Here is a 56,622-nt window from a genome sequence, read left to right on the forward strand (position 1 = left end):
GCACCTTGCCCCCCAGTTGCGGCTTCAGGGCGAGATCAGCGGGATCTCCCTGGAACTGCAGGCGGCTGATGGCAGCCGCCTGCCGGTCCTGGTGACCTCGAGCGTCAAGAAGGGCACGGACGGGCTGCCGCTGCTGGTCCGCACCACCGTCTCCGACGCCCGTGACCGCCGCGCCTACGAGGAAGAACTCCTGCGCGCCCGCGAAGACTCCGAACGCGAACAACAGCGCCTCCGCCAGCTGGCCACCACCCTGCAGAACACGCTGCTGCCCCCTGCCCTGGCCGACGTTCCCGGCCTGAACGTGGCTGCGCACTACCACATCGCCTCCGTGGACGAGGTCGGCGGAGACTTCTACGACCTGTTCCCCCTCGCGGCCGGGACCTGGGGACTGTTCCTGGGCGACGTCTGCGGGAAAGGGGCCGCAGCCGCGGCGATCACGTCGCTGGCCCGCTACACCCTGCGCGCGGCCGCGGTCTATGACCCGGACCCGGCCACGGTCCTGGCCAACCTCAACACCGTGCTGAACCACGAATACAGCGGTGACGACCCAAGGTTCTGCACGGTCATCTTCGGCCTGCTCACCCCCGATGGTGACGAGGGCGCCTTCCGGATCACGCTGGCCGGCGGGGGGCACCCGCCCGCCCTGCTGCTGCGCGCCGACGGAACCGCCGACTTCCTGCCCACTCCCGGTGGCCAGCTGATCGGGGTCCTGCCCGACGCCCACATCGCCACCACCAGCCTGCGCCTCGAACCGGGCGATACCCTCCTGCTGCACACCGACGGTCTCACCGAGGCCCACACCGCTGTCGCCGGTGACCGCTATGGCGACCCGGCCCTGCTGGACTTCGCCCGCTCCCTGGCCCCCACGACAGCGGATGACACCGTCACCGCGATCCGCGCGCTGCTTGACAGCTTGGGCTCCGGGGTCGACGACGACACTGCTGTCCTGGCCGTCAGCGTGCCCCGAACCCACCGTGAAGAGCAGCAGTGACCGACCTCAGCGTGACCACCCGAATTCTCCCGGCCGGAGCCGCCATCGAGGTGAGCGGCGATCTGGACCACCACACTGCCCCCCGGATCCGCGGTGTCCTGCCCACTTTGCCGCTCGGCCACGGGCAGCAACTCCTCGTCGATCTGGGTGCGCTCACCTTCTGCGACTCCAGTGGCATCACCGCTTTGATCGCGGCCCGCAATCACGCAATGGCTGCTGGTGCCACCCTGGCGCTGGTGGCGGTCCCTGACCGGGTCCGACGGATCTTCACCATGGTCGGCCTGGACCGCGTCTTCCCCACCTACCCCACCGTTCAGGACGCCGAAGCAGCCTGGCAGCCACCGCCGGCCGAATGAGCATGCTCTTCCAGCTGATGCGCACGCGCATACTCGGGCATGACACCAACTGAGGGAAGCGGCCGGGGCCGCGGCAGTGGCTCTGCGCTCATCGACACCGTAGAGGAGTGTCTTCCCACACGACGCGGTGGTCTGTCATCGTCCGGCACGGCGACCGTGACCGCGTCACCGACCCGAGCGCCGCAGCGGCGTTCGTGCGGCGAGCCCGGATCGCCGGTGCGACGGCGGACATGATCCGGGTGTCCGGCGGTGACCACGCGATGCCGCGTGACAGCACTCGCCGGCACCGCCCCAGACGGGCGACCGGATCATCTGGCGGAACCGCCCCCTCGATGAAGCCTGTCGTCGATTGGGGGGCGGGCCACAGGTTGCTGGCCCAGTGGTGAAGCCGGCGCTCTTCGCCTCTACCCCAATGGTGTGAAGGACCAATCCGAGCGCGCCTCCAGGACGGATTCCGGTCATGGACCACGACGTACCACCCCAGCCGCTGCGCGGCATCAAACGCCTGTCGCTCGGCGCCCTGAGCGGCCTCCTCGCAGGCTACGCGGCGATCGCGGTGGCCGAGTTGGTCTCTGCGGCGGTGCGGCCGGAGTCGGGGCCGGTCATCGCTGTCGGCGGGGCGGCCATCGATCGCACGCCGCCGGGTGTGAAGGACTGGGCGATCCAGCACTTCGGCACGGACGACAAACTCGTTCTCCAACTCGGGATCCTCGCCGTGCTGACTGTTCTCGCTCTGGTCCTGGGTGCGGTGGCCGCACGATGGCGGGCCATCGGTTCGGCCGGCGTGCTGGTCTTCGGGGTGGTCGGTGCCTTGGCCGCCACGAGCAGGCCCGACTCGACCAGCGTCAGTGACGCGTTGCCGTCCGTGGTGGGAGCCGTGGTCGGTGCCGGACTCCTGTACTGGCTGATCGGCCGGCTGGGAACCTTCCGCGCGCCGGTCGACCGGCCGAGCGGGCAGACGGAGACGGCAGACGCCGCATCCACGGGAGTCGGCGCGCCCATGGACGGCGCCACTCCTACAGGCGCGAAGAACGAAGCAGGGGAGCCAGGGTGGGACCGTCGGGGCTTCATCCTGGCCGCGACCGCCGCCGCGGCGGCCTCCACCGGAGCGGGTCTGGCAGGCCGGGCGTTGAACGGTTCGCAAGGTCAGAACGCCGTCGCGTCCCGCAACAAGGTGATGATCCCTGCCCCGTCGTCGTCAGCGGCGCCCGTCCCCAAGGGGGCCGCGCTGCGGGTCAAGGACATCAGCCCGTTCATGACGCCCAACGGCGACTTCTACCGTGTCGACACCGCGCTCGTGGTGCCCAAAGTCGATGCAACGTCCTGGCGGCTGCGTATCCACGGCAGGGGAGTGACGCGTGAACGGACACTGTCCTTCGACGACCTGCTGAGAATGCCACTCATCGAGCGGAACATCACCCTCACGTGTGTGTCCAACGAGGTCGGCGGCCCCTACGTCGGCAACGCCCGCTGGATCGGAGTCCGCCTCGCCGATCTCCTGCAGGAGTGCGGGGTGCGACCGCCGTCGAAGGGCGGCCCGGCCGATCAGCTGGTGGCACGCTCGGTGGACGGCATGACGATCGGCAGCCCGGTCGACGACGTCATGGACGGCCGCGACGCGATGCTCGCCGTGGGCATGAACGGTCAGCCGCTGCCTTTCGAGCACGGCTTCCCGGTCCGCATGCTCGTGCCCGGACTGTACGGCTACGTATCGGCCTGCAAGTGGATCAAAGACATCGAGCTCACCACCTTCGACGCCTACGACTCGTACTGGGTCAAACGGGACTGGGCGCAGAAGGCCCCGATCAAGACCGAGTCACGCATCGACACGCCCAAGCCGTTCGGTCGCCCGAAGGCGGGCACGGTCATGGTCGCCGGGGTGGCGTGGGCTCAACACCGCGGAATCGACAAGGTCGAGGTGCGGGTCGACGACGGGCCGTGGGAGAAGGCACGGCTGGCCGCAGAAGACACGCGGGACACCTGGCGGCAGTGGTCGTACGAGTGGCCTGCCGCAAAGGGCGGTCACACGCTGACCGTGCGGGCCACGGACCGCACCGGCGAGACACAGACAGAGAAGCGCACCCCGACGATCCCCGACGGTGCCTCCGGCTGGCACTCGGTTGTCGTCACCGTCGACTAATCCGCGCAACGGAACGGACAGGAAGCGACGAAGATGATCCCCATGGCGGGTGGACCGGGCGCCCATGAGTTACTGGTGTGGTCACCCAGTTCACACCGCGTTCCAGCGGTCTTCGGAAGGCGGCGCATGACGCAGGCCATCTCGATCGGTCCCGACCCAGACCACGGCCCGGATCTGCCCGCGCTCCTCAGCCGGGTCGGGGCGGGAGACCAAGAGGCGTTCGCCGCCGTCTACGACGCTGCCTGCCACGCCGTCTTCGGGTTGGTCCACCGGGTACTGCGCGACCGCGCCCAGGCCGAGGAAGTCGTCCAAGAGGTGTGGGTCGAGGTGTGGCGCAAGGCCGGCCGTTACCGCCCCGAGCGAGGAACGGTGCTCAACTGGATCCTCACGCTGGCCCACCGGCGCACCGTCGACCGCGTCCGCTCCGTCGAATCCGCGGCCGCTCGCGATCACCGGGCCGCTCTGCTCGACCGGACCCCGGAGTTCGACGAGGTGTCCGAGCAGGTCGAGGCAGAACAGGAACGAGAAGAACTCCGCCGGTGCCTGCGTTCGCTCAGTGAGATCCAGCGTCGGTCGGTCACGCTGGCTTACTACCAGGGCTTGACCTATAAAGAGGTCGCTGCAGAATTGTCGGCGCCTTTGGGCACGATCAAGACGCGGCTGCGGGACGGGCTCATCCGGCTCCGTGACTGTATGGGGGTGACGGCATGACCGTGGACACGGGCAATGTGCACACACTGACGGGCGCGTACGCGCTCGACGCACTCGACGACGACGAACGCGACGCGTTCGAGGCGCACCTGGCCGGCTGCGAAACATGCGCGCTGGAGGTGCGGGAGTTCACCGCCACCGCCGGCCGCCTCGCCCTGGCCACCACGAGCCGCGCACCGCAGCACCTGAAATCACAGGTGCTGCGGCAGATCGCTGAGGTGCGCCAGGAGCCCCCCGGCTCCCTGGCCGCTTCGTCCGGCCGGACCAGGACACGGCACGGCAAGGCTCTGAGGTGGGCTCTGGCCGCCTGCGCGGCCGGTATCGCTGCCCTTGGTGGAACCACCGCATGGGAGCACCACCAGGCCGGCGAGGCCCGTCACCGGGCCGAGGCCCTGCAAGCGCAGTCCGACCAGGTCGCGGCGGTTCTCGCCGCGTCCGATGCCAAGGTGGCCTCCACGTCCCTGAAGGGCGGGGCACGTGGTTCGGTGGTCGTCTCGCAGAGCACCGGCAAGGCCGTGTTCATCGCCTCCCGGATGACGGCTCCGCCCCAGGGCAAGGTGTATCAACTGTGGTTCGCCGACGGCGGCCGCATGCGCCCGGCCGGCCTGATGGACGCCTCGCGCACGAATCAGAGCGTGCTGATGGACGGCAGCCTGGGCAGAGCCACGGGAGTCGGCATCACGCTGGAGCCGGCCGGGGGCTCACAGCAGCCGACCAGTCCGCCGCTGGCGACGATGGCCCTGCCCGCCTGAGCGTACGGCCCGGGCACACGCCAACGTGGTCGAGGCAGCTCCCTCCGCCGGGTGACGGCGCCTGCTGCTCACTCTTTCGAGAATCCACCAATCCGTCGTGCCTCGTGCTCCGGATTCCGTTCGATGGAGGCGGATGGCCTTCACGGATCTGATCACTGAGGGATTGTCATGCAGACTCGAGTCCGCCGTGTTGCTGTTGTCGTTGCCGCCGCCGCCATGTTGCCGCTGGCCCTGACGGCGTGCTCCGACAACGACTCCAAGGACAAGGCCTCCGACAGCTCGTCGGCGGCCGCCTCGAAGGGCTCCGACATGGCCAGCCCCTCGGACGACATGACGGACTCCGACCAGCCCTTCGGTCCGGCTTGCGCGTCGGTGCCGAAGGACGGTGCCGGTTCGTTCGACGGGATGGCCAAGGACCCGGTCGCGACCGCCGCCTCCAACAACCCCGCCCTGTCCACGCTCGTCACCGCGGTGAAGAAGGCCGGCCTCGTCGACACGCTGAACAACGCCAAGAACATCACGGTGTTCGCGCCGACCAACGACGCCTTCGCGAAGATCCCGAAGGCGGACCTGGACAAGGTCCTCAACGACAAGGCCCAGCTGACCAAGATCCTGACCTACCACGTCGTCGGGCAGAAGCTGGCGCCCAAGGACCTGGAGAACGGCTCCTTCGACACGCTGGAGAAGTCAAAGGTGATGACCTCTGGCTCGGGCGAGTCCTACAAGGTCAACGACAGCGCGAACGTGGTCTGCGGCAACGTGAAGACCGCCAACGCCAACGTGTACATCATCGACTCCGTCCTCATGCCCAAGAGCTGACGGAACGTGAGCCGGGCAGACTCCCGGCGGTTGTGACCGGGGGCGGGAGGGCCGGCGATTCGGAAGCGCAGTCGCCGGCCGCCTCACCTGGGCACCACATCCCTGGCGCCGGTTGAACCTGCGCCACCAGGGTTGCGTGATACGGCGGCGGGCCTGTGACGGGCCCGCCGCCGCTACCAATGAGCCGTGGCTACTTCCACATGCCCATGTGGCCGTCGTGGTTCATCGAGCCGTGTCGGCCCTCCCGGCTCTCGTCCCAGCCGTGGCGGCCCCAGTCGCCCGAACCGTTGGCGCAGCCGTTGCCGAAGGCCGGATTGAGCAGGCCGATGACGTCGACGGTGTTGCCGCAGGCGTTGACCGGGACGTGGACCGGCACCTGGAGGACGTTGCCTGACAGCACGCCCGGCGAACCCACAGCAGCCCCCTCGGCTCCGGCATCCGCGGACGCCGCGCCCGCACCGGCCAGGACCGAACCGGCGATGGCCACCGCGATCGCCGCACTCTTCAGCACACGAGACATGAAACGCTCCATACTTCCGAACGGTCCCCTCCCGTTGGGGCGGGGACGAGAAGTGGTTGGCTTCTCACCGGCAATCCGGAGCGTCCTGGGAGCAGGGATTGGCCGCACGGCTGGAGTTCACCCGTCCGGACCATGCGCTACCCGCTGACGCCCGTTCAAGTCGGTCACCCACCGGGGCCTCGGTCCTCGACGAGCCGCGGACCGAACCCGGGTCCTGATCGCGATACACCGGTGTCTCGCCGCGGTGTCGCAGGGACCGATGCGGCCGGCATCACCGCGAACTGCCACCTTCTTCCAGCGGTGTCGGCCTGTTGCACCCGCCGGCGACCTCTCGACGCTACGCGCGAGGATGCAGAGCGGCGCACGCAGGCCGGCCTCCGGGATCATCGGACAGCCGGAATCGCGGGGTTCGAGTCGGTGGTCGTACAAGTGGCGGATGGGCAGCTGGGCGGCGAATTGCCGGCGGGAATAGAAAGGTGCAGCGATTTCATCCGGAACGGATACTGTTCCGGATTGGTCTATTGCGCCAACTCCCCTCGAATGGCTCAGTGGTCTTCTTCCCTCACTTCCAGAGGAACGTTTCACCGTTGGGCGAGTGAACGAATTGCACATGTTCGATGCGGCATCTCTGCGCACCACAGGACCAGTTGAGCGGCCGGACGCCGGCCCTCATCCCTCTTTCGGCGCAACGCGCATACGCATTTTGCATAACTTCTAGAGGTCAATTTTTCGCGCACACAAGTCTCCTACCTGCGGTTCCCGCAGTTCGCGGAGAGGGGCTCGCGAATTGCGGTGCGCGGGATGGTCGCTTGCGAGGCGAATCCCGTGGTTCTCTCCATCAAGGCATTTCTCATGTCGCGCAGTAGCGCCGGATTTTGCTTGGCCGTCAGGCTCCCAGCGCGCCGTTGGTGACGGGCGGGCCCGCACTGCGTCCACACCTCCCAGGCCGCATCGCTTCTTCGGGCGGGCGTCCTGTCACGGAAGGAACCTCCGCTCATGTCCCGTACCAAGAGGCCGTCCAGGCGTGTGGTCGACCAGGCACTGGTTGTTCTGGGCGCCGGCGCACTGGCGGCGGGCCTGGCCGGGTTGGCGCTCGCGCCGACCCCCAGCGCCGCCTCCAGTCACCGTGAGGCGCCCCTGATCGCGGGCGACCCGCGTGCCGACAACACCGACGTCTACGCCTTCACCAGCCCCGACCGCACTGACACGGTCACCCTGGTCGCGAACTGGATTCCCTTCGAAGAGCCCAACGGCGGACCCAACTTCTACGCCTTCGCCGACGACGCCCGCTACCACATCAAGATCGACAACACCGGTGACGGGCGCCCGGACCTGACCTACACCTGGAAGTTCCGCAACCGGGTGCGCGACGCGGGCGGACAGTTCCTGTACAACACCGGGCAGGTCACCTCACTGACCGACCCCGACCTGAACTTCCGGCAGACCTACGACCTCACCGTCTCTGACAGCCGTCACCACACCCGCACCCTGCTGCACGACGCGCCGGTGGCCCCTTCCCGCACCGGCAGCGCCTCCATGCCCCACTACGGTGCCCTGCGCGCGCAGGCCCTGCGCCCGGTCGGCGGCCAGGCAAAAGCGTTCGCCGGGCAGGCCGACGACCCGTTCTTCGCCGACCTGCGCGTCTTCGACCTCCTGTACGGAGGAAATCTGAGCGAGCGCGGCCAGGACACGCTGGCCGGGTACAACGTGAACACCGTCGCGCTGCAGATCCCCAAGAAGGCCCTCGCGCTGCGCGGGAACAGTTCCCGCAACCCGGTCGTGGGCGTGTGGTCGACCACCGAGCGCCGCGGTGCCCAGGTGTCCGACAGCCGATCCGGCCGCCACGACGGGTGGCGCCAGGTCTCCCGCCTGGGCAACCCGCTGGTCAACGAGGTCGTCGTGCCGCTCAAGTACAAGGACGCCTTCAACACCCTCTCCCCCGACCAGGACCGCACGGTCAAGCCCGTCGTCGACAAGGTCCTCGACCCGGTCCTGCCCAAGCTGATCCAGAAGGTCTACGGGGTACCGGCCCCCGCCACTCCGCGCAACGACCTCGCCGAGATCTTCCTGACCGGAATCTGCAAGGCGTGCGGCCCAATCAAGGCCGACCTCAACGCCCACCGCCTCAACAAGGACGCAGACCAGCGAAGGATCGTCCCCGCCGAGGAACTACGCCTGAACATGGCCGTCGCCCCCACCGCCAAGCCCAGCCGGCTCGGAGTGCTCGCCGGCGACCTGGGCGGCTTCCCCAACGGCCGCCGCCTGAGCGACGACGTCATCGACATCTCGCTCCAAGCCGTCGAGGGCGCGGCGCAGAGCGGCAAGCTCGTGCCCGCACTCGCCGACGGCGACCAGGTGAACGCCAACGACACCGCCTTCGGCTCGTCGTTCCCCTACCTGGCGCTGCCCAGCACCAAGAGTGTCCACAAGCCGGCCGCGGGGAGTCCCGGCGCCCCGCAGTCGTCGCTGAAGACGACACAGACGTCGACCGTCACCGCGGCGGGAGCACTCCTGCTCGGCGTCGGCAGCTACCGGATGCGCCGCAAGCGCACCACTGCCTGATCCCTCCCACCGCGCACCGCCCTCGGCGGGCCAGACGATGATGCCTGGCCCGCCGGGGCCCAAATCCTTGTTCCGGAGGTCTTCGTGACCAGCGACCGTCCCCGTCGACTGCCTCTGCGGCGCAGACGTGTGCGGAGCGCGGCCGTCTGCATTGGCCTGGGCGCCGCCCTGTTCACCGCCGGGGCTCTGGGCTTCTCACCGCTGGGCTCCGCCACCCCCGAGATCGCGACTTCCTCCAGTACCGTGCACGGCGGATCACTGGCTGCGCTCCAGCAGCGCGTGCGTCAACTCCCCACAGATCCCGATGCCTGGTCGGCTCTGGGGATGGCGTACGTGCAGCAGGCCCGGCAGAACGCCGACCCGGCGACCTATGCCAGAGCCGAGGCGGCACTACGACGGTCGCTGAAGGAGCAACCGGCCGGCAACGACCACGCGGAGACAGCCACGGCGGCCCTCGCCGCAGGCCGGCACGATTTCGCCCGGGCACTGACCTGGTCGCTCCAAGCCACTACGACGAATCCCTTCAGCGCGTCGGCATACGGCGTCCTGGCCGACGCCTACACCCAACTCGGCCGGTACGAGGAGGCATTCGACGCGGTCCAACGCATGACCGACCTCCGGCCTGACAGCACGTCCCTGGCCCGAGCCTCCTACACGTGGGAACTGCGCGGCGACACTGGACGGGCTCGCACGCTGATGAGTCGCTCTCTCAAGGCGGCTGCTTCCCCGGCCGAGCGCTCGTTCGCCTTCACGCACCTCTCCCTCCTCGCCTCGGACGCCGGCGACGCCCGGGCCGCGCTGCACGAGGCGCAGGCAGGGCTCAAGCGGGCCCCGCACGACAGTGGCCTGTTGGAAGCACGCGCCCGCGCCTACACCATGCTCGGCGATAACACGCGGGCCGTAAGGGATTACACCGAGGCCATCGCCATCGCACCGTTGCCCCACTATCTGCTGGCACTCGGCGAACTCCAACAGGCCCTGGGCCACCCGGATGCAGCGCAGAACCAGTACCGCGTCCTGCGTGCCCAGGATGCGGTACGCAAAGAGACCGGGGGACAGGCCGACACGGATGCGATCCTCTTCGAGGCCGACCACGGCGATCCCCGGGCCGCCGTCGCCATGGGCCGCCAGACCATCGCCGCACGACCGTTCATCGCGGTGCATGACGCCTATGCCTGGGCGCTGCACCGAGCGGGCCGAGACCAGGAAGCCCTCGGCGAGGCCGACCGCGCACTGGCGTTGGGCACACGAAGCGCGCTCTTCCTTTTCCACCGCGCGATGATCCATCAGTCGCTCGGCCGAACGACAGAGGCACGCGGCGAGCTCCGACGAGCTCTCGCGATCGACGTGCACTTCCATCCCCTGCACGCCCCTGAGGCCCGCGCCGTGCTCAACAGAATCGACGGAGCCCGATGAACTCGACCGCCCCACGCACCGTTGCCGCCGTGCTGGCAGCTGTCACATGCCTCAGTGCCGCCGTCACCGCGACTCCCGCGACGGCACACCCCCTGGGAAACTTCACCGTCAATCACCACACCGGACTCGTCCTGCACCCAGAACGCGTCGACGCCCGCATCGTCGTGGACCGTGCGGAGATCTCCACCGCACAAGAACTCCAGGACATCGACACCGACCGCGACGGACGCATCAGCGGCCGCGAGAGTACGCACTACGCGCGCGCGGCGTGCAGCGTCCTGGAGCGACAACTCATCACCACTGTCGACAAAGCTCGTCTCCAATGGCATGTCTCATCCAGTCATTTCAGCCGCCCTCCGGGCGAGGCAGGGCTTCCGACCAGCCGACTCGAGTGCGATATGACCGCACCCGTGGACCTGCGCTCCCCGGCCTCCATCGGCCTGCGTACGACGTACGACACCCGGCGCGTCGGATGGCAGGAGATCACGGCACGCGCCGACGGGCTGGCCCTGGCCTCCTCCGATGTGCCGGCCCGGTCGTCGACCGACGAGCTACGGCACTACCCCGGGGATCCCCTGGCGTCGCCCGTGAACCGACGCAGCGCCGACCTGCGCACCGAGCCAGGCAGCACGAAAGCCCTGGCCTCGGTACGCGACGTCCTGCCCTCCGCAGGCCCGATCGCGACGGCGCTGTCCACCGTGCAGAACACCTTCGACTCCCTGCTGGGGGCCCGCGAACTGACCGTTCCCGTCGGACTGCTGGCGCTGTTGCTCTCGCTCGTCCTGGGCGCCTCCCACGCCGCCATGCCCGGACATGGCAAGACTCTGATGGCGGCTTACCTGGCCGGCAAGCGCGGCACTCCGCGGGACGCCCTGACCGTCGGTGCCACCGTGACCTTCACCCACACCGCGGGCGTCCTCGCGCTGGGACTGGCCCTCCCTCTCGCCACGAACCTCGCCGGCGAAGCAGTGCTCACCTGGCTCGGTGTCATCAGCGGCCTCCTGATCACAGGCATTGGCCTGTGGCTCCTGCGCTCCGCACTCCTCAGCCGCGATGCGCGCCCTCACCACGGCCACCACCATCATCACGATGACCACCATCACGGCGACGCCGGTGGTTCGGCGCACGAGCACCACACCTTGCGTCTGCCTGCTCCTCACCGCGACCACGCTCGACCGACCGAATTCGCGTCCAGTCACATCGCGCTGCTCACCAAGGAGGACCGCCACCTTCACCACCATGCGCGCCACGCGCCGCGGGCGAAGCGCAGCGGTCTCATCGGTATGGGCATCGCAGGCGGCCTCGTCCCGAGTCCCTCAGCTCTCGTCGTGCTGCTCGGCGCCATCGCACTGGGCCGAACCGCCTTCGGCATCACCCTCGTCGTCGGCTACGGCATCGGCATGGCCGGAACGCTCACACTCGCCGGACTCCTCCTGGTACGCCTACGAGTCCGCATCGAAGCCGGTCTGCGCGCAACAAACGTCGTCCGGTGGAAGCGTCTGCGGCGCTTGGCTCGCTACGGCCCTGTCGGCACTGCCGCTCTCGTATCGACCGTGGGCCTCGGCCTCGTCGTGCGAGCCGCCATCGGCCCGTGGTGAACTGACGGACAAGTGTCACTGAGCGTTTTCGGAGTGGCCACTGATTGGGTGACGGGGCGGTGTGCGGGAGAGGTGCGCAACGGACAGGGGTCCCGTGTCGCACTCGTGTACCTGCGCCGCCACGACCCCCTCGCCCAGAGCGCCGCTGCCTTCGGAATCCGTGGGCACCGCCCACGCCTGCGTCACCCCAGTCGCCGGCCTGCTCGCCGACCAGGCGCCGGGCCTGCTCAAGACGCTGCGCGCACACGATCCGGACTTCGTCGTCCTGGACGGCGTCCTTGCCTGCTGGGCACCGGCATTGGCTGCTATCTGCTCTGGTGCCTGGACTCGGTGCGGTGGCTGCCGAACGGCGCCATTCCCCTTCAGGCGGCCCTGTGCATGGGAGCGTTCGCCCTCGCGGCATGGTGCACCCAGACCCGCCGGCCCCTGTGGCCGCGAGCGGCCGCCGCCCTGGCCCTGGTCCTGCTGATGCCGCTCGACTCCCTCGCCTCCACGCAGCTGGCCCACCACAGGCAGAGCACCGAACTCGCGCGTGCGGGCGTGCCGTTGCTGGCACCCAATGTGCCCGACGGCTACCACCTGGAGGGCGTCGGCACCAGCGGAACGGTGCCCTGCAGCCGGCCCACCTTCTACTACCGGATCGCCCCGGACGACGCAGGCCAGCACGCCGACTCCATGGAGGAGCTCCACCGGGTCATCCAGGTCGTGGTCGGTCCTCGCCTGCCGAACTTCATGCCGCCCTCGCACCGCGCGGCGCTCACCAGCGTCTCTCCGGTGCCCGCACCGGCCTGCACCCCCGTCGCCCCCGGGGTGTGGCGGTGGTCGAGGTATGACTTCCTCTGGTACTTCACCCGGGTCGGTGATGCGGTCGCCGTGGTCGAGGCGCGCACCCCACCGGTCAGCAGCGCACTGCTGCGCAGCATCGCCTCCCGCATGCGCGTGCGTCCGCCTGCGTACTTCTCCGAGCAGTGAATCGCCTATCCCGCCATGGCCGCAGCCCTGCAGAGGAACCGTTGGCTTTACTCGCTCCGGCCACCGCCCTGCACCGCCGATCACGCCGCCGACCGGCTGGTCTGCCGGGTGGTGCCCCGATAGGCCGGAAGGCGAGACGGGGGGAAACCCGCTTGGCGATTCGTGCTGTCAGTGCGGGCCGACAGACTGTGCGCCGCGAAGTTGCTGGCCACGCCCGTCTACGCACACACGGAAGTCACTGTGGAGCCACGGAGTACAGACAGAAGCATGAGATGAACTCGTGCTCCAAGGAGGGAACTCATGACCGGAATTCAGTGGCTGCTGGAGGAAGAAGGCGGCTGGTGGGACGCTGTGGTGTGGGCACGAGGCATCACCGCACCGGAGCTGGCGGCGCGGCTCGGCGGCGTGCCGCACTCCATACCCGCGCCCCTCACCGACAGGGAAGCGCTGGCCATCGTGTGGGACGAACAGCACGCGGCGGCGGTCGGAGTGGCAGAAGTCCGGGTCACGGCGGACGCTGTCGACCAGTCGGACCTCTGCCAGCGCCTTTGCCACGCGAGCCAGACAATCCGGGAACTGCGTGTCCGGCACCACCCGCGCGATGTCGATGTCACTGAAAGCATCCGCCGTACCCGATGCCGGCGAGCCGACCAGCTCCGTACGTGAGCCCGGGCAGCACTTCTTCAGCGCGATGCACACCCCGGCGGTCAAGGCGGAACGATCAGACTCTCCCATCATGGCGCACGCCGTAGTCCGCCCCCCCGCCACGCCAATCGTCCACAGCAGTCCCTGCTGAAACCGGTGGCCCCGAACCGGTGATCGTTTCCGGTCACAGCACTGACCTGCCTGAGCCGGCTCTCAGTAGTCGTCGGACGAGCCGGGGTCCGTTGCGGGGAGGGCGGTGTCCGGGCCCGCGGTGGTTGGTGCGGGGGTGCGCGCGCGTACTTTCTGCAGGTGGAGATGGCGGCTGAGGCGGATGACGAGTTCCTCGCTGCTCATGTGCAGCACCAAGGGGCGGTTCTGGTGTCCAGGCTTGCTCGTGGCGCCGTTGTTCCGCTGCTGCATCCCTGCCGCAGGCTCCCTTAGTCCATCTGTTTGCCACAGTAGGCCGGAACTGGCTGTATACCAGTTTCGGCGCACTCCAACGGCAAGGAGGCGGTTCAGTCGTCAGGACGGTCCACCGTCATAGGGGCCGGGTGCCGGACGGTGCGGCCCCTTGAGCGTCGCGGCGGAGGTGTCGACGAGACTGCCAGACCCCGTTCCGGATCCGGCAAATCGGCCCGCCCCTGATCCGGAATCCGAGATCGACCAAACCGGATGTGCGGCCGCTACGGATTACCTGCATCAGAGCCCAATCGCGGCGCGTCGGCATCACGGCCGATGTGCCACTTCGAAGGGGATGTTCGCAGTGACTGCACAGCGCACGGCCCGGCTCACCGCACTTCTCGCCCTGCCCGCCGCCATCACGCTCGGCGCGGCCACGCCCTCCCTCGCCCACAGCGGGAGTCAGGCAGGCAACGAGAAGGCAGGCTCGGCCTACCAGATCGACCTCACCGAGCTGAACAACTCCGGCGCCCACGGCACCGCGATGCTCAGCGTCGACGGCACTCAGCTGACGGTCAAGATCGAGGCCCACGGCCTCGTACCCGGCCAGCCCCACGCACAGCACATCCACGGAGACACCACGGGCAAGGACTTCCACTGCCCGGATGCCAGCGCCGACAAGAACGGTGACGGCATCATCACCACCGCGGAGGGAATCCCGTCCTACGGCAACATCCACATCTCCCTGACCACCAAGGGCGACACGTCGATGAAGAGCGGCCTGGCCGTGGACCGGATGCCCGTCGCGGACAAGGACGGAAACCTCTCCTACACCCGCACGATCACCGTTCCACAGGCCACCGCCGACCACGTCAAGGACCTGCACATCGTCCAGCACGGCATCGACCCCAACCACAACGGCTCCTACGACTTCGGCAAGGGCAAGAGCGAACTCGACCCCAAGCTCCCGCAGGAGGCCACCGCGCCCACCGACTGCGGCATGGTCAAGGGAGCCGCCGTCGGCTCGATGCCGTCCGGTGGAGTCGAGACCGGCTCCGGCAGCACGAACGGAGTCGAATCACCGGTGATGCTCGCCTCCGGCGGAGCAGCGCTGCTGGCCGCGGGACTCCTCTACGCGGGTCGGCGCAAGCTGCGCCCGACCGAAACCAGTGAGGACGACTGACACCCGCTGTCACAACCGGAACCGGCCGCCAGGAGGGAAGCAGATGAACGGCAACACCCAGCACAGGCGAACCGCGTTCATCGTCGGGCTGTCCGTCCTGGTCGTGATAGGCGGGCTGTTGCTGGGGGCCGGTATCGCCCGGCAACAGCCCGCGCCGCCCGCGGCGGTCACCAAACCCGGCCCAGCGGTCGGCGCACAGCAGACACCTGGCGCCGCGGCGACAGGCCGAGCCTCCACCCCACGGGATGAGAGTCCGTCACCGTCAGCCCTGCCGTCGTCCCCGCCCGTGCGCGTCACCATCCCAGCGTTGCGGGTCTCCTCTCCTCTGGAGAAGCTCGGCCTGAACCGCCAGCACGCCATGACCACACCCCGGGACCCGGCGAAAGCCGGCTGGTACGCACCCGGCCCGACACCCGGAGCAAAGGGGCCGTCCGTCATCGCGGGCCATGTGACCTGGAACGGAACACCCGCGGTCTTCTTCAAGCTTTCCGAACTCGACGTCGGCGACCAGGTAAAGGTGGCACGCCGCGACGGACGTACCGCCGTGTTCACGGTGGAGCGGGTGGCGGTGTACGCCAAGGATGACTTCCCCACTGTCGAGGTGTACCGCAACATCGACGGCGCGGGCCTGCGGCTGATCACCTGCGGGGGTACCTACTCGAAGAAGGATCACCACTACGCCGACAACGTCGTGGTGTACGCGTCCCTGTCCAGCAGCTACCGATGACGTGAACGGTCCCCCGTGTGCCCGCCAAGGGCTGCCACACGTGGCCTCGGCGCACAGGAATGAAGCTACCGTTGGCGCCTGTGAAACGAGACGTCATCCGTCCGACCCGCTGAGCTGTCTCCTGACCTTCGCCCCGCACTGCTGGCCCGCCGCCGCCGATCGGAGCAAAGCCGACCGGAGCAGAGCGGAGTGTTCCGCCGGAGCACGCCGCGGTCTGCCCGGACAGAGTCACCCACAGGCACTTGTTGAGTGGCCGGCTTCCCAGCTCATCGGGTGTTCGGCGCCCCGGTTCCCGGCGGGGCCACTGACAGGTTCAGGGCCGCCTCGATTCTCCCCGCCAGAGAGGCGGCCACGACCTCGCACTCGCGGCTTCTCGCACGGAAGACTTCCGCGCTGCCGGCCCTCCCGTCGTGCCCCGTCCTGCGGTACCGATCCTCAGACAGCCGGTCGAGGGCGAGGAGAGCCGCCTGCATCCGACGCGTTGCCGCCTGGACATCTGTGTCTGTCGTGAACACCATGGCTGCCGTCGAGGTTGCGGCGAACTCCTGCCAGCATCCATTCTTCCGGCGGTGGATCTCGGTTCTCTCCTCCTCGTCGACATCGTTGCGGAGGCTGTTGAAGAGCTCCCAAGAGGCGGACTGCCACATCGATGCTCGTGTCAGGAGCCGCATGTAAGCGTCGCGCTTGGTATCCAGCACCCACCGCATCTGGGTTGCCTCAAGTTGGTCCTGTGTCTGTTGGCGTTGCGACTTTGCGGTCACCGATCCGGCCCACACCGCACCGGCGGCCCCGAGGACCGCTCCAAGGAGGCCCACGGCTCCAGTCAGCAGTTCAGATGACATGCCTGCATCCTCGTCCCGCAACCAGGCCTTGACCATGGGGTGACGGTCGGCTCGCGAGTGAGGGCCGGCGATAGATTCTCCGAATGGCTACGCATCTCAGTCACGGCGCTTCCGGAGCCCTGCGGCGCTTCGCTGGATGGCTCGCCCGGGGATCGGTGGGGCACCCGATGCTGGAAGGGATCGACTACTGGGCGGAGTTGCGCGAGTCTCCCTCCCAGATGGAGATCTGCGTCGCGATCTTCGCGAACGTTCTCGAACTCGGTGAGCGGGGAGAGCCGGTCAACGAGAAGTACGCCGAGCGTCGGGCCGCTGCCTGGCTCTACCGGTACTGCACTGGAGCGATGCCCCCGGGAGAACCGGACTTCGAGCCATGGGAATGCCGGCTGCATTGACGCGTCGTCCCCGGCTGCCTTGTGGCCGTCGCCACCAGAGAACTCGTGGAGCCTCTCGACCCGGTACTTGGGGTGCAGACCGTTCTGAGTGCGGCGAGTGGACACGTTGCAGGCGAGTGTCGGTGACGGGGGAGCCCGGCCGCCTTGTGGGCCGAGGAGGCACGGCAGTGGTCGGGTGGGCGGATCTCAGGGGCGGCGCCAGGTGCCGGTCGTGAGGTGGGAGCCGGCTTGGGGGCCCATGCGCGGCATTTCGCCGCCGGCCACGAACGAGGCGCCGGTGACGTACGAGGCGCCGGTGACGTACGAGGCGTCGGCGCCGGCCGCACAGGAACGGGCCGACGAGGTCGACGTCGAGCACGCGGGTGACGTCCTCGTGCTTCAGGTCGAGGAAGGGCCGCACCTCGGCGTGGCGTGAGGTGTCCTCAGGTGTCGTGAGGATTCAGGGCGCGTGGTTCCCGCCGGCCACGCCTCCACAGGGCTGGGCCCGAGGGAGGCGTGCCGCCGGGGCAGGCCTCTCTCGCGGCGAGCAACCAGCAGCGAGCAGCCAGCATGCCGGGCGCGGGCCCCGGGAGACGCGCCGTCCCCCGAACCCCGCCCCCGCACCCGCACCCCTACGCCCCGCCGCCCCCGAACCTCGGGTTTCAGGCCCCCCGGAACGCGATCACCGTCGTCGCCACCAGGCACGGCGACGGCGGCACCACCGCGACGCGCAGGGTGCCGCGCGCGGCGTCGTAGTCGATGCCCTCCGCCTCGAAGGAGCCCGAGCAGATGCTGCGCTGCGGGATGGCGAACGCGGTCGTGACGTGGCCCGTGACCGGCTTCCCGTCCAACGGGCGGTCGAGGGCGACCTCCAGGACCTCCTTGGCGGCGTCGTCGGACGAGCACAGCAGATGCGTGGCGTCGGTGAAGTCGCAGCCCTGGATGGACTCGACGCCCCGGTCCAGCGTGATCTGCCCGGCCTGCGGGAGGTTGGCGCCCGGGGCGGGCGCGGCGGCGTTCAGCACCGGGGTGGGGAACACCTGCAAGCGGTTCATCGCGCCCCACTCGCCGGAGACCAGCCACTGCCCGTCAGGCGACACCGAGGCGAACGAGTTGTTCAGCAACTCGCCCTGATCGAGGGTGTGTTCGTACGTCGTGCGCTTCCCGTCCGGGCCCGTCGCCGCGAACATCTTCTTCGTGGTGGTGTCCCCGCCCTGGTACGCGTCGAAGGTGTAGCCGCCCGCCACGTCCGGGTCCCCGACGTGCGACCAGCCGGCTATGCGCAGGGCCAGCGGCACCGACGCGAGCCCCCGGGTCACCAGGGAGCCGTCGGCGCGGCTCGCCAGACCCTGGCCGCCGGTCAGCGAGTTCACCGTCGTCGTGCCGGTCTCGATCCAGGCGGGCGCCGCCGTCGCCGACGCGGTGCCCGCGCCGAGGACGAGCGCACCCGTCAGTGCGGTCGTGGTGAGCAGCTGGCGTCTCGTGCGCCGGTTCATGGGGCCTCCGCCGGTCGAAGATCGGGTCGGGGACCAGGCTGCCCTACGATCGCGCCATGAGGCTGACGATTCTCGGCGGTGGCGGATTCCGGGTGCCCCTGGTGTACGGAGCGCTCCTCGCCGACCACGCGCCAGGCCGGGTCACCGAGGTCACGCTGCACGATGTCGACACGGACCGGCTCAAAGCGATCACCGGAGTACTGGCGGAACAAGCCACCGGCGTGCCCGACGCGCCCGCCGTGCGCGCGACGGCCGACCTCGACGAGGCGCTGCGCGGCGCCGACTTCGTCTTCTCCGCGATCCGCGTCGGCGGTCTCGCGGGCCGCGCCGCGGACGAACGGGTCGCCCTGGCCGAGGGCGTGCTGGGCCAGGAGACGGTCGGCGCGGGCGGCATCGCGTACGGGCTGCGGACCGTGCCCGTCGCCGTGCACATCGCGCACCGCGTCAAGGCGGTGGCGCCCGACGCCTGGGTCATCAACTTCACCAACCCGGCGGGCCTGGTCACCGAGGCCATGTCCCGGCACCTGGGCGACCGCGTCATCGGCATCTGCGACTCGCCCGTCGGCCTCGGCCGCCGCGTCGCCCGGGTGCTCGGCGCGGACCCGGCCGACGCGTGGATCGACTACGTCGGCCTCAACCACCTCGGCTGGCTGCGCGGCCTGCGGGTCGGCGGCCGGGACGAACTGCCCCGGCTGCTCGGCGACGAGGAACTGCTCGGCTCCTTCGAGGAGGGCCGTCTCTTCGGCACGGACTGGCTGCGCTCGCTCGGCGCGATCCCCAACGAGTACCTGCACTACTACTACTTCAACCGCGAGACCGTCCGCGCCTACCGCGAGGCCGAGCGCACCCGCGGCGCCTTCCTCGCCGCGCAGCAGTCCGCCTTCTACGCGGATCCCTCCTACGGGGCCTGGGACCGCACCCGCGCCGAGCGCGAGGCCACGTACATGGCCGACAACCGCGAGGCCTCCGGCGCCGGTGACCGGGACGCCGCCGATCTGGAGGAGTCCGGCGGCTACGAGAAGGTGGCGCTCGCCCTGATGCGGGCCATCGCCCGCGACGAACGCGCCACGCTCATCCTCAACGTCCGCAACCGCCGCACCCTCGCCGCCCTGGACGAGGACGCCGTCATCGAGGTGCCCTGCCTGGTGGACGCGAACGGCGCGCATCCCGTCGCCGTCGACCCGCTGCCCCTGCACGCCACCGGGCTGGTCACCGCGGTCAAGGCCGTGGAGCGCGAGGTGCTCGCCGCGGCCGAGTCGGGCTCGCGGGCCACCGCCGTGAAGGCGTTCGCGCTGCACCCGCTCGTGGACTCCGTGGCGGTCGCCGGCCGTCTGGTCGAGGGCTACACCAGCGCGCACCCCGGGCTCGCCGACCTCTTCCGTGGAGGCTGGCGTAAGGACGTGTAAAGGCTTGTAAAGACGGTAGTGGGAAAGGGCGGCCCGAAGGCCGCCCTTTCGCGTTCGTGACGTCGTGTCCTCACTCCCCGTGGCGGAAGCAACTCCTCCGCCAGTGTGATGCGTTCTACAGAGAGAATCTGAGAAATTCCTCAGGACGGTGACGCCGGAGAGTCACCATGCGCTTGACTTGGTGGGCCCCCCAACTAGGAGTACTCATGCGACCGTTCGCACTGAACTACGCTCGCCCCACGCGAGAGGCTGAGGTCAGCGCGGTGTACACATACGACTCCGCACTGCAATTGAACGTGCTGCCCGACGGCGGAGTGGCCGCGCGCGACTACGCAGTGTTGCGAGAATGCGCGGCCACCACGTCGACCGCGGGCTCCAAAACCCATTTCGACGACTGAGCGGCCGCGCGAAATGACGGTGCTGATCCTGACGAGTGATCAGGATGTGACGGCCGACATGGCGGTCGTCGAATTGAACGCCCGGGGAATCCCCGTCCTGCGGCTCGACCCGGCCGGACTGCCCGGCGGGGTCGACGTGTCGGGGGAGTACGCGCACGGTGTCTTCGAGGGCCACCTCTCCGTGGGCGGGCGGATGGTCAGCATGGGCGGGCTGCGCTCCATCTGGGTGCGCAGACCCGGCGTGCCGGCCGCGCACGCCGACGCCGCGTCGGCCTGGCTCACCGAGGAGGCCTCGCAGGCCCTGTACGGCATGCTGCGCTGCACCGGTGCGCGGTGGATGAACCATCCCGACGCGGCCCGTCAGGCCCGCCACAAGCCCTGGCAGCTGTGGCTGGCCCGGGAGTGCGGCCTGCCCGTGCCGGCCACGCTCATCACCACCTTCCCCCGGGTCGCGCGCGCCTTCGCCGAGCGCTATCCCGACCTCGTCGTCAAGCCGGTGTCCGGCGCGCACCCCGGCGACGGGACGCTCGCCGTGCCGACGACCCGGGTGCGGCCCGACGAGGACTACCGCGACGTCGCGCACGGCCCCACGCTGCTCCAGCGCCGGGTGCGCAAGGTCGCCGACATCCGCCTGACCTGCGTCGGCGAGCGGCTCTTCGCGGCCCGCGCGGCGAGCGGCGCGCCCGGCACGGGCGGCGCCCCGGACGCGGTCGACGCGGCCGGTGCGGGCGGCCCGGGTGGCGTGGGCGGTGTGGGCGGTGTGGTCGACGTCCGTTTCGATCCCGACGCGGGCCCCTGGCGTCCGGTCGGCGTGCCACGCCGCGTCGCCGACGCCGTCCTTGCCTACCTGTCCAGGTCCGGCCTGGCGTACGGCGCCTTCGACTTCGCCGAGGACAGCGACGGGATCTGGTGGTTCCTGGAGTGCAACCAGTCCGGTCAGTTCGGCTTCGTGGAGATCGAGACCGGGCAGCCCATCGGCCGCGCCGTGGCGGAGTGGCTCGCGGGAGAGCCCCTCGGCGCGACGGCCGCGCCGCACGTGACCGGCCTCGTAGGCGCGCCAGGAGCGGGTCCGGCTGGGGCGGCCGGGGCGACGGAATCCGCGGGGGAGTTACCGGACCCGGCCGGCCCGCCGCACGCGGCCGACGCCGAGACGGCTGCCGGTCCCTCCAGGGCGGCCGGCACCGAGACGGCCGCGGGCCCGTCGCTTACGAGCGATGCCGAGACGGCCGTGGGGCCGTCGCCCACGGCCGATGTCGAGACGGCCGCCGGTCCCTCTAGGACGGCCGGCGCCGAGATGGCCGCGGGCTCGTCGCTCACGAGCGGCGCCGACACGGCCGCGGGCCCGTCGCCCGTGACCGATGTTGAGGCCGCCGACGGAGGTACGGGAGAGGGCGAGCCGATGTGCCCTTGATCTTCGGGCGGGGGCCGGTGAGACAGTACGCGGGTGGGGTGCCCGGAGTGGAGTACGGGCACCCGGCGCACCGCGGCGGACGGGCGCGGCACCGCGCCTCGCCCCGCCCCGCTCGATCCCGGCCGAAGGAGCCCGCATGACCGACGCAGCCCCCGAGTGCACCACCCGCCAGGGCGCCGTGCGCGGCAGCACGGAGCACGGCGTCGCCGCGTTCCTCGGAGTGCCGTACGCCGCCGCGCCGTTCGGGCCGCGCCGGTTCGCCGCGCCCGCCCCCGCCGAACCCTGGACCGGTGTGCGGGATGCCACCGGGTACGGGCCGACCGCGCCCAAGGCCCCGTACGCGCCGCCCTTCGACGCTCTCATCCCGGACACCTCCATGCCGGGCGAGGAGTGCCTGAACCTCAACATCTGGACCCCGGAGCCGGGCCCGGGCGCGGGCCTGCCGGTGATGGTGTGGCTGCACGGCGGCGCCTTCTCGAACGGCTCCGCGAACTCCTCCGGCTACCGCGGCCACACCTTCGCCCGTGACGGCGTGGTCTTCGTCGGTGTCAACTACCGCCTGGGCACGGACGGGTTCCTGCATCTGCCGGGCGCTCCGGACAACCGCGGCCTGCTCGACCAGATCGCCGCTCTGACCTGGGTGCGCGACAACATCGAGGCGTTCGGCGGCGACCCGGACCGGGTCACCGTGTTCGGCGAGTCGGCGGGTGGCGTGGCGATCGGGCAGCTGCTGGCGGAGCCGGGCGCCCGGGGCCTGTTCCGGCGGGCGGTGCTGCAGAGCGGCGCGTGCCATCACTTCGTCCGGCCGGACACGGCGCGCCGCATCGGCGAACGGTTCGCGCGGCAGCTGGGCGTGGCGCACACGGCCGAGGCCTTCGCGGCCGTCCCGCTGCCCGAACTCATCGAGGGGCAAGCGCAGTTGCGGGCCGATTTCGCGCGCAGGCCCGACCCGGCGGAGTGGGGCGAGGCGGCGCTCAACGGCATGGTCTTCGAACCGGTCGCCGAGGAGCTGCGGCTGCCCGGCCCGGAACTCGGCGTCGACCTGCTGGCCGGCTCCAACCAGGAGGAGAACCGGCTCTACATGGTGCCGGCCGGGCGCTTCGACACCATCTCGGAGCGGCGGCTCCAGCGCGGCGCCGAGGCCTTCGGCGCCGACCTCGACGGTTACCGGGCGGCCCGCCCCGGCGCGAGCCCCGGGGAGCTGCTGGACGCGCTCGTCACCGACTGGTTCTGGCGCATTCCGGCCGTCCGGCTGGCCGAGTCGGTGCCGGGCACGTACCTCTACGAGTTCGCCTGGCGCTCCCCGCAGTTCGACGGCGGCCTCGGGGCCTGCCACGCCCTGGAACTCGGCTTCGTCTTCGACCTGCTCGACGACCCCGACTACGTCCCGATGGCGGGCGAGCGGGCGCCGCGCGACCTGGCGCGGACCGTGCACGCCGCGTGGGTGGCGTTCGCGGAGACCGGCGACCCGGGCTGGCCCGCGTACGACCCGGCGGGCGACCGCACGACGATGGTGTTCGACGCGGACGCCTGCCGCCCGGAGCCCGACCCGCGCGCGACGGAACGCAAACTCTGGGAGGGCGTGCGCTGACCGAGCGCACGGGGAGCCGGGTCCCAGGACCACTGGGCGCGGCCTCCCGTGCCACGCCCGGGGCGCGGGGGTGCGGCCTCCCGCATGACACGCCCGAGCCGCGGGGCCACTGGGCCGCACCCCCGGCCCGGCGGCTCCCCGCATGACACGCCCGAGCCGCGGGGCCACTGGGCCGCACCCCCGGCCCGGCGGCTCCCCGCATGACATGCCCGAGCCGCGGGGCTACTGGGCCGCACCCCCGGCCCGGCGGCTCCCCGCATGACATGCCCGAGCCGCGGGGTTACTGGGCCGCACCCCCGGCCCGGCGGCTCCCCGCATGACATGCCCGAGCCGCAGGCCCGCCGGGACACCCCCGGCATAGCCGCACCCCCCCGCACCACACGCCCCGGCACCCCCACCCCCTGCCCCCACGTCGCACCCCCGCCGCGCACATTTTGCGCACCTGTCACTTCCCTCCCCTTTCCCTCACCCCCTGTCGTTGTGAAAACTCCCCGTTGCCCCTCATCGCGGACGGACCATCCCCGAGGCAACAGGAGATCCCCCCACCCATGACCGAATTCAATCGGCGCCGCTTCCTCCAGATCGCCGGCGGCACCGCCGCCTTCACGGCGCTGTCCGGCTCCATCGACCGCGCCGCGGCGATCCCCGCGGCCCGCCGCAGCGGCACCGTCAAGGACATCGAGCACATCGTCGTGCTCATGCAGGAGAACCGTTCCTTCGACCACTACTTCGGGTCGATGAAGGGCGTCCGCGGCTTCGGCGACCCCCGCCCGGTGACGCTGCCCAGCGGCAAGCCGGTCTGGCACCAGTCGAGCCTGGGCAAGGAGACGCTGCCGTACCACCCGGACGCCGACGACCTCGGCATGCAGTTCATTGCCGGGCTCGACCACGACTGGGCGGGCGGCCACAGCGCCTTCAACGGCGGTAAGTACGACAACTGGATCGCCGCCAAGGGCACCGGCACCATGGCCCACCTCACCCGGCAGGACATCCCCTTCCACTACGCGCTCGCCGACAAGTTCACGGTCTGCGACGACTACCACTGCTCGTTCATCGGCGCGACCGATCCGAACCGGTACTACATGCTCACCGGGCACGTCGGGAACGACGGCACCGGCGGCGGCCCCGTCCTCGGCAACGAGGAGGCGGGGTACGGCTGGACCACGTACGCCGAACGCCTGGAGAAGGCGGGTGTCTCCTGGAAGGTGTACCAGGACATCGGCGACGGGCTCGACGCGGCCGGCGGCTGGGGCTGGATCGACGACGCCTACCGCGGCAACTACGGCGACAACTCGCTGCTCTACTTCAACAACTACCGCAACGCCAAGCCCGGCGACGCCCTCTACGAGAAGGCCCGCACCGGCACGAACGCCAAGGCGGGCGACGGGTACTTCGACCTCCTCAAGGCCGACGTGAAGGCCGGGAAGCTGCCGAAGGTCTCCTGGATCGCGGCGCCCGAGGCGTTCTCCGAGCACCCGAACTGGCCCGCGAACTACGGTGCCTGGTACATCGCGCAGGTGCTCGACGCCCTCACCTCGAACCCGGAAGTGTGGAGCAGGACGGCCCTGTTCATCACGTACGACGAGAACGACGGCTACTTCGACCACGTCGTGCCGCCCTACCCGCCCGCCTCCGCCAACCAGGGCCTGTCGACGGTCGACACCAAGCTCGACTACTACCCGGGCGGCAGCCGCGCCGCAGGCCCCTACGGGCTCGGCCAGCGGGTACCCATGCTCGTGGTCTCGCCCTGGTCGACCGGCGGATACGTGTGCTCGGAGACCTTCGACCACACCTCGATCATCCGCTTCATGGAGAACCGGTTCGGCGTGCGGGAGACCAACATCTCCCCGTGGCGCCGGGCCATCTGCGGCGACCTGACCTCCGCCTTCGACTTCTCCCTCACGGTCACCGACCCGGCACGGCTGCCGGACACCGCCGGGTACGAGCCGCCGGACCGCGACCGGCACAGCAGCTACGTGCCCAAGCCGCCCGCACAGGGCGCGCTGCCCAAGCAGGAGAGGGGCTCCCGGCCCAGCCGCCCGCTCGCGTACGCGCCCTACGTCGACGGGGCGCAGGACCTCGCGACCGGCAAGTACAAGCTGACGTTCAGCGGCGGCGACAAGAAGGGCGCGGCCTTCCAGGTGCGCTCCCAGAGCCGCTCCGACGGCCCGTGGACCTACACGGCCGGGCCCGCCGCGTCGCTCTCCGACAGCTGGAACTCGGTGTACTCCGGCGGCAAGTACGACCTGACAGTCCACGGCCCGAACGGCTTCCTGCGCGCCTTCAAGGGCAACAACAAGGTCGCGGAGCCGGAGGTGACCGCCCGCCACGACGGGACCACCGGGAACCTGAAGCTGACCCTGAAGAACCCGACCACGGCCGACGTGCACCTCACCGTCACCAACGCCTACGGCGGCCAGGGGCAGACGTACACGGTCCGCGCCGGAGCCACCTCCCAGCAGACCGTCGACCTGCGCGCCACGAAGCGCTGGTACGACCTGAAGATCGTCGTCGAGGGCAACGCCGGCTATCTGCGGCGCCTGGCCGGACACGTCGAGAACGGGCAGGCCGGGGTGAGCGACCCGGCCCTCGCCACCGCCTGACCCGGGCGTCCCTCCCGCCCCCGCCACCCCGGGGGCGGGAGGGGCGTACGTCACACCCGTCGGCCCGGACCGGTTCCCGGAACGGCGCGATAGTGTGCCCCGGTGACGACGCAATCGAACACCCCTGCTGGTTGGTACCCGGACCCCCAGGGCGCTGCCCAGACGCTGCGGTGGTGGGACGGTGCCCAGTGGACCGACCACACGCACGCGCAGGGAGCGGCCCCGGCGCCGCAGGCCCAGGCGCCCGCCGCGCAGGTGCCCCAGCAGGCCCCGCAGCCCCAGCAGCAGCCGTACGGCGCGCAGGCGCAGCAGCCTTTCGGCGGGCAGCCGCAGCAGGCACAGCAGCCGTACGGCGCGCAGGCGCAGCAGCACGCCGACGCGGGCCGCGTCCAGCGCCAGGTGCAGCAGCAGGCCGGGGTCGCGGGGGCCGGACAGGGCGGCGGCACGCTCTTCACCGAGCCGGTCCTGGTCGTGAACCAGAAGGCCAAGCTGATCGAGCTGACCAATGAGTACAGCGTCATGGACCAGAACGGCACCCTGCTGGGCTCGGTCACCGAGATCGGCCAGAGCAGCCTGAAGAAGGCGCTGCGGTTCGTCTCCAGCGTCGACCAGTTCATGACGCACAAGCTGGAGATCCGCGACGCGTACGGGCAGCCGCAGCTGGTCCTCACCCGCCCTGCGAAGATCATGAAGTCGCGGGTCGTCGTCGAGCGCCCCGACGGCTCCCCGGTCGGTGAGATCGTCCAGCAGAACATGATCGGCAAGATCAACTTCGCGATGAACGTCAACGGCCAACAGGTCGGCGCGATCAAGGCGGAGAACTGGCGGGCCTGGAACTTCGCGATCGTCGACCACGCGGACCAGGAGGTCGCCCGCGTCACGAAGACGTGGGAGGGCCTCGCCAAGACGATGTTCACGACCGCGGACAACTACGTCCTGCAGATCCACTTCCAGCTGCCCGAGCCGCTGCTCAGCCTCGTCGTGGCGACGGCCCTGACGGTGGACACCGCCCTGAAGCAGGACTCCCGCGGCTTCGGCTGAGCCGGTCCGCCGTCACGGCCGGCCCGTGGCTCACGGGCGCGGCGCGGTGCACGGACGAGACGCGCCCACGCCGCCGGCCGCGTCAGGACGCGCGCAGCCGTAGCGGTTCGGGCTCCGGCTGCGCCGGGATCGCCGGCAGCGTCACCACGGTGGCCCCGGGATCACCGGCCGGTGCCGGGGTACGGGTCAGCAGGACGACCCCGCGCGCGGCCAGCACCGCTCCGGCGGCGGCGAGGGCCCACCCGGCCGCGCCGCCCTGGAGCCGCTCGCCGAGCAGGGACAGGCCGATGACGGCCGCGGCCACCGGGTTCGCCAGGGTCACCATCGCCAGCGGTGCGCCGAGCCCGCCGCGGTAGGCGGTCTGGGCCAGCAGGAGGCCGCCCGCGGCGAACGCCGCGACCAGCAGCGCCACCACGATGACCTGCGGGGCGAGCAGCGGACCCGAGCGGTCCGTCGCCGCGACGGTGACCGTCTGGGTGAGCGCGGAGGCGACGCCCGAGGCGAGCCCGGAGGCGGTCGCGTGCCGCAGCCCCGGCTTCGCGCCGCGCCGGGACAGCGCGCCGATGAGCGCCGCCGTGGCGCCCGCCACCGCGAGCGCCTCGGGCAGCGAGAGCGTGTCGTCGGGGGCGGGCCCCGACGCCGTGACGAGCAGCGCGCCCAGACCCGCGAGGGTCAGGGCGGTGCCGCGCCACTCGACGGCCGTGACGTGCCGTCCGGCGATCCTGGCGCCGAGCGGCACGGCGGCGACGAGCGTGAGCGCGCCGAGCGGCTGCACCAGGGTGAGCGGCCCGTACTTGAGCGCGGCGACGTGCAGCAGCGCGGCCCCGGCGTTCAGGACGACCGACCACCACCAGGAGCCGGTGCCGAGCAGCCGGAACAAGCCCGGGCCGGCGTCCGCGGTGCGGGCCGCGAGCCGTTCCTGGGCCACCGCCGCCGCGGCGTAGGCGACCGCGGAGACGAGCGAGAGCGCGACGGCGAACAGCGTGGCGCTCATCGCGGGGCCCCGGCGGAGACGAGGTGTGGAGCGGTCGCCGCCGACGTCGAGCCCGGTGTCGGGGAGACGTGCAGCGGGATCCGGATCGGCATCCGGGCCAGGACGTCCGAGGCGGAGAGCGAGTCCGGCGGCGTACGGAAGGCGGCGGCGGGCCGCCAGGGCGCGGGCTCCAGCGTGCCGTGCGCCCGCACGGCGGCCGGTGCGCCGGTGGCCGCCGGGGCGGGCAGCAGGTGGCGGCGGAGCGCGGCGGGACCGCCGACGGTCCGCGGCATCCGGATCACCGCGAGGGCGAGTCCGAGCAGCGCCGCGGCGACGAGGGTGTCGAGCCAGTAGTGGTTCGCGGTGCCGACGATCACCAGCAGCGTGCACAGCGGGTGCAGCAGCCAGAGCCAGCGCAGGCGCGAGGTCGTGGCGACGATCAGGGCGATCGCCACCATCAGGGCCCAGCCGAAGTGGAGCGAGGGCATGGCCGCGAACTGGTTGGCCATCGTGTCGGTCGCGGGCTTCGCCGCGTAGACCGAGGGGCCGAAGACCTGCGCGGTGTCGACGAGGTGGGCGGCGGCCAGCATCCGGGGCGGCGCCAGCGGGAAGCCGAGGTGCAGCACCAGCGCGGCGGCGGTCAGCACGGCGAGCACCCGCCGCGTCCACACGTAGTGGCGCGGGCGGCGCAGGTACAGGAAGAGGAGCAGGGCGAGGGTGGCCGGGAAGTGCACGGTCGCGTAGTACGTGTTCGCGACGTGCACCAGGGTGTCGCTGTGCAGCAGGACGCCCTGGACCGCGCCCTCGCCGGGCAGGTGCGCGGCCCGCTCGGCGCGCCACACGTCACCGGCGTTGCGGAACGCCTCCGCGGTGTGGCCGTTGGCGAGCTGCCGGCCGAACTTGTAGACGAGGAAGAGTCCTACGACGAGGAGGAGCTCGCGGACCAGGGGCGGTCGGGCAGATCGGCTGTCCGGCTCCGGTTCGGCAGGCTCGGTAAGGGAATCCATCCCCCGGCCCCTTTTTCTTGACGACTGGGTGGTGCGTGCGGTGCTGGGTGCGCTGGTGACGCGTCGGTGTCGACGGTGAGACGCGCTGGGTGCCGCATCCATCGATACGCCAGTGTACCGATACGGTGGCGTACCGGTACACTGGCGTATCGATAGCGCATGTGATCTCATCGACACGAGCCGCATAGCGAGGAGTGGATTCCATGACGACGCGCGAACAGGCCACCGCGACAGCGCCGACCGCCTCGCGCCGATCCAAGATCACTCCCGAGCGTGCGCAGGAGTTCTACGACGCGGTCCTCGACCAGCTGCGCAGGAACGGGTACGACGCCCTGACCATGGAGGGCGTGGCGGCCCAGGCGTGCTGCAGCAAATCGACGCTGTACCGTCAGTGGCGGACGAAACCGCAGCTCGTGGCCGCCGCGCTGCGGGCCGGACGCTGTACGAAGTTCTCCGCGGCCGACACCGGCAGCCTCGCGGGAGACCTCGTGGCGGCCGCGCGGAACGCGGCGGCGCAGTCCCTGCCGGACACCGCGCTGATGCAGGCCCTCGGGCACGCGGTGCGCGAGGACGGCGAGCTGCGGGGCGCGCTACGGGAGGCGTTGATCGAGCCGGAGCTCACCTCGATCGACGCGATGATCGAGCGGGCGGTGGCCCGCGGCGAGATCGCCGCCGACCACCCCGCGCTGCCGTACCTGGCCGCGCAGCTCTTCGGAGTGATGCGCAGCCGCCCTGTCCTGGAGGGGCGCGACGCCGACGCCGACTACCTGGTCGGCTTCGTCGAGGCCGCGCTGCTGCCGGGACTCGGCCTGACCGCCACGGATCGGGCCACCTGAACGGGAGGCCACCGGTCGCAGGGATGACCGGCCGGTGGTCTGCCCGCGCCGCACCGTGGGGACGGGGGCGGCGCGCACCCCCGGGCCGGGCGGGTACCTCTTGAGCGGAGAGGAACCGCCCGGCCCCAGGTGTGTCCGGGACCGGTGCCGGGCCCTCAGACGTCCTGGCCGTCGCCGCCCGTGGCGCCGCCGGTGACCGAGGCCTTCTTGATGCCCTTGACGAGCTTGTCGATCGACGTGTCGTCCGGGCCCGCCTTCTTCTCCTTGGCGGTGCGGGGTATGTCCACGCCGATCCGGACGACGAGGAGCGACTTGGCGTCCGACGGCGAGGGGAAGACGACCGACTCGACCCAGGCGTCGATCCGCGACTTGGTGTCCACGTTCCAGCGGATCCGGTAGCCCTGCTGCCCGGCGACCGTGACCTTCTCGGAGAGCAGCTCGTCGTGCTGGACGATGCCGCCGTACACCTCGCCGCCGTAGGACGCCTTCGCGTTGGCGACGATGTCCTGCTCCGCCGCCGCCTCCGCCGTCGTCCCGTCGATCTTCAGGCTCTTCGCGGACGCGATGGAGGCGCCGCCCTTGACGCAGCTCTGCTCCACGTCGTCGGGGCACTTGTACGTCCCCGTCTGCACCCCGGCGCCGCCCGCGCCGTCGGAACCCGTCCAGCCTTCGAGGACCGGCAGCGCCACCCCGTTCAGGATGTCGGTGGCGTACCCCTCGTCGAGCGGCGCCCGCGGCGCCTTGGGCGACTGCGGCGACTCCGGGGACTCGCCGCCACCGCCGCCGCCCCCGGTGGAGCCGCCCGGTCCGTCGGGCCGTCCCGGCTCCCCGGGCCGCTGCGACTCGGAACCGGCCCGGCTGCTTCCGCCGCCGTCGTCCGCGGTCAGCGCGTAGACACCGCCCACGATCCCGGCGAGCACGACCAGCGCGACACCGGCAGCGAGGGCGATCTTCCCGCGGTTGCGGGGCTTCGGCGGCAATTGGCCCGGATAGCCCGGGTAGTTGCCATATGCCGGATACATCCCCGGTGCGGGCGGCTGCGGTACGGGAGCGGTGACCGGCGGCGCGGCGACCGGCGGCGCGGCCGGCTGGGCGGGAAGCGGCGGCGGGGTCGTGGCCGGCCGGGTCTGGTCGGTCCAGCGGGCGCCGTCCCACCAGCGTTCGGTGCGCGGGCCGTCGGGGACCTGGCCGGGGTCGGGGTACCAGCCTGCGGGAGTCTGCGACGTCATGCACGGAACAGTATGAGGCGCGCCTGAAAAGGGGATGAGAGGGTCCGCCCACCGCACGCAATCGTTACGCGGGGCCGCCGCCGCTCGGTCGGGGCAGGCGGCAGACCGGCCGGGTCGCGCCCCGGATTCGCCCCGGCGCGGAGAAATCCGTTCGGCTGTGAAGACCCCCCACCACGGCGCGGCGCGGCCCATTACTCTCGTGACCAGCACCGCACGCCGGTCGATCTTCTCGGTCGGGGCGGACGTCACCGGGAGGACGCGGGATGAGTCAGGGCCGGCACCACGACGCCGCCTCCGTAGCCCCGCCGTTGTGGGAGCGCGACGCCGAACTGGACGTCGCCGCAAGCGCCTTGGACGACCTGTGCGCGGATGCCGCCTCCTCCGGGAGCCTCGTCGTCTACAAGGGCGAGGCGGGCATCGGCAAGACCGCGCTGCTCGGCCAGGTCCGCGAGACCGCCGCGGGCCGCGCCACCGTCTGGTCGGCCCGCGGCGGCGAGACGGTCACCTCCGTCCCCTTCAACGTCGTGCGCCAACTCCTGCAGCCCGCCCTGCTCGCGCTCTCCGAGGAGGAGATCCGGGAGTACTTCGGCGACTGGTACGACATCGCGGGCCCCGCCCTCGGCATAGCCGAGCCCACCGGACGCCAGGCCGACCCGCAGGGCGTGCGCGACGGCCTCGTCGCCGCCGTCTCCCGCCTCGCCCGCCTGCACTGGCCGCTGGTGATCCTCATCGACGACGCGCACTGGGCCGACCTGGAGACCCTGGAGTGGCTGGCCGCCTTCGCCGAGCGCCTCGACGACCTGCCGGTGCTCGTCGTGGTCGCCCAGCGCGACCCGGAGCGCGAGGCCGCCGCCGTCTGCCTGGAGGCGGTCGCCGCCGCCGCCCGGCCCGGCACCGCCCGGCTGCGCGCCCTCACCCCCGACGCCACCGCGGGACTCACCCGCGCCACGCTCGGCGACCACGCCGACGACCCGTTCTGCCGCGAGGTCTGGGCGGTCACCGGCGGAAACCCGTACGAGACCGTCGAGTTGCTCGCCAAGGTGCAGGACAGCGAGCTGCGACCCGACGAGGAGGCCGCCGCCGAACTGCGCGCCCTGAACAAGTCGGCGCGCGGCCGCGGCCTCGTCGCCCGCCTCGAAGGCCTCGGCATCGAGGCGACCAAGTTCGCCTGGGCCGCCGCCATCCTCGGCACCCGCATCGACCCCGGCCTCGCCGCGCTGCTCGCCGGCCTCAACCCGGAGCAGGCCGGCCGGTGCGCCGAGCGGCTGCGCGCCGCCCGCATCCTGACCGACGGCGGGTACGGCGCCGGCAGCGACCTGGAGTTCGTCCACCCGCTCATCGCCTCCGCCGTCTACGACGCGATCCCGCCGGCCACCCGCACCGCCATGCACGGCCAGGCCGCCTGGGCCGTCACCGCCTCCGGGCACGGGCCCGCGGCGGCCTCCCGGCACCTGCTCGAAGTCCACCCCGACGACGACCCGGAGCTCGTCGAGCAGATGCGGGCCGCCGCCCGCGAACACCTCGCCGTCGGCGCGCCGGACGCCGCCCGGCGCTGCCTGGAGCGCGCCCTGCAGGAGCCACCGCTGCCGGAGGTCCGCCCGCACCTCCACTACGAGCTGGGCTGCGCCACCCTGCTGACCTCGCCGGCCGCCACCATCAGGCACCTGGACGCCGCGCTCGACACCACGCCGGGCCTGGTCGGCGACCTGCGGGTCGACGCGGTCTGCCGACTCTCCCAGGCCCTCGTCCACAACGACCAGCTGGAAGAGGCACTGCGCCTCATCGACGCCGAGGCCGACCTCCTGGAACCCGGGCCCGCCCGACTGCGCCTGCAAGCCGTCCACTTCATGTGGGAGGGCATCCACGCGGGCGAGGAGGACTCCCCGGGCCGCTCCCGGCGCCTGGCGTTGATCGCGGACAACCTCGGTGGTCGGGACAATCCGGAGCGCGCCCTGCTGATCCTGCGCGCCTTCGACGCGATGACCCGCGGGGAGAACGCGGAGGAGGTCGTCGAGCGCTGCGACCGCGCCCTGGTCAACGGCCGCCTCGCGCCGGGACTCGGCTGGCGCGACTCCGAGTGGGGCTTCGAGGTCCTCACCATGCTCGGCAGCGCCTACCTCTTCGCCGACCGGCTCGACCGCGCCGAGTCCCTGTTCACCGGGGCCGTCCGCGAGTACGAGACGGCCGGCTGGAGCGGCGGCCACCTCTCGATCGCGCACGCCTTCGTCGGCTACGTGCACCGCAGGCGCGGCCGGCTCACCGACGCCGAGGCGTTCCTGCGCGAGTCGCTGCGCCTGGCCGACCGGGTCGGGCGCGGGCTGCCGATGCACTGGGACGCGGCGTGCATGCTCATCGAGACCCTGCTGGCCCGCGGCAAGGCCGACGAGGCCCAGGTGATCGCCGAGCGGTACGCGTTCGGGCCGCCCTACCCCTCCACGATCGTGCTGCCCGACGCCCACTCGGTGCGCGGCCGGCTGCTCCTCGCGACCGGCCGGGTCGAGGAGGGGGTCAACGAGCTGGAGGCCGCAGCCAAGGCCGCCACGGCCCGCGGCGGACACAACACGATCATGGCGCCGTGGGCCTGCGACCTGGCTCGCGCCCTCGCCCCCACCGACCCGCACCGTGCCGCCGAACTCGTCACCGAGGCCCGCACCCAGGCGGAGCGCTTCGGCACGGACACCGCCATCGGCGAGGCACTGCGGTGCGCGGCGGCCCTGGAGACGGGCCAGAAGCAGCTCACCCTGTACGCCAAGGCGGTCACCTACCTCGAAGCCTCGCCCTGCGCGTACGAGCACGCCCTCGCGCGCGTCGAGTACGGCACGGCGGCCCGTTCGCTCGCGGAGCTCAACCGCGGTCTGACCCTGGCCCGTTCCTGCGGCGCGGACGGTCTCGTGGCGCGGGCGAGGGAGGTCCTGGAGACGGGACGCGGGCTGCGGTAGCGGCGCCGGTAGGGGCGGGGGCTCCGGCGGTCGGCCCGGCCGGGCGTCAGTGGTCGCCGGTGAAGAAGGCGGTCAGGGCGGCGGCGACGGCCGCGGGCTGCTCGTCGGGGATGAAGTGCCCGGCGTCGGGCACGACGACTGCGGTGGTGCGCTCGGCCCACGGGCCGAGCGAGCCCGCCATGTCCGGGACGGAGCCGTCGCTGCTGGAGATCCCGAGGACGGGCACCCTCAGGCGCCGCTCGGCGAGCGCCGCGTGGTTCCTGCGCGCCGACTCGGCGGCGTCCCGGTAGTAGGCGAGGGCGGCGCGCAGCCCGCCGTCGGCGGCGAGGGCCGCCGCGTAGTGCTCCACGTCCGCGTCGTCGAACGTGCCCGGGGCGAGGGCCTTCGTCTCCAGGAACCAGCGGACGTACTCGCGCTCGCGCCCGGTGAGCAGGGTCTCGGGCAGCTCCGGCACGAGGTGGAACGCGAAGTGCCAGGTCTTCCACGCCCGGGCCGGGTCCGTGGGGATCGTCTCCGGAAGCGAGACGCCGGGGATGCCCGCGTCGAGCAGGGCGAGACCCCGCAGGTGGCGCTCGTGGGTGAGGGCCAGGGAGAAGGCGACCCAGGCGCCGACGTCATGGGCGGCCAGCCAGTACGACGGCACCCCGAGGGCCGTGACGGCGGCGTGGACGCGAGCGGCGACGGTGTGGGTGTCGTAGCCGCCGTCCGGGCGCTCGGAGTGGCCCTGGCCCGGCAGGTCGACCGCGAGGACGCGGAACCGGTCGGCGAGGGCGGGCATGACGCCCCGCCAGGCTTGCCAGGTCTGCGGGAACCCGGCGAGCAGGACGACGGCAGGACCGTCCGGCCTGCCCCCTTCGACGGCGTGGAGCCGGACGCCGCCGGCGTCGGCCCAGCGGTGGGTGAACCCGGCCAGATCGTGCAGCGGCAGGCCGGGGACGGGGTTGGCTCCGGTGGTGGACCGCGGGGCGGTCGCAGGGGTGTCGGTCACGGGAATCCTCCAGCGGTGGGGGCCGGGCCGGCAACGTAACACATCTTGGACCGATCGTTTCAAGATAGGATGGCCCGGTGACAGGGTCCGGGAAGCGGCCCGGTCAGGACCACCGACACCGGCAAGGACGGGCGCCACGTGGCAGGCAAGAAGCAGTTCGACATGGACGTGGCGCTCGATGCCGCGATGGTCCAGTTCTGGCGCGCCGGGTACGCCGACACCTCGCTGGACGACCTGTCCCGGGTGACCGGCCTGAACCGCAGCTCCATCTACTCCTCGCTCGGCGACAAGGACCGGCTCTTCCTGCGCTGCCTGGAGCGGTACGCCGCGCGCTACGGCGAGCGGTACGACACCGCCCTCGCGGACGCGGCGGCACACCCCCTCGCGGCCGTCCGCGCCTTCTTCGACGTCACTCTCGCGCGGATCGCCGACCCGGACCTGCCCGACGGCTGTCTGATCGCCCAGTCGGTCATGGCGATCCCGGTGCTCGGCCCGGCCGCCGCCGCGTACGCCCAGGAGGCGCTCGGCTTCCAGCGTGCGCGGCTGCGTGCCGCGCTGAAGGCCGGGGGTCTGACCGGCGCCACCGCCGAGGCCTTCGCCGAACACGCGGCGGCCGTGAACCAGTCGCTCGCCGTCATGAGCAGGGCCGGAGCGAGCCCGGCACAGCTGCGGTCCGTCGTCGGCGTGACCGCCGACGCGCTCGCCCACGCACTGGCCGGGGCCGGCGGGGGGAGCTAGGGTCTGTCCGACAATTCCCGTCTGCCCCACGACGCCTAGCACGTGCTCACGCGCCGTCGTCGCCCAGCTCGGCGAGGACGCGCTGGGCCACGCCGAACGCGGCGTTGGCGGCGGGTACGCCCACGTACACGGCGCACTGCTGGAGCACCGCGCCGATCTCGTCGGGGGTCAGGCCGTTGCGGCGGGCCGCCCGGACGTGCATGGCCAGTTCGTCGAGGTGGCCGTGGGCGACGAGCGCGGTGAGGGTGACCATGCTGCGCTCGCGCCGGGACAGCGTCGGGTCGGTCCAGATCTCGCCCCACGCGTAGCGCGAGATGAAGTCCTGGAACCGGGCCGTGAACGGCGTCTGCCGGCTCTGCGCCCGGTCCACGTGCGCGTCGCCGAGCACCTCGCGCCGGACCCGCATCCCGCGGCGGGCATGCTGCCCCAGGTGGCCGCGGAGCGCCCCGAGCACCGCCCCGGGCCGCTCGGCGACGGCCAGGTGCGAGGCGCGCGCCAGCTCGACCAGTTCGGCGCCCGGCACCGCGTCGGCGATCTCCCTCAGGTGGGCGGGGGGCGTCGCGGGGTCCTCGCGCCCGGCGACCAGCAGCGTGGGCACACGGATCTCGCCGAGCCGCTCGCGCAGGTCGAAGGCGGCGAGCGCGTCACAGCACGCGGCGTACGCCCCCGGGTCCGCCTCGCGGGTGTCCCGCACCAGCCGCGGCACCGTGAAGCCGGGCGTGAACCACCGCTCCGGCGCCGACTCGGCGACGCGTCCGGTCCCCTCGGCGCGGACGAGCGCGGCCCGCTCGCGCCAGGGCCGCGCGCCGCCGAAGTGGGCGGAGGAGCACAGGACGGCGAGGCTGTCGAGCCGCTGCGGGTGGTGCACCGCGAGGTGCAGGCCGACCGCGCCGCCCAGCGACACCCCCGCGTACGCGAAGCGGTCCAGGCCCAGCTCGTCGGCGAGGGCGAGCACGAGACCGGCGAGGTCCGCCACGGTGGCGCCCGCCCCGATCGTCCCCGCGTCGGAGCCCCCGTGCCCGGGCAGGTCCCACCGCACGACGCGGTGCCCGGCCGAGAGTTCGGGCGCGACCTGGTCCCAGAGCGCCGCGGACGTCCCGAGCGAGGGGCCGAGCAGCAGCGGCGGCGCGGAGGTCGGCCCCTCGGCGTGGTGCTGGAGTACGGGGGAGGGGGGCATGGCACAGCTCCAGGTGAGGCGGCCGGACGAGCGGCCGGGGTTCGGGGACGGGCGCGGGGCCGCTCAGCGCCGGGACAGCGCCCGGTCCACCAGGGCGGCCGCCGCCCCGGTGTACCGCTCGGGGTCGGTGAGCCCCGCCAGGTCCAGGGCGGACAGCCCGGGCTCGGCGGCGAGTACGTCGGCCAGGGGACGGCCCTGTGCGGCGGCCCGGCGCGTCGCCGCGCCGAGCAGTTCCGTGGCGCGGGCCCGCCCGAGGACCGCGGCGAGTTCCGCCGACAGCCGCTCCGAGACGATCGCCCCGCCGGTCAGCCCCAGGTGCGCGCGCATCGCGTCCGCCCGCACCACGAGCCCGCCGGTCAGCTCGGCGGCGTCCCGGGCCGCCCCGCCGACGAGCCGCAACAGCTCCCGCAGCGGCGCCCATTCGGCGTGCCAGGCCCCGGCGGGCCGTTCGTCCTCCGCGGCCATGGCGCCGTACAGCGTCGCCGCGAGCCCGGGGGCGCGGCGGGCGGCCGCGGCGATCAGCGTGGCCCGCACCGGATTGGCCTTGTGCGGCATGGCGGACGAACCGCCGCCCGTGCCCTCGGCCACCTCGCCGATCTCGGTCCGCGACAGCGTGGCCACATCGGCGGCGATCTTGCCGAGCGCCCCGGCCGTGAAGGCCAGCGCGCCCGCCAGGTCCGCCACCGGCGTGCGCAGCACGTGCCAGGGCAACGCGGGCTCCGCCAGGCCGAGTTCGCGGGCGTAAGCCGTCACCAGGAGCAGCGGGTCTCCGGCACCGTACGTTTCGAAGGCCGCCAAGGTGCCTGCCGCGCCGCCCAGTTGTACGGGCAGCCGGGCCCGCACCGCCCGCAGCCGGTCCCGGGCGTCGAGCACGAGGGAGCGCCACCCGGCGGCCTTGAGGCCGAAGGTCGTCGGCACGGCGTGCTGGGTGAGCGTGCGGCCGGGCAGCACCGTGTCCCGGTGCTCGGCGGCGATCCGCGCCAAGGTCCGCTCCGAGGAGTCGAGTTCGGCGAGGATCACGTCCAGGGTGCGCGCGGCCATCAGCATCAGTGCCGTGTCGAGGATGTCCTGACTGGTCGCGCCCCGGTGGACGTACGGGCCGTGCTCGGCCGGGACGGCCGCCGTGAGGTCGGCGACCAGCGGGATCACCGGGTTGCCCCCGGCACGGGCCCGCCGTGCGAGGTCGCGCGGATCGAAGGAGCCCGCCACCGCGGCCGCCGTCACCGCCTCGCCCGCGCGGGCGGGGGCGAGGCCGAGGGCCGCCTGCGCCCGGGTCAGCCCCGCCTCCGCGTCCAACAGCGCTTGCAGGAAGGCCGCTTCGGAGGTGGTGCGCGTGGCGGGCGCGTCCTCGCTGCCGGGGTCGAACAGGCTCACGTGAACTCCAGGAAGACCGTCTCGCCCTCGCCCTGAAGGCGGATGTCGAAACGGTACGTGCCCCCCGGCTCCTTACGTGCGACCAGTGTGTCGCGCCGCGCGTCCGGCAGGCGCGCGAGGAGCGGGTCGGCGGCGAGCGCCGCGTCGTCGCCCGGCAGGTAGATCCGGGTGAAGAGGTGGACCAGCAGGCCGCGCGCGAAGACGCAGACGCTCAGGTAGCGGGCGTCCGCGCCGCGCGCGCCGGGCCGCAGCGTGCGCACGTACCAGTGGCCGTCCGCGTCGGTCTGGACGCGGCCCCACCCGGTGAACTCCACGCCGTTGCGCCCGAGATGGCCGCCGCTCGCCGGATCGCGCCGCATCGAGCCGTCGACCCGCGGCAGCTCGCCCCGCGGGTCGGCGCCCCATATCTCGACGAACGCGTCGGGGACCGGTGCGCCCGCGCCGTCGTACACGTACCCCCGCACCGCGACGGTGTCCGGGTGCCCGACGGGTGCGATGTCTCCGCCGCCGGGGAAGGGCAGCGCGTACCCGTAGAACGGCCCGACCGTGTGCGAGGGGGTCGGCAGCACGGTCTCGGGCCGGCTCGTGTCGATCTTCGTCATGGCTGCTCAGCGCCCTTCTTCGAGCCAGGTGGCGGACGGCCCGTCGAGCACGATGTCCCAGTGGTAGCCCATCGAGAACTCCGGTACGGACAGGTTGTGGTCGTACGTCGCGACCAGGCGCCCGCGGGCGTCGTCGTCGGTGACCGACTGGATGATCGGGTCGTAGGGGAACAGCGGGTCGGCGGGGAAGTACATCTGGGTCACGAGCCGCTGGGTGAACGCCGTGCCGAACATCGAGAAGTGGATGTGCGCCGGCCGCCAGGCGTTGACGTGCTGGCCCCACGGGTAGGGGCCGGGCTGGATCGTGGTGAAGCGGTAGCGGCCCCCGTCGTCGGTCAGGGTCCGGCCCACGCCGGTGAAGTGGGGGTCGAGCGGGGCGTCGTGCTGCTCGCGCCGGTGGGCGTAGCGCCCGGCCGCGTTGGCCTGCCAGATCTCGATGAGCTGGCCGCGTACCGGGCGGCCCGCGCGGTCCAGGAGGCGGCCCGAGACCGTGATCCGCTCGCCGATCGGTTCGCCCACGTGCTGCCGGGTGAGGTCCGCGTCGAGGGCGGTGACGTCCCGCTCGCCGAACGCGGGGGAGCCCAGCTCGACCAGCTCCGGGTCCCGCTCCACGTCGATGGCGACGAGCGGCTGCTTGGGGTGGCGCAGGACGGAGGAGCGGTACGGGGCGTAGTCGCGGCGCGGGTGGTGCTCGACGGGCGCTCCGCCGGCGACCCGCTCCCGGTACGCGGCGTGCGCGGCCGCCGTCTCCGCGTCGATGTCGTGCTGGGTGAGAGCCATGGCGAGGACCCCGTCTCTAGGAATTGCGCAGCTCCATCACGTGCCGGAAATCGCGTGCCGCAAATGCTCAGCGCACTGAGCATTTGTCGAGCGGCCCACACGTTGCCACCGGGAAAGTAGGGCGTCAAGGGGCTACTATCGCCGGGTCCCTGTCGCTCAGTGCACCCGCACGAACCGGCGATCCGACCCGCAGACCGGAGGCCGCATGGCCGCGGTGGACCTGACCACCCACCCCGGGCACCTCGCCCGGCGACTCCAGCAGGCGCACTACCTGCTGTGGACCACGATGGTCTCGGAGGAGATCACCTCACCGCAGTTCGCGGTCCTGAACACGCTGGTGGCCGAGCCGGGCCTCGACCAGCGGACGGTCGGCGAGCGCGTCGGCCTCGACCGGTCCACGATCGCCGAGGTGATCAGCCGCCTCACCCGGCGCGCGCTGGTCGACAAGGCGCGGGACCCGGACGACGGGCGCCGCTGGCTGCTGCGGGCGACCCCCGAAGGGCTGCGCACCCACACCCGGCTCGCCGTGCGCACCGCGCGGATGAACCAGATCTTCCTGGCCCCGCTGAGCGCCGAGGAGCAGACACAGTTCTTCGGCCTGATCCAGCGGGTCGCCGACGCGGCGGAGGGGCTGCGCCACCCGCCGGGGCCCCCGGCGGCGCCCTTAGGGCCTGTCTGACAATTCCCGTCTGCCCCACGACGCCTGGCACGCACTCTCGCCGCACCGGGCGCAAGGCCAAGTACGTCCAGTACGAGGCCGTGCGCCCGGCACGCCGAGAGCACGCACCAGACGCCGCGGGGCCGCCCTTCGGGCGACGACGGGAATTGTCAGACAGGCCCTGGCCCTGACGCCGGGCTACTTCTTGGCGAACACCACCCACACCTGCCCCGGCGCGAACGGCAGCGGCCGCCCGTCCGCGGTGAACGTGGTGCCGCCAGCCGCCCCGGGCCTGGACCACGTCGCGTCGTGCGCCCGGCCGTCGCGCAGCACGACGGCCCGCCCCGAGCCGACGGTGCGCGACAGCGGGGAGGCGCTGCCCAGCTTGTCGTGGAAGCGGGACGCCCGGACGTCCACGTACTGCACGACGACGGTGGCGGCGGCGAGCCGGGCGCCGTCCGCCGTCACGGCCGCGCGGCCGTCCATGCCCACCAGCCAGCGCCGCCGCGCCGCGGACCAGTCGAAGGTGAAGCGGGCCGCGGGAAAGCGCACCGTGTGCGCCGTCTCGGCCCTGCCGCCCGCGGGCGGTGCCGCGGCGAAGCGGAAACCGGCCGCCGCCCCCGCGCCGGTGCCCGAGGCCGGCCGGCTGAGCTTCGCGGGCCGCAGGTAGAGGTTGTGCGGGGCGGGCTTCGCGCCGCTGCGGAAGTACGGTCCGCCGCTCGCGCCGGGCGGCGCCACCGCGCGCAGCGGCGCCGCGTCGATCAGCGGCCGCAGGCGGCTCTGGGCGCCCGAGTACGCGAGCGTGGGCCGGTCGAACTGGCGCAGCAGCTCCAGATCGGTCTCCCGCGCGCTGCGGACCGGCCCGACCACGGCGGGAAGCCGGGACCCGAAGACCGCCATCAACCGGCTCAGCCCGCCCTCGACCTGCTCCACGTAGACGATGTCGGCGTCCTCCAGGCCGGTCTGCGGCCGGGCGGCCCCGACATTGTCGATCTTCACGGCGAGCACCCGGGCACCGGCCGGCGCGGCGGAGCCGTTCGCGTCCGGGGACGCCACCGGCTTGCAGGCGGCGACCGCCGCGCCGAGCACACCGGTGACCAGAGCACGCCTGCGCATCCCGTTCGTGTCCACGGCCCCTGCATACCCGCCCGGAGCCCGCCCGAAAGACGGCGGATCAGCGCAGCACGTCCGCCAGGTCGAACCGCATCGGCTCCTCCAGCTGCGCGTACGTACAGCTCTCCGCCGTCCGGTCCGGGCGCCAGCGGCGGAACCGGGCGGTGTGCCGGAACCGTGTCCCGTTCTCCATGTGGTCGTAGGCCACCTCGGCCACCCGCTCGGGCCGCAGCGCCACCCACGACAGGTCCTTCTTGCCGGTCCAGCGGCTCGGCGCGCCCGGCATCCGGGACGCCTCGTGCGCCGCGCCGTCCGTCCACGCCGCCCAGGGGTGATCCGCGGCCGTCTCCATCCGCAGCGGCTCCAGCTCGGCGATCAGCTCGGTGCGCCGCTTCATCGTGAACGCGGCGCAGACCCCGACGTGCTGCAGGGTGCCCGCGTCGTCGTACAGGCCGAGCAGGAGCGAGCCGACGACGGGACCGCTCTTGTGGAGCCGGTACCCGGCGACGACGCAGTCCGCGGTCCGCTCGTGCTTGACCTTGATCATCAGCCGTTCGTCCTGCCGGTAGCGCAGGTCGAGTGGTTTGGCCACGACCCCGTCCAGGCCCGCGCCCTCGTACTGCGCGAACCAGCGCTCCGCCAGCTCCTCGTCGGTCGTGGCCGGCGCGACGTGGACCGGCGCCGTGACGTCCGCGAGCGCCTCCTCCAGGCGCCGCCTGCGCTCGGTCATCGGCGCGTCGACCAATGCCTCGTCCCCGAGCGCCAGCACGTCGAACGCCACGAAGGACGCCGGCGTGCGCTCCGCGAGCGTCCGTACGCGGGAGGCGGCCGGGTGGATGCGCTCGCTGAGCGCGTCGAAGTCGAGCCGCCCGTCCCGGGCCACGACGATCTCGCCGTCCAGGACGCAGCGCTCGGGCAGCCGCTCCGCGAGCGCCGCGACCAGCTCGGGAAAGTACCTGGTCAGCGACTTGGTGGAGCGGCTGGCCAGCTCGATCTGCGCGCCGTCCCGGAAGACGATCGCCCGGAAGCCGTCCCACTTCGCCTCATAGTGCATCCCGGCGGGGAGCGCGGCGGCGGATTTGGCGAGCATCGGACGGACCGGCGGCATCACGGGAAGATCCATGCACCGATTCTGTCCCCTGTGCCCGCTGATCGCCCGGTATGCGCCGTACGTGCCTTCGGCCTAGCGTGGGTCCATGGGCAGCAAGGGCGCGGCAGTGGAGCTGGAAGCGGGCGGGCGGACGGTGCGGCTGTCCAGCCCGGACAAGGTGTACTTCCCCGAGGGCGGGGCGTCGGGGTACACGAAGCTGGACGTGGCGCGGTACTTCCTGTCCGTGGGGGACGGCATCCTGCGCGCGCTGCGCGAGCGCCCCACCACGCTGGAGCGCTACCCCGAGGGCCTCACCGGCGAGTCCTTCTACCAGAAGCGGGCCCCCAAGAACCTGCCCGACTGGACGCCGACCGCCACCATCGGCTTCCCCTCCGGGCGCACCGCCGCCGAGATGTGCCCCACCGAGGTCGGTGCCGTGCTGTGGGCGGCCCAGTACGGCACCCTCACCTTCCACCCGTGGCCGGTGCGGCGCGGCGACCTCGACCACCCGGACGAGCTGCGCATCGACCTCGACCCGCAGCCCGGCACCGACTACGCCGACGCCGTGCGTGCCGCGCGTGAACTGCGGTCCGTGCTCGACGAGTTCGGCGGCCTGCGCGGCTGGCCCAAGACCTCCGGCGGCCGGGGCCTGCACGTCTTCGTGCCCATCGAACCGCGCTGGACCTTCACCCAGGTGCGGCGCGCCGCCATCGCCGTCGGCCGGGAGCTGGAGCGCCGGATGCCCGGCGAGGTCACCACGGCCTGGTGGAAGGAGCAGCGCGGCGAGCGCATATTCGTCGACTACAACCAGACGGCACGGGACCGCACCATCGCCTCCGCCTACTCGGTCCGCGCCCGGCCGCACGCGCCCGTCTCCGCCCCGCTCACCTGGGACGAGCTGGGTGACGCCGAGCCCCGCGACTTCGACATCTCGACGATGCCCGCGAGGTTCGCCGAGGTCGGTGACCTGCACGCGGGCATGGACGACGAGCACCACAGCCTGGAGGCGCTCCTCGCCCTCGCCGACCAGGACGAGCGGGACCGCGGCCACGGCGATCTGCCCTATCCGCCCGAGTATCCGAAGATGCCCGGCGAGCCCAAGCGCGTACAGCCGAGCCGGGCCAGACACGAGGCCTGACCCGGCTCGGCTCACGGACGTGAACTCAACGACGCACTACGGCAGTTCCTTCACCCGCACGTCCCGGTACGAGACGACGTCCGAGGTGCTGTGCACCTGGAGCCCGATGTAGCCGGAGGAGTAGCGCCGGCCGTCGGTGCCCGGGTCGTCGCCCCGCGGGGGTTCGAAGACCTGGCCACCGGTGTTGTCGAACTCGTTGATCAGCACGCCGTTGCGGTAGATGGAGAAGTGCTGGTCCACCACCTTCACCTCGTAATCGTTCCACGTGCCCTTCTGGGTGACGCCCGCGCCCGCGAGGCCGACCCGGTCGAAGCCGTAGACCGAACCGGTCTTGTACATGTCGCCGTCGGGGCGGTCGAGCACCTGGATCTCGTGCCCGTACTTGATGGCGACCCACTCCGGGTTCGGCTCCTCGGGGTTGTCGTGCACCCACGGGAAGCGGACGAAGACACCGCCGTTGGCGTTGCCGGTGCCCGGGGCGTCGTCACGCCACTGGAGCTTGAGCGAGTAGTTCGCGTACTTGCGCTGCGGGAACCAGAGCATGCCCATGCCGTCCACCGTGGTGCTGCTGGTGATCGACCCGTCGGCGTTCCGCTCGAACTTGCCGCCGCCGACCTGCTCCCACTTCGCGAACTGCTCCTGCGTGCCGTCCAGGATCTTGGTGTAGCCGTCGGTCTGGCCCGGCGTACCGATCGGGGACTGCTTCGCCGCCTTGTTGATCTTGTTGTACTCGCGCTGGTCGACGACGCCGTCCTTCAGGAGCCTGTCGGTGACCGTCTTCACGTGCTTGACGAACAGCGCGTGGGACGTCCACTCCTTCTCGTCCTCGATCAACTCGCCGATGCGGCACCGGTTCTCGGTGAGGCGGTTCGGGATGCCGGTGTCCGTCGTGCCCACGAAGACCGTGGCACGCTCGTCGAACTCCGCGCAGTCGGGCGCCGGGACGCCGCCGCCCGAGGCGACCGCGAAGACGAACTGCGTCGCCTGCGAGGTGTTGCCCGCCTTGTCGCTCGCCCGGTAGGACACCGCGTGCGCGCCCGGCCGGTCCACCACCACGGGGGCGGTGTACGCGAGGTAGGGACCGCCGTCGAGCGAGTACTCGATCTTCGCCACGCCGGAGTCGTCGTCCGCCGCGGTCACGGTCAGCTTGGCGCTGTTGATGTACGCGCCGTCGGAGTTCTTGCTCCCGGCGACGGAGAGCGAGACCGTCGGCGCCGTCGTGTCCTGGGCGGGCGGCGCCACGACCGTGAAGTCCAGCGACTTCTCGGCCGCCGCGTTGCCCGCCTTGTCCGCGGCCCGGTAGCGCACCGTGTACGCGCCCGGGTCGTGGACCATGACCGGGGCGGTGTACGGCTGCCAGGCGCCGTCGGCGCCGAGCGCGTACTCCACCGTGTTGACCCCCGAGCCGGTGTCCGAGGCGGAGACCGTCACCGTGGCCATGCCGACGTAGGCGCCGGAGGCGTCCTTGTCACCGGTGACCGTCGCCGAGGTCTCCGGCGCCGTCGTGTCGTCCGTGTCCGGGGCGACCACCGTGAAGTCGAGCGACTTCTCGGCTGCCGCGTTGCCGGCCTTGTCGGTCGCCTTGTACGTCAGGGTGTGCGCGCCGACCTGGTCGACGACGACCGGGGCGGTGTACGGCGTGTAGGCGCCGCCGTCCAGGGCGTACTCGATCTTGTCGACGCCCGAGCCCGCGTCGGTCGCCGTGACCGAGACCGAGGCCGACCCGATGAACGCGCCGTCGGCGTCGGTCTGCCCCTCGGCCTTCGCCGAGGTCTCCGGCGCCGCGGTGTCGTCACCGCCGCCGCCGTCCGTCACCACCAGGACGCCGCTCATGGACAGGTGCCCGGGGATCGTGCAGTGGTAGTGGTAGCGGCCGGGGGAGAGGGTGACCTCGGCGGTGTGCTTGCCGCCCTGGTCGTCGTTGGGGTTGGCCAGGATGTTCAGCGGTACGTCGTTGTTGTACTCGGGGTCCGACACGTCGAACGTCAGCGTGTGCGGCATGCCCGTGGTGTTGCCGGTCGCCGCGCTGTTCTCGAAGACGATGGTCGCCTTGCCGGCCACCGCCGTCGCCGGCGCCGAACCGTACTTCGTGATGTCGTCGCCGGCCGTCCAGGTCAGCACCTGGTCGGCCGCCGCGCCGGGCGCGGGCGCCGCCGTCGCGGCGGGCAGCGCGCCGAGCCCGAGGCACATCAGCGCGGCGGCGATCAGGGCCGTCAACAGCCGGTGTCTGCGCGGTGGTTGCGGATGGAATCGCATGCTCATCAACCCTTCCCGACCAGCTGGCCGGCGGCCGGGGTCGCCTCGCCGCCGGTGTACGTGACCTTCCACAGCGCCGACTTGGAGTCGGAGGTGAAGAAGCCGCGCCCGTAGTCGAGGACGTACAGCGCACCGTCGGGACCGAACTTCCAGTCCATCAGGTTCTTGATGCCGTCGTTGCCGATCGGAATGATCTTCTTCAGGGACTCGGAGTGGACCGGGATCGATCCGTCGCCGTGCGTCTTGGGGTCGGTGAGGACCGCGTTGCGCGGCTGGCCGTCGTCGTAGAAGTCACCGACGAACCACTTGCCGTCCCAGTAGCTCGGCCACTTGCCGGCGTCCGGGATCGACGCGTCGTAGCGGTAGACGGGCCCGTCCATGGCCGCCTGGCCGCCGCCCTTGAGCCACGGCAGGAGGTACTTCGCCTCGGACTGCTTGTACGAGGGGACCCCGTTGGCGTCGCGCGGGTAGTCCGGCGCGCCGCCCTGCGGCGAGTACCAGATGTTGTTGCCGGTGACCGGCGGCAGGTTGACGAGACCGTCGTTGTTCGGCGACTCGTTCTTCGGGTGGTCGCAGTCGTACCAGCCCAGCGGCTTCGTCGGGTCGGGGAGGTTGCGGTCGCGGTAGGGCTGCTTGTTGCCCATGCAGTACGGCCAGCCCCGGTTGCTCGGCTTGGTGATGACGGCGAACTGGTCGTACTTGGCCGGGCCCCACGTCGTCGACGGCTCGCCGGCGTCCGGGCCGACCCAGCCCGCGTACAGCGTGTCGGTCTTCTTGTCGATCGAGATGCGCGCCGGGTTGCGCACGCCCATCACGTAGATCTCGCCGCGGGTCTTGCCGCCGCCCTCCGCGGTCTCCTTGCCGGTGAAGAGGTTGCCCTCCGGCAGGGAGTACGTCCCGTCGTCCTCGGGGTGGATGCGCAGGATCTTGCCGTTGAGGTTGTTGGTGTTGCCCGCGGTGCGGCGGGCGTCGGCGAAGGAGACGCCCTTGTAGTTCGGCTGCGGGTTGTTGCCCGAGTACCCGTCGCTGAACTGCGAGGAGTTGTTGTCACCGGTCGCGATGTACAGGTTGCCCTTGGAGTCCCAGGCCATCCCGCCGCCCGCGTGGCAGCAACTGTGCACCTGCACCGGCCACTTGAGCAGCACCTTCTCGCTGCCCAGGTCCAGCTTGTTCGTGGCCAGGTCGAGCGTGAAGCGCGAGACCTGCCGCGTGGCCATCTGCTTGTCGCGGTCGAGCCCCGAGTGCGGCGTGTAGTGCAGGTACACCCACCCGTTCTGCTCGAACCGCGGGTCCAGCTCGATCCCGAGCAGCCCCTCCTCGACCTTGACCAGCTCGTCGCCGCCGCCCTTGTTGCCGAAGACGGTCAGCGCCCCGGCGAGCGTCACCTTCTTCGTCTTCGGGTCGTAGACGTGGATCTGGCCGGTGCCCTTGCCGACGTTCGGGTCGTTCCAGTCGGTGACCACCGGTTGCGAGGAGTCGGCGCCGCCCCGGCCGATGTAGAGGATGCGGCCGTCGGGGGCGGTGACGAGCCCGTGCGGCTCGCCGATCTGGTCGTTCTGCCCGGCCTGGTTGGGCTGGGTGAGGCGCTCCGCCTTGTAGTTGGCGTTGATCGCGGCCTTGCAGTCGGCGCGCACGATCCGCGACGTCCACAGCAGGGCCCCGCGCAGGTGGTCGCGGAAGTCCATCTCGTCGAACGAGGCGACGGTGCCGCCCATGCCCGTGTAGAAGGACCGGCCGCCGTCGTAGTCACGGCACCACGAGACCGGGTGGTCCGCGCCGTTGGCGCCCTCGCCCGGCTTGTAGGTGGACTCGTTGACCCGGGCGACCGTGTGCACGTCGCCGGACGGGTTCTTCGCCCAGTTCAGCCACTGGTCGGGCCGCTTCCACTGGACCGGCAGGTCCTTCGTCGCCGGGTTCTGCCGGTCGCCGACCTCGACGGTCGCGCGCTGCACGGCGGCGGGAGACGAGCCCGCGGGCCGGGCGCCGATCAGACCGGTGAACCAGTCGGAGTACGGTTCGGCGCGCGCCGCGTCATGGATGCCGACGAAGCCGCCGCCCGCCTCCATGTACGTCTCCAGGCCCGCTTCCTGGTCGGCGTCGAGGACGTCGCCCCCGCCGGTCAGGAAGACGACCGAGTTGAAGCGGCCCAGCTTCTTGGCGTTGGTGAAGACCGAGGCGTCGTCGGTGGCCGTGATCGTGAACCGCTGGTCCGCGGGGCCCGAGCCGCCGATCTTCTCGATCGCCTCGATGCCCGCGTTCACCGTGGGCGCTTCGTCGCCGCCGGCCGCCGAACCGTAGAACACCAGCACGCGCGGTGCGGCGCCGCCGGGCGGCGACTTGATGGACATCGTTGTCACAGACGGACCCGGATCCGGGTACGCGCTGGCGGCGGGGCCGCTCAGCAGCCCGGCGGCCAAGGCGCCGACGGCGACCCCGGCCGCCGTCAGGCGACCGCGTCTGCTTCTGCTCGCTCTGAACTCTCGTACGGGCAACGGCTTCTGATGCGGTGTTCGCCGCATGAATTCACCCATCCCTCATCGGACGCAGCACAGCGCGGTGAAAACTAGACCTCTTTGCATGGTTCGCCAATAGGTATGACCGCGATTCCACAAACTTTGTCCTGAGTGTGGATAAACGAAGATCACCTGGCTACCGTGCTCACCGCGACGTGAAGGACCGTACGGAGTTGGGGAGTTGAGGGTGACGGTGAACGACCACGAACCACGCGAACTGCGCGACGAACCGAGCCGGACGAGCGAGGGGGAGCGGCGCGCGCTGAGCCGGCGCATGCTGATCGGCGGCGCGGTGGCGGCGACCGCCGGTGTGACATCGTTGTCGATCGCCGCCTCGGCCCCCGAGGCCGTCGGCGCCGACACTCCGCCCCGCACGGCCCCGGCGGGCGGCGAGGTCCGGCATCTCACGCTGTACGCGGAGAAGCTCGCGGACGGTCAGCTCGGCTACGGCTTCGAGAAGGGCAAGGCGTCGGTCCCCGGCCCCCTGATCGAGCTCAACGAGGGCGACACGGCGCACATCGAGTTCCACAACCTCACCGACGTCGACGCCAGCCTGCACGTGCACGGCATGGACTACGAGATCTCCAGCGACGGCACGCGGATGAACCGGAGCCACGTCGAGCCCGGCGGCACCCGCACCTACACCTGGCGCACCCACGCCCCGGGCCGCCGCAAGGACGGCACCTGGCGCCCCGGCACCGCCGGTTACTGGCACTACCACGACCACGTCGTCGGCACGGACCACGGCACGGGCGGCATCAGGAAGGGCCTCTACGGCCCGGTGATCGTGCGCCGCAAGGGAGACATCCTGCCCGACCCCGGCAAGACGTTCACGATCGTCTTCAACGACATGACGATCAACAACAAGGGCATGCACGAGGCCCCGACGTTCGAGGCGACGGTCGGCGACCGCGTGGAGATCGTGATGATCACGCACGGCGAGTACTACCACACGTTCCACATGCACGGTCACCGCTGGGCGGACAACCGCACGGGCATGCTCGCGGGCCCCGACGACCCGACCCAGGTCCTCGACAACAAGATCTGCGGGCCCGCCGACTCCTTCGGGTTCCAGATCATCGCGGGGGAGGGGGTCGGGGCCGGGGCCTGGATGTACCACTGCCACGTCCAGAGCCACTCCGACATGGGGATGGCGGGGCTGTTCCTCGTGAAGAAGGCGGACGGGTCCATCCCGCCGTACGACGATCCCCACCACTGACGCGCGGGCCGCCGGGCCGCGGCGGCCCGGCCCTACAGGTCGGCGGCCCGGTGCGTCACCTGCCCGCCGGCCACCGTCAACCGCACCGGCAGGCCGGAGAGTTCGGTCGCCGCCACGGCGGCCGGGTTCTCGGCGAAGACCGACAGGTCCGCCCGGAACCCGGCGGCCAGCCGCCCCGCGACCCGCTCCTCACCGGCGGCGTACGCCGCGTTGACCGTCATCGCCCGCAGCGCCTCCAGGCCGCCGAGCGCCTGCTCCGGGCCGTGCGGCGGCAGCGACAGATCGCGGCTGGGGCGCCGGTGCCGGGCCCCGGCCAGCACACCGAGCGGCGCGTACGGGGCGATCGGCCAGTCGGAGCCCAGCACGACGTGCGCCCCCGCGTCCCAGAGGTCGCGGCAGCGCCACGCCCGCCCGGCCCGCTCCTCGCCGAGCCGCCGCGACCAGTTGTCGCTGTGGTCGGCGCGGGTGAAGTCGGTGCAGTGCGTGGGCTGCATCGAGGCGACGACCCCGAGCGCGGCGAACCGCCCGACCGTGTCGTCGGGCACCGTCTCGATGTGCTCGACGCGGTGGCGGACGCTCGCCGGGCCGCCGTCCTGCGCCTGCTCGACCGCGTCCAGGACGTGCCGCACGGCCGCGTCGCCGATGGCGTGGGTCGCGGTCCCCACCCCGGCCCGGTGCAGCGCGCCGACCACCCGGGTGTACGCGGCGGGCTCCGGCCAGAACGCGTGCGTCGACTCACCGTGGCAGTCGGGCTTCTCCAGCCACGCCGTGCCGTTGTCGACGGTGCCGTCCATGAACAGCTTCACCCCGGCCACCTGCCACAGCCGGCCGCCGGTGCCCTGCATGGCGATGAGCGCGCGTACCGCGTCGGTGTCGGCGCCCGGCTGGCACCACGGGGCGACGCGCAGCCGCAGCGGCAGTTCGCCGGCCGCGTCGAGCTCGCCGTAGAGCGCGAGACTGTCGCCGTTCGCGTCCATGGCGTGCCCGCCGGTGAGGCCCGCGGCGGCCATCCCGCGCAGCGCCCGCGCGAGCCGTTCCCGGCGCGCCTCGCGGGTGGGCCGCGGGGCGGCGGCCTCCACGAGTTCGCACGCGGCCTCTTCCAGGAGCAGGCCCGTGGGCCGCCCCTGTGCGTCGCAGACGATCTCGGCCGACTGGGCGAAGGTGCGTGGTCCGACGACCCCGGCGAGCTCCAGCGCACGCGGGCTCGCCAGCGCCGAGTGCGCGTCGAAGAGCTGGATGAACGCGGGGACGCCGTCGAGGACGGGGGCGAGCGCGGCGGCCTCGATGGGCCGGTCGCCGAAGACGTTCGGGTCGAGCCCCCACGCGTGCAGCCACTCCCCGTGCGTCAACTGCCGTACGCCCGCGGCCAGCGCGCCGCGCACGGCGTCCAGGTCGGCGCAGCCGGACAGGTCGGTCCCGTGGGTCAGTTCGGCGCCGTGCACCGGGTGCAGGTGCCCGTCGACGAGCCCCGGGGTCACGACGGCGCCCCGCAGGTCGACGCGGAGCGTGCCGGGTCCGGCGAGCGCGCCCACCCCCCGGTCGTCGCCGAGGGCACTGATCACCCCGTCGGTCACGGCGAGCGCGGTGTGCGGGAGGTAGGCGCCGTCGGCCGGGTCGAGGAGCCGGGCGCCGAGGAGGATCAGCTGAGGGTGCATGGAGTTCCTTGAGCGGGGAGGGCCGGCCGTCCGCCCGCGCGGCGAGCACGGCGGGGCGAGCACGGCGAGGGCGGGCGGTGGTGTGTGCGGCGGGCGTACGGGCTGGTTCGACGAGGGCTCCGCGCGTGACGGAGCGGGATCAGGGTCCCAACGCTCCCTGTGGCAGGCCGAGTTCGCGCTCCGCCCAGGTGACGGCCATCCGGGAGACCGCGCGCGGCAGCTCGTCCGTGCCGGCCCCGCCGTCCGCGCCGAGTCCGTCCAGGACGACGAGGATCTGGGACGCCACGACCGACGGCTCCTCCTGGGTGCGGAACTCGTCCCGCGCGACGCCGTCGGCGATGAGCCCGGCGAGCCGCGCCCGCCACGCCGTCTCCTGCTGGACGAGCCGGGCGCGCAGGGCCGGGCGGTGGCGCCGCAGGTGCCGGGCGTTGACCCAGAGCCGGCTGATGTCGTTCCACGCCGGGCCCGAGGTGCGGCCGAGGAACGCGGCGAGCCGCTCCGTGGCCGGTCCCGGTGGGGCGGCCGCGGGGATCAGCGCGTCGAGCTCCCCGGTGGCCGCGGTGCCGAACGCCTCGGCGACCAGTTCCTCGGCCGAGGGGAAGTAGTGGCTGACGAGTCCGGGACGCACGTCCAGCTCCTCGCCGATCCGCCGTAGCGTGATGCACTCCAGACCTTCGGAAAGCGCAATCTCCGCTGCTTTGGCAACGATTTCCGCACGTCTGGCCGCCGGTGACTTTCGAATTCGCTTGCCTGGAACCCTTGACGACATGCCGGTCACGTTATTGAGTGTGCGACCAATAAGCAAGCAGACGGGTCGGGCACGCGACCGGCCGGCGCACCTCGGAGGGCCCGATGGCATCCACGCTTCCCGACCCGTACCCGGACACCGAGGGTGCCGCCGCGCCGCCCTCGGGCCGGACGGGCAGCCGCATCGAGGCACACGGCATCGACCACATCCCCGAGGGCGAACGGCACGGCAAGCCCCGCGACCTGTTCGCCGTCTGGGCGGCCGCCAACGTCAACTACCTGAACCTGGTGGTCGGCGGCGCGCTCGTCCTGATGGGCCTCACCCTGTGGCAGGCCCTCGCCGTGCTGACCGTCGGCAACGCCTTCTGGGCGCTCACCGGCCTGCTCGCCGTGTCCGGTCCGGCCGCGGGCGCCCCGAGCGAGGTCATCACCCGGGCGCTGTACGGCGTGCTCGGCAACCGCGTGAACAACGCCGTCACCGGCTGGACGATCTCCGTCTGCTACTTCGCGCTGAACCTGTCGGCCGCCGCCGTGGCCGCGTTCTCCCTGGTCGAGAAGGCGGGCATCACCGCGAACACCGGGGTGAAGGTCGTCGTCATCGTGGTCATCGCGGCCCTGACGCTCACCATCAGCGTCTACGGCCACGCCGTCATCGTGAAGCTCTACCCGGCGATCACCCTCGCCCTCGTCGGAGCATTCACGGTCGTCGCGGTCGCCGTGGTCCGCCACGCCGACTTCGGGTACACCCCCGCCCACCACGTGAGCGGCGTCGACCTCTGGGCGACGGTCCTCGCGGGGGTCACGCTCATCGCCGCGGGCCCGCTCTCCTACACCACCAGCGCCGACTTCTCGCGCTACCTGCCGCCCACCGCGCCGAAGCGGGCGGTGCTCGGCTGGACCGCGCTCGGCGGCTTCCTGCCCAGCGTGGCCGTCGGCGCCCTGGGCGTGCTCGCGGCCACCACCGTCGACATGACCGACCCGCAGTCCGCCCTGGAATCGATGCTGCCCGCCTGGTTCACCCCCGTCTTCCTCCTCGCCCTCGTCCTCGGCACCATCGCCATCAACGCGCTGACCGCCTACAGCGCGGGGCTCGCCCTCCAGGCGGTCGGCCTGCGCATCCGCCGCTCGGTGAGCGTCCTGTTCGACGGCACCGCGGCGGTGGCGCTCACCCTGTACGGCCTGCTGATCTCGAACTTCCTCGACACCGTCAACAACGTCCTGCAACTGACCGTGGTCCTGCTCGGACCCAGCATGGCGATCTACGCGACCGACATCGTCCTGCGCCGCAACCGCTACGACGGCCGGGCCCTCGGCGACGAGACCCCCGGCAGCGCCTTCTGGTTCCGCGGCGGCGTCAACCTCTCCGGCGCCACCGCGCTCGCCGCGGGCACGACCGCCTCCGCCCTGTGCGTCGACACCCTGTACACCGGACCGCTCGCCACCGCCTTCGGCGGCCTCGACCTCACCCTGCCGGTGGGCATGGCCGTGGCCTGCGCCTGCTACGCCGCCACCGCGCGCCGCGCCTGACCGGATCCTCCCGCGCGGGGGTGCGCGTGCGCCGGGCCCGGGTGTAGACCAGCGGTGACACCTGGGGCGCAGGTACGCGCCGACCCGCCACCGAGGGAGCCGAGTTGAGCAAGGACCGTACGTACGACTACGTCATCGTCGGGGCCGGGTCCGCCGGCTGCGTGCTCGCGGGGCGGCTCAGCGAGGACCCGTCCGTACGGGTCGCGCTCGTCGAGTCCGGTCCGCGCGACCGCAAGCCGGAGATCCGGATACCGGCCGCGTTCCCGAAGCTGTTCAGGACGGCGTACGACTGGGACTACGCCACGGTGGGCCAAGACGCCCTGGACGGCCGGGAGTTGTACTGGCCACGCGGCCACATGCTCGGCGGCTCGTCGTCCCTCAACGCCATGATGTGGGTGCGCGGACACCGCGACGACTACGACGCCTGGGGCGCGGCCGCCGGGCCGCAGTGGGCGTACGACCGGTTCGTCCGCTACTTTCAGCGCGCCGAGCGGTGGAGCGGGCCGCATTCCGGGAAGTCGGTGTACGGCACGCTCGGGCCGCTGCACATCGCCCCGCCGCGGCACGCGAACCCCACCACGCACGCCTTCCTCGCCGCCTGCCGGGCCCGCGGCCTGCGCGACCTGGGAGAGCTGAACCAGGCCGACAACGGCGGCTTCGCCCTCACCCCGGTCAACCAGCGGAAGGGACGGCGCTGGAGCGCCGCCGACGGCTACCTGCGGCCCGCCGCCCGCCGCCCCAACCTCGACATCTACCCCGGCGCCCGCGTCACCCGCCTGGACTTCGACGGCACCCGCGCCGCCGGCGTCGTCGCCGCGGGCGCGGCCGCCGGGACGCTGCGCGCCACCCGCGAGGTGATCCTCGCCGCGGGCGCCGTCGGCTCGCCGCACCTGCTGCACCAGGCCGGCATCGGCGACCCGGAGACGCTCGCCGCCGCCGGCATCGACACCCGCGTCGCCTCGCCCGACGTCGGCCGGCACCTCCAGGACCACCTGTCCTACGCCGTCACCGTCCGCTCCCGGCGCCCCGTCACCCTCACCGGCGCCGACACCCCCGCCAACCTCGCCCGCTTCCTGCTCGGCGGCCGGGGACCGCTGACCTCGAACATCGGCGAGGCCGTCGCCTTCCTCACCACCCGGCCCGAACGGGACGCCCCCGACATCGAGCTGGTCTACGCGCCGGTGCCGTTCGTCAACCACGGGCTGACCCCACCGGCCGAGCACGGGCTCACCCTCGGCGTGGTCCTGCTCCAGCCGCGCAGCACGGGCCGGATCACGCCGACGGGGGCGGGCGCCGACACCAGGCCGCGCATCGACCCCGGCTACCTGAGTGACGAGGACGACCTGCGCACGCTCGTCGCCGGGGTGCGCCGGGCCGAGGAACTCCTCGCCGACGCCGCGCTGGCCCCGCTGCACGCGGGCCCGCTGGCCGGATATCCGGGTGTGGTGGACGACGCGACCCTGGCCCGCTCGATCCGGGCCCACGCCGAGACCCTCTACCACCCCGTCGGCACCTGCCGGATGGGCGCCGACGCGGGCTCCGTCACCGACGAGCGGCTGCGGGTGCGCGGCGCCGAGGCGCTGCGCGTCGTCGACGCCTCCGTCATGCCGCGCATCACCCGCGGCCACACGCACGCCCCGACGGTCGCCCTCGCGGAGAAGGCCGTCGAGCTGATCCGCGAGGACGCCCGCTCCTGACGCGCGGTGCGGGGCGGCCGGACGGGAGCGGTCAGGAGCCGACGCTCACCGTGAACCGGCGCGGGTTGCCGTCGTTGGCCGCTCCCGACACGTCCGCCTGGCCGTCGGGACGCACGTCGTCGTACGGGAAGGCGTAGCCGATGGGCGAGTTGGCGTGCACGATCCGCGACCAGTGGTTGGTCGTGGCGTCCCGGTAGTAGTCGCCGGAGCCCGCCCCGTTCGGCTGCTGGGGGTGGGTGAGCATGATGCTGCGGTTGAATCCGGCGGCGAGCCGGGCCAGCAGCCCCTTCTTGTCGTCGGAGTCGGCCGGGTTGTTGGTGAACGGCCCGTGGTTGCAGGTGAAGATGTCCTTGGACGTCGGCTTGGTGAAGGTGTGGCCGCCGTTGAAGGTGAGCGTGTCGCCGCTGACCCGGCCGGTGAACACCCCGCGCCCGCCCTGCAGGTCGATGCGCAGGTCGGTCGAGCGGTACTTCTCCCACACCTGGTCGATGTAGCTGTTCCACACGGAGCGGAACGGCATCTGGTCGGGCCGGTCGAAGTACGGCGCCATCAGGTTCTGCGGCGAGATGACGCGCAGTACCTTCCCGTCGCCCCCCTTGATGACGAGCTTGTCCCAGGGCTGTCCGTCCTTGGCGGCCTGCGCCGTGAGGTCCGCGGCGATCCGCTCGACGGCGCCGTCCGGCAGCGGCGCGACGGTGTGGGTGGAGTCGCCCTCCAGGGTCAGCCCGATCGGCAGGGCGGTCACGAGGTCGACGTAGCTGATGTTGGCGTACAGCTGGGAGGAGTTGAAGGTGAACTCGCAGAACGACCAGGTCTTGCCGTAGTTCGCGTCCGCCGGTGTGGCGAAGGCGGGCTCCACCAGGCCCGGGCCCGGGTTCAGGAAGAAGTCCAGCGTGTCGTCGCGGACGAAGTAGACGCGGGCGCCGTACATCTGAGGCAGCGTCACCACCTTGGGCGCGCCCCCCGCGCCGTTCAGCGGGATCGCGCAGTCCACCGGGAGCGGGGTCTGGGGGGCGCTCGGTGAGGCGGGGCGGTAGACGCTGCCGTCGGCGCGCAGCAGCGCCCAGTTGCCGGAGGGCTCGTGGCCGGTGACGTACGCGCGTACGGTGCCGGGCAACGACTTGTTCTGCAGGGCCAGTTCACAGGTGGCGGGCGCGGCGCCCGCGGTCCAGGCGGGGACGGACAGGGAGGCGGCGGCGGTGGCGACGGTCGCCCCGGCGCCGGCGAGGAACATCCTGCGCGATATCACGATCGCTCTCCAGAAGTGTGGGGGGACGTGTGGGGAGCCCCACTGTGGCGAGCGGCATCAGGAGCGTCAAGACTTATGACGGGGAGCGCTCCCACCAATTGTTTACGTTCAAAAGGTGAAGCGGAGGCGGCGCGGGCGCATTGGTCCGTACCTGCCCTGGTCAGAGC

Annotated in this window: 46 protein-coding genes and 3 pseudogenes (1 of these 49 running past the window's edge); 29 read left to right on the plus strand and 20 right to left on the minus strand. The window is 72.0% G+C overall.

Going from position 1 to position 56,622, the window contains the following annotated elements; genetic code table 11:
- The 6 genes from ACIBW6_RS00420 to ACIBW6_RS00445 form a co-directional block, all read left to right on the plus strand.
- Positions 1-991 carry the 3' portion of a PP2C family protein-serine/threonine phosphatase gene (locus tag ACIBW6_RS00420; RefSeq protein ID WP_399054938.1) on the plus strand. It extends 275 nt beyond the left edge of the window, so 991 of the gene's 1,266 nt are visible here — the last part of the coding sequence; its start codon lies beyond the left edge, outside the window; its stop codon occupies positions 989-991.
- Entirely contained in the window at positions 988-1,347 is a 360-nt protein-coding gene (locus tag ACIBW6_RS00425; RefSeq protein ID WP_399054941.1) for an STAS domain-containing protein, read from the plus strand. Before ACIBW6_RS00420 ends, ACIBW6_RS00425 begins: the two co-directional genes overlap by 4 nt.
- A 460-nt stretch (positions 1,348-1,807) precedes the next feature.
- Positions 1,808-3,487, plus strand: a complete 1,680-nt coding sequence (locus ACIBW6_RS00430; protein WP_399054943.1) for a sulfite oxidase — start codon at positions 1,808-1,810, stop codon at positions 3,485-3,487.
- 126 nt (positions 3,488-3,613) lie between these two features.
- A complete protein-coding gene (gene sigK / locus ACIBW6_RS00435) occupies positions 3,614-4,198 on the plus strand; it encodes an ECF RNA polymerase sigma factor SigK (RefSeq protein WP_399054945.1) in 585 nt (194 codons plus the stop codon).
- A gap of 2 nt (positions 4,199-4,200) precedes the next feature.
- A complete protein-coding gene (locus tag ACIBW6_RS00440) occupies positions 4,201-4,950 on the plus strand; it encodes an anti-sigma factor domain-containing protein (RefSeq protein WP_399056343.1) in 750 nt (249 codons plus the stop codon).
- A 168-nt stretch (positions 4,951-5,118) separates the two neighbouring features.
- Positions 5,119-5,769, plus strand: coding sequence for a fasciclin domain-containing protein (locus tag ACIBW6_RS00445; RefSeq protein WP_399054947.1), 651 nt, complete (start codon positions 5,119-5,121; stop codon positions 5,767-5,769).
- A gap of 190 nt (positions 5,770-5,959) precedes the next feature.
- Here ACIBW6_RS00445 and ACIBW6_RS00450 read toward each other — a convergent pair whose 3' ends face one another.
- Positions 5,960-6,289: a chaplin gene (locus ACIBW6_RS00450; RefSeq protein WP_399054949.1), complete on the minus strand. Its 330-nt coding sequence runs from the start codon at positions 6,287-6,289 to the stop codon at positions 5,960-5,962.
- 996 nt (positions 6,290-7,285) lie between these two features.
- On the opposite strand from ACIBW6_RS00450, the gene ACIBW6_RS00455 reads away from it, so the two are divergent.
- From ACIBW6_RS00455 to ACIBW6_RS00480, 6 genes and pseudogenes are all read left to right on the plus strand, one after another.
- Positions 7,286-8,851 (plus strand): DUF4331 domain-containing protein, encoded by a 1,566-nt coding sequence (locus ACIBW6_RS00455; protein ID WP_399054951.1) that lies wholly within the window; start codon positions 7,286-7,288, stop codon positions 8,849-8,851.
- 324 nt (positions 8,852-9,175) lie between these two features.
- Positions 9,176-10,267, plus strand: coding sequence for a tetratricopeptide repeat protein (locus ACIBW6_RS00460; RefSeq protein WP_399054953.1), 1,092 nt, complete (start codon positions 9,176-9,178; stop codon positions 10,265-10,267).
- Positions 10,264-11,865, plus strand: a complete 1,602-nt coding sequence (locus ACIBW6_RS00465) for a nickel/cobalt transporter (RefSeq protein ID WP_399054955.1) — start codon at positions 10,264-10,266, stop codon at positions 11,863-11,865. The genes ACIBW6_RS00460 and ACIBW6_RS00465 overlap by 4 nt, the downstream gene beginning before the upstream one ends.
- Positions 11,866-11,949: 84 nt before the next feature.
- Positions 11,950-12,148 (plus strand): annotated as a pseudogene (locus ACIBW6_RS00470) (IS5/IS1182 family transposase); the annotation flags it as partial.
- Positions 12,149-12,243: 95 nt separating this feature from the next.
- Positions 12,244-12,837 (plus strand): hypothetical protein, encoded by a 594-nt coding sequence (locus ACIBW6_RS00475; protein WP_399054957.1) that lies wholly within the window; start codon positions 12,244-12,246, stop codon positions 12,835-12,837.
- Between the two features lie 300 nt (positions 12,838-13,137).
- Entirely contained in the window at positions 13,138-13,503 is a 366-nt protein-coding gene (locus tag ACIBW6_RS00480) for a hypothetical protein (RefSeq protein WP_399054959.1), read from the plus strand.
- A 192-nt stretch (positions 13,504-13,695) separates the two neighbouring features.
- Here ACIBW6_RS00480 and ACIBW6_RS00485 read toward each other — a convergent pair whose 3' ends face one another.
- Positions 13,696-13,902, minus strand: coding sequence for a hypothetical protein (locus tag ACIBW6_RS00485; RefSeq protein WP_399054961.1), 207 nt, complete (start codon positions 13,900-13,902; stop codon positions 13,696-13,698).
- 343 nt (positions 13,903-14,245) lie between these two features.
- Here ACIBW6_RS00485 and ACIBW6_RS00490 point away from each other — a divergent pair, with 343 nt between their 5' ends.
- Both ACIBW6_RS00490 and ACIBW6_RS00495 read left to right on the plus strand, forming a co-directional pair.
- The gene (locus ACIBW6_RS00490; RefSeq protein WP_399054963.1) at positions 14,246-15,064 is read left to right on the plus strand and encodes a hypothetical protein; all 819 of its coding nucleotides are present in this window, start codon (positions 14,246-14,248) and stop codon (positions 15,062-15,064) included.
- Positions 15,065-15,107: 43 nt separating this feature from the next.
- A complete protein-coding gene (locus ACIBW6_RS00495) occupies positions 15,108-15,791 on the plus strand; it encodes a class F sortase (protein WP_399054965.1) in 684 nt (227 codons plus the stop codon).
- 266 nt (positions 15,792-16,057) lie between these two features.
- On the opposite strand, the gene ACIBW6_RS00500 is transcribed toward ACIBW6_RS00495, so the two are convergent.
- A complete protein-coding gene (locus ACIBW6_RS00500) occupies positions 16,058-16,669 on the minus strand; it encodes a hypothetical protein (protein WP_399054967.1) in 612 nt (203 codons plus the stop codon).
- 47 nt (positions 16,670-16,716) lie between these two features.
- Here ACIBW6_RS00500 and ACIBW6_RS00505 point away from each other — a divergent pair, with 47 nt between their 5' ends.
- Positions 16,717-17,025: a hypothetical protein gene (locus ACIBW6_RS00505; RefSeq protein WP_399054969.1), complete on the plus strand. Its 309-nt coding sequence runs from the start codon at positions 16,717-16,719 to the stop codon at positions 17,023-17,025.
- A gap of 186 nt (positions 17,026-17,211) precedes the next feature.
- On the opposite strand, the pseudogene ACIBW6_RS00510 reads toward ACIBW6_RS00505, so the two are convergent.
- Positions 17,212-17,316: pseudogene (locus ACIBW6_RS00510) on the minus strand (SDR family oxidoreductase); the annotation flags it as partial.
- Positions 17,317-17,666: 350 nt separating this feature from the next.
- The gene (locus tag ACIBW6_RS00515) at positions 17,667-18,500 is read right to left on the minus strand and encodes a hypothetical protein (RefSeq protein WP_399054972.1); all 834 of its coding nucleotides are present in this window, start codon (positions 18,498-18,500) and stop codon (positions 17,667-17,669) included.
- 56 nt (positions 18,501-18,556) lie between these two features.
- Between ACIBW6_RS00515 and ACIBW6_RS00520 the strand changes: the two genes are divergently transcribed.
- The 6 genes and pseudogenes from ACIBW6_RS00520 (at position 18,557) to ACIBW6_RS00545 (ending at position 26,950) form a co-directional block, all read left to right on the plus strand.
- Positions 18,557-19,906 carry a 6-phospho-beta-glucosidase gene (locus tag ACIBW6_RS00520; protein ID WP_399054975.1) on the plus strand — a complete coding sequence of 450 codons (1,350 nt, stop codon included), beginning with the start codon at positions 18,557-18,559 and terminating at the stop codon, positions 19,904-19,906.
- Between the two features lie 206 nt (positions 19,907-20,112).
- Complete coding sequence (tgmA, locus tag ACIBW6_RS00525) at positions 20,113-20,304, plus strand: putative ATP-grasp-modified RiPP (protein WP_356489766.1); 192 nt, start codon at positions 20,113-20,115, stop codon at positions 20,302-20,304.
- Between the two features lie 13 nt (positions 20,305-20,317).
- Positions 20,318-21,349: pseudogene (locus ACIBW6_RS00530) on the plus strand (hypothetical protein); the annotation flags it as partial.
- Positions 21,350-21,851: 502 nt separating this feature from the next.
- Positions 21,852-23,306, plus strand: a complete 1,455-nt coding sequence (locus ACIBW6_RS00535) for a carboxylesterase/lipase family protein (protein ID WP_399054978.1) — start codon at positions 21,852-21,854, stop codon at positions 23,304-23,306.
- Positions 23,307-23,854: 548 nt separating this feature from the next.
- A complete protein-coding gene (locus tag ACIBW6_RS00540) occupies positions 23,855-25,909 on the plus strand; it encodes a phosphocholine-specific phospholipase C (RefSeq protein WP_399054980.1) in 2,055 nt (684 codons plus the stop codon).
- 102 nt (positions 25,910-26,011) lie between these two features.
- Positions 26,012-26,950 (plus strand): phospholipid scramblase-related protein, encoded by a 939-nt coding sequence (locus ACIBW6_RS00545; RefSeq protein ID WP_399054982.1) that lies wholly within the window; start codon positions 26,012-26,014, stop codon positions 26,948-26,950.
- Between the two features lie 82 nt (positions 26,951-27,032).
- Here the strand turns inward: ACIBW6_RS00545 and ACIBW6_RS00550 are convergent, their stop codons facing one another.
- Together ACIBW6_RS00550 and ACIBW6_RS00555 are read right to left on the minus strand one after the other, a co-directional pair.
- Positions 27,033-27,944, minus strand: a complete 912-nt coding sequence (locus ACIBW6_RS00550; RefSeq protein WP_399054984.1) for a DMT family transporter — start codon at positions 27,942-27,944, stop codon at positions 27,033-27,035.
- The gene (locus ACIBW6_RS00555; RefSeq protein WP_399054986.1) at positions 27,941-28,930 is read right to left on the minus strand and encodes a phosphatase PAP2 family protein; all 990 of its coding nucleotides are present in this window, start codon (positions 28,928-28,930) and stop codon (positions 27,941-27,943) included. Before ACIBW6_RS00555 ends, ACIBW6_RS00550 begins: the two co-directional genes overlap by 4 nt.
- A gap of 203 nt (positions 28,931-29,133) precedes the next feature.
- Here ACIBW6_RS00555 and ACIBW6_RS00560 point away from each other — a divergent pair, with 203 nt between their 5' ends.
- On the plus strand, positions 29,134-29,766 hold the full coding sequence (locus ACIBW6_RS00560; protein ID WP_399054988.1) for a TetR/AcrR family transcriptional regulator: 633 nt from the start codon (positions 29,134-29,136) through the stop codon (positions 29,764-29,766).
- A gap of 155 nt (positions 29,767-29,921) precedes the next feature.
- Here ACIBW6_RS00560 and ACIBW6_RS00565 read toward each other — a convergent pair whose 3' ends face one another.
- A complete protein-coding gene (locus ACIBW6_RS00565; RefSeq protein ID WP_399054990.1) occupies positions 29,922-30,995 on the minus strand; it encodes a DUF2510 domain-containing protein in 1,074 nt (357 codons plus the stop codon).
- Positions 30,996-31,258: 263 nt separating this feature from the next.
- On the opposite strand from ACIBW6_RS00565, the gene ACIBW6_RS00570 reads away from it, so the two are divergent.
- Entirely contained in the window at positions 31,259-33,934 is a 2,676-nt protein-coding gene (locus ACIBW6_RS00570) for an ATP-binding protein (protein ID WP_399054992.1), read from the plus strand.
- Positions 33,935-33,980: 46 nt separating this feature from the next.
- On the opposite strand, the gene ACIBW6_RS00575 is transcribed toward ACIBW6_RS00570, so the two are convergent.
- The gene (locus ACIBW6_RS00575; RefSeq protein ID WP_399054994.1) at positions 33,981-34,922 is read right to left on the minus strand and encodes an alpha/beta fold hydrolase; all 942 of its coding nucleotides are present in this window, start codon (positions 34,920-34,922) and stop codon (positions 33,981-33,983) included.
- Positions 34,923-35,060: 138 nt separating this feature from the next.
- On the opposite strand from ACIBW6_RS00575, the gene ACIBW6_RS00580 reads away from it, so the two are divergent.
- A complete protein-coding gene (locus ACIBW6_RS00580) occupies positions 35,061-35,660 on the plus strand; it encodes a TetR/AcrR family transcriptional regulator (protein ID WP_399054996.1) in 600 nt (199 codons plus the stop codon).
- A 46-nt stretch (positions 35,661-35,706) separates the two neighbouring features.
- Here ACIBW6_RS00580 and pcaD read toward each other — a convergent pair whose 3' ends face one another.
- From pcaD to pcaH, 4 genes are all read right to left on the minus strand, one after another.
- Positions 35,707-36,837, minus strand: a complete 1,131-nt coding sequence (gene pcaD / locus ACIBW6_RS00585; RefSeq protein WP_399054998.1) for a 3-oxoadipate enol-lactonase — start codon at positions 36,835-36,837, stop codon at positions 35,707-35,709.
- Positions 36,838-36,900: 63 nt separating this feature from the next.
- Positions 36,901-38,211: a 3-carboxy-cis,cis-muconate cycloisomerase gene (pcaB, locus tag ACIBW6_RS00590; RefSeq protein ID WP_399055000.1), complete on the minus strand. Its 1,311-nt coding sequence runs from the start codon at positions 38,209-38,211 to the stop codon at positions 36,901-36,903.
- Positions 38,208-38,813: a protocatechuate 3,4-dioxygenase subunit alpha gene (gene pcaG / locus ACIBW6_RS00595; RefSeq protein ID WP_399055002.1), complete on the minus strand. Its 606-nt coding sequence runs from the start codon at positions 38,811-38,813 to the stop codon at positions 38,208-38,210. The genes pcaB and pcaG overlap by 4 nt, the downstream gene beginning before the upstream one ends.
- A 6-nt stretch (positions 38,814-38,819) precedes the next feature.
- Positions 38,820-39,593, minus strand: coding sequence for a protocatechuate 3,4-dioxygenase subunit beta (pcaH, locus tag ACIBW6_RS00600; RefSeq protein WP_399055004.1), 774 nt, complete (start codon positions 39,591-39,593; stop codon positions 38,820-38,822).
- A gap of 205 nt (positions 39,594-39,798) precedes the next feature.
- Here pcaH and ACIBW6_RS00605 point away from each other — a divergent pair, with 205 nt between their 5' ends.
- Positions 39,799-40,272, plus strand: a complete 474-nt coding sequence (locus tag ACIBW6_RS00605) for a MarR family winged helix-turn-helix transcriptional regulator (RefSeq protein ID WP_399055006.1) — start codon at positions 39,799-39,801, stop codon at positions 40,270-40,272.
- Between the two features lie 177 nt (positions 40,273-40,449).
- Here ACIBW6_RS00605 and ACIBW6_RS00610 read toward each other — a convergent pair whose 3' ends face one another.
- Positions 40,450-41,367, minus strand: a complete 918-nt coding sequence (locus ACIBW6_RS00610; protein ID WP_399056345.1) for a DUF3048 domain-containing protein — start codon at positions 41,365-41,367, stop codon at positions 40,450-40,452.
- Between the two features lie 58 nt (positions 41,368-41,425).
- The gene (locus ACIBW6_RS00615; RefSeq protein WP_399055008.1) at positions 41,426-42,487 is read right to left on the minus strand and encodes an ATP-dependent DNA ligase; all 1,062 of its coding nucleotides are present in this window, start codon (positions 42,485-42,487) and stop codon (positions 41,426-41,428) included.
- Positions 42,488-42,560: 73 nt separating this feature from the next.
- Here ACIBW6_RS00615 and ligD point away from each other — a divergent pair, with 73 nt between their 5' ends.
- Positions 42,561-43,592 (plus strand): non-homologous end-joining DNA ligase, encoded by a 1,032-nt coding sequence (gene ligD / locus ACIBW6_RS00620; RefSeq protein WP_399055010.1) that lies wholly within the window; start codon positions 42,561-42,563, stop codon positions 43,590-43,592.
- A 36-nt stretch (positions 43,593-43,628) separates the two neighbouring features.
- Here the strand turns inward: ligD and ACIBW6_RS00625 are convergent, their stop codons facing one another.
- Together ACIBW6_RS00625 and ACIBW6_RS00630 are read right to left on the minus strand one after the other, a co-directional pair.
- Positions 43,629-45,848, minus strand: a complete 2,220-nt coding sequence (locus ACIBW6_RS00625) for an OmpL47-type beta-barrel domain-containing protein (protein WP_399056347.1) — start codon at positions 45,846-45,848, stop codon at positions 43,629-43,631.
- Positions 45,849-45,853: 5 nt separating this feature from the next.
- A complete protein-coding gene (locus ACIBW6_RS00630; protein ID WP_399055013.1) occupies positions 45,854-48,367 on the minus strand; it encodes a ThuA domain-containing protein in 2,514 nt (837 codons plus the stop codon).
- 268 nt (positions 48,368-48,635) lie between these two features.
- On the opposite strand from ACIBW6_RS00630, the gene ACIBW6_RS00635 reads away from it, so the two are divergent.
- A complete protein-coding gene (locus ACIBW6_RS00635; protein WP_399056349.1) occupies positions 48,636-49,580 on the plus strand; it encodes a multicopper oxidase domain-containing protein in 945 nt (314 codons plus the stop codon).
- A 32-nt stretch (positions 49,581-49,612) separates the two neighbouring features.
- Here ACIBW6_RS00635 and ACIBW6_RS00640 read toward each other — a convergent pair whose 3' ends face one another.
- Together ACIBW6_RS00640 and ACIBW6_RS00645 are read right to left on the minus strand one after the other, a co-directional pair.
- The gene (locus ACIBW6_RS00640; protein ID WP_399055015.1) at positions 49,613-51,235 is read right to left on the minus strand and encodes an amidohydrolase; all 1,623 of its coding nucleotides are present in this window, start codon (positions 51,233-51,235) and stop codon (positions 49,613-49,615) included.
- A 139-nt stretch (positions 51,236-51,374) separates the two neighbouring features.
- Positions 51,375-52,004: a TetR/AcrR family transcriptional regulator gene (locus tag ACIBW6_RS00645; protein WP_399055017.1), complete on the minus strand. Its 630-nt coding sequence runs from the start codon at positions 52,002-52,004 to the stop codon at positions 51,375-51,377.
- 83 nt (positions 52,005-52,087) lie between these two features.
- Here ACIBW6_RS00645 and ACIBW6_RS00650 point away from each other — a divergent pair, with 83 nt between their 5' ends.
- Together ACIBW6_RS00650 and ACIBW6_RS00655 are read left to right on the plus strand one after the other, a co-directional pair.
- The gene (locus tag ACIBW6_RS00650) at positions 52,088-53,509 is read left to right on the plus strand and encodes a purine-cytosine permease family protein (protein WP_399055020.1); all 1,422 of its coding nucleotides are present in this window, start codon (positions 52,088-52,090) and stop codon (positions 53,507-53,509) included.
- A 104-nt stretch (positions 53,510-53,613) separates the two neighbouring features.
- On the plus strand, positions 53,614-55,206 hold the full coding sequence (locus tag ACIBW6_RS00655) for a GMC family oxidoreductase (protein WP_399055022.1): 1,593 nt from the start codon (positions 53,614-53,616) through the stop codon (positions 55,204-55,206).
- A gap of 31 nt (positions 55,207-55,237) precedes the next feature.
- On the opposite strand, the gene ACIBW6_RS00660 is transcribed toward ACIBW6_RS00655, so the two are convergent.
- Positions 55,238-56,455 carry a glycoside hydrolase family 64 protein gene (locus tag ACIBW6_RS00660; protein ID WP_399055025.1) on the minus strand — a complete coding sequence of 406 codons (1,218 nt, stop codon included), beginning with the start codon at positions 56,453-56,455 and terminating at the stop codon, positions 55,238-55,240.
- Between the last annotated feature and the right edge of the window lie 167 nt (positions 56,456-56,622).

The organism is Streptomyces sp. NPDC049813 (assembly GCF_044465085.1).
Taxonomy (GTDB): domain Bacteria; phylum Actinomycetota; class Actinomycetes; order Streptomycetales; family Streptomycetaceae; genus Streptomyces.

Bases quoted from the DNA above. Each gene is read 5' to 3' on its own strand.
- ACIBW6_RS00430 (WP_399054943.1), top strand. From the start codon at position 1,808: ATGGACCACGACGTACCACCCCAGCCGCTGCGCGGCATCAAACGCCTG.
- sigK (WP_399054945.1), top strand. From the start codon at position 3,614: ATGACGCAGGCCATCTCGATCGGTCCCGACCCAGACCACGGCCCGGAT.
- ACIBW6_RS00445 (WP_399054947.1), top strand. From the start codon at position 5,119: ATGCAGACTCGAGTCCGCCGTGTTGCTGTTGTCGTTGCCGCCGCCGCC.
- ACIBW6_RS00450 (WP_399054949.1), bottom strand. From the start codon at position 6,289: ATGTCTCGTGTGCTGAAGAGTGCGGCGATCGCGGTGGCCATCGCCGGT.
- ACIBW6_RS00455 (WP_399054951.1), top strand. From the start codon at position 7,286: ATGTCCCGTACCAAGAGGCCGTCCAGGCGTGTGGTCGACCAGGCACTG.
- ACIBW6_RS00460 (WP_399054953.1), top strand. From the start codon at position 9,176: ATGGCGTACGTGCAGCAGGCCCGGCAGAACGCCGACCCGGCGACCTAT.
- ACIBW6_RS00465 (WP_399054955.1), top strand. From the start codon at position 10,264: ATGAACTCGACCGCCCCACGCACCGTTGCCGCCGTGCTGGCAGCTGTC.
- ACIBW6_RS00475 (WP_399054957.1), top strand. From the start codon at position 12,244: ATGGGAGCGTTCGCCCTCGCGGCATGGTGCACCCAGACCCGCCGGCCC.
- ACIBW6_RS00480 (WP_399054959.1), top strand. From the start codon at position 13,138: ATGACCGGAATTCAGTGGCTGCTGGAGGAAGAAGGCGGCTGGTGGGAC.
- ACIBW6_RS00485 (WP_399054961.1), bottom strand. From the start codon at position 13,902: ATGCAGCAGCGGAACAACGGCGCCACGAGCAAGCCTGGACACCAGAAC.
- ACIBW6_RS00495 (WP_399054965.1), top strand. From the start codon at position 15,108: ATGAACGGCAACACCCAGCACAGGCGAACCGCGTTCATCGTCGGGCTG.
- ACIBW6_RS00500 (WP_399054967.1), bottom strand. From the start codon at position 16,669: ATGGTCAAGGCCTGGTTGCGGGACGAGGATGCAGGCATGTCATCTGAA.
- ACIBW6_RS00505 (WP_399054969.1), top strand. From the start codon at position 16,717: ATGGCTACGCATCTCAGTCACGGCGCTTCCGGAGCCCTGCGGCGCTTC.
- ACIBW6_RS00515 (WP_399054972.1), bottom strand. From the start codon at position 18,500: ATGAACCGGCGCACGAGACGCCAGCTGCTCACCACGACCGCACTGACG.
- ACIBW6_RS00520 (WP_399054975.1), top strand. From the start codon at position 18,557: ATGAGGCTGACGATTCTCGGCGGTGGCGGATTCCGGGTGCCCCTGGTG.
- tgmA (WP_356489766.1), top strand. From the start codon at position 20,113: ATGCGACCGTTCGCACTGAACTACGCTCGCCCCACGCGAGAGGCTGAG.
- ACIBW6_RS00535 (WP_399054978.1), top strand. From the start codon at position 21,852: ATGACCGACGCAGCCCCCGAGTGCACCACCCGCCAGGGCGCCGTGCGC.
- ACIBW6_RS00540 (WP_399054980.1), top strand. From the start codon at position 23,855: ATGACCGAATTCAATCGGCGCCGCTTCCTCCAGATCGCCGGCGGCACC.
- ACIBW6_RS00550 (WP_399054984.1), bottom strand. From the start codon at position 27,944: ATGAGCGCCACGCTGTTCGCCGTCGCGCTCTCGCTCGTCTCCGCGGTC.
- ACIBW6_RS00555 (WP_399054986.1), bottom strand. From the start codon at position 28,930: ATGGATTCCCTTACCGAGCCTGCCGAACCGGAGCCGGACAGCCGATCT.
- ACIBW6_RS00560 (WP_399054988.1), top strand. From the start codon at position 29,134: ATGACGACGCGCGAACAGGCCACCGCGACAGCGCCGACCGCCTCGCGC.
- ACIBW6_RS00565 (WP_399054990.1), bottom strand. From the start codon at position 30,995: ATGACGTCGCAGACTCCCGCAGGCTGGTACCCCGACCCCGGCCAGGTC.
- ACIBW6_RS00570 (WP_399054992.1), top strand. From the start codon at position 31,259: ATGAGTCAGGGCCGGCACCACGACGCCGCCTCCGTAGCCCCGCCGTTG.
- pcaD (WP_399054998.1), bottom strand. From the start codon at position 36,837: ATGCCCCCCTCCCCCGTACTCCAGCACCACGCCGAGGGGCCGACCTCC.
- pcaG (WP_399055002.1), bottom strand. From the start codon at position 38,813: ATGACGAAGATCGACACGAGCCGGCCCGAGACCGTGCTGCCGACCCCC.
- pcaH (WP_399055004.1), bottom strand. From the start codon at position 39,593: ATGGCTCTCACCCAGCACGACATCGACGCGGAGACGGCGGCCGCGCAC.
- ACIBW6_RS00605 (WP_399055006.1), top strand. From the start codon at position 39,799: ATGGCCGCGGTGGACCTGACCACCCACCCCGGGCACCTCGCCCGGCGA.
- ACIBW6_RS00610 (WP_399056345.1), bottom strand. From the start codon at position 41,367: ATGCGCAGGCGTGCTCTGGTCACCGGTGTGCTCGGCGCGGCGGTCGCC.
- ACIBW6_RS00615 (WP_399055008.1), bottom strand. From the start codon at position 42,487: ATGGATCTTCCCGTGATGCCGCCGGTCCGTCCGATGCTCGCCAAATCC.
- ligD (WP_399055010.1), top strand. From the start codon at position 42,561: ATGGGCAGCAAGGGCGCGGCAGTGGAGCTGGAAGCGGGCGGGCGGACG.
- ACIBW6_RS00625 (WP_399056347.1), bottom strand. From the start codon at position 45,848: ATGCGATTCCATCCGCAACCACCGCGCAGACACCGGCTGTTGACGGCC.
- ACIBW6_RS00630 (WP_399055013.1), bottom strand. From the start codon at position 48,367: ATGCGGCGAACACCGCATCAGAAGCCGTTGCCCGTACGAGAGTTCAGA.
- ACIBW6_RS00635 (WP_399056349.1), top strand. From the start codon at position 48,636: ATGCTGATCGGCGGCGCGGTGGCGGCGACCGCCGGTGTGACATCGTTG.
- ACIBW6_RS00640 (WP_399055015.1), bottom strand. From the start codon at position 51,235: ATGCACCCTCAGCTGATCCTCCTCGGCGCCCGGCTCCTCGACCCGGCC.
- ACIBW6_RS00645 (WP_399055017.1), bottom strand. From the start codon at position 52,004: ATGTCGTCAAGGGTTCCAGGCAAGCGAATTCGAAAGTCACCGGCGGCC.
- ACIBW6_RS00650 (WP_399055020.1), top strand. From the start codon at position 52,088: ATGGCATCCACGCTTCCCGACCCGTACCCGGACACCGAGGGTGCCGCC.